This window comes from Herbaspirillum lusitanum (assembly GCF_026127345.1).
GTDB lineage: Bacteria > Pseudomonadota > Gammaproteobacteria > Burkholderiales > Burkholderiaceae_D > Herbaspirillum > Herbaspirillum lusitanum.
The window spans coordinates 164,031-220,659 of the sequence record NZ_QXFG01000018.1 but is presented as its reverse complement, the minus strand read 5'-3'; the positions used below and the strand labels follow the sequence as shown (position 1 = coordinate 220,659).

Here is a 56,629-nt window from a genome sequence, read left to right as displayed (position 1 = left end):
CCGGCGGCGAGCACATCGAGGCCGATCACGTCGTGCTGGCGATCGGCCACAGCGCGCGCGACACTTTCCAGATGCTGTACGACCGCGGCGTCTACATGGAAGCCAAGCCGTTCTCGATCGGCTTCCGCGCCGAACATCCGCAGTCGCTGATCGACAAGTGCCGCTTCGGCCCCAGCGCCGGCCATCCGATCCTCGGCGCGGCCGACTACAAGCTGGTCCATCATGCCTCCAACGGCCGCTCGGTCTACAGTTTCTGCATGTGCCCGGGCGGCACCGTGGTGGCGGCCAGCTCGGAACCGGAGCGCGTGGTCACCAACGGCATGAGCCAGTATTCGCGCAACGAGCGCAACGCCAACAGCGGCATCGTGGTCGGCATTTCGCCGGCCGACTATCCCGGCCATCCGCTGGCCGGCATCGAATTCCAGCGCAAGTGGGAGTCGCGCGCCTATGAACTGGGCGGCCGCAACTACGACGCGCCGGGCCAGCTGGTCGGCGACTTCCTGGCGAAGAAACCATCTACCCAGCTCGGCAGCGTGATCCCATCGTACAAGCCGGGCGTGCTGCTGGGCGATCTCGATCAGTCGCTGCCCGACTACGCCATCGACGCCATCCGCGAATCGCTGCCGTTCTTCGACAAGCAGATCCGCGGCTACGCGATGCACGACGCGGTGCTGACCGGCGTCGAAACGCGCACCTCGTCGCCGGTGCGCATCCGCCGCAACGACGACACGCTGCAAAGCCTCAATACCAAGGGCTTGTATCCGGCCGGCGAAGGCGCCGGTTATGCGGGCGGGATCATGTCGGCGTCCATCGACGGCATCAAGGTGGCCGAAGCGGTGGCGCTGGCGATCATGGGAAGTACGGGGATTGTGGGCGCGTAATCTCGCAAGGAGATTACAGATTACGCATGCAGCTTGGTGCGGATCAGTGCAGCGACGACGGAGGGGTTAGCGCGGCTGCCGGTACAACTGCACCAGCAGCAACTCGGCCGCATCAGAAATCATCAGGCGTTCTTCGTCCGCATCGCGGAACAGCACGGCGTCGCCGGCATGGACCTTGGTCTCGTTGGCCAGGCGGCAGTTGCCGTTGACGACGTACACCAGTGCGGTGTCGCCGGCGGCCGGCAATACCGTCGGTCTGGTGATGGTCAGTTGTTCCAGCGTGTGGGTGCAAGCGGCGCGGCGGGTCATGACATTGAAGTCGACGATGCCGCCGCCGATCAGCGTACAGTGGATCGCGGTCTCGCCGTCGAAGCGATAGACCGGATCGCGCGGCGTCAATTCACGTTGCTCGACCCCAAGCTCGCCGGCGACGTCGAGCAGGATGCCTTTGCCTTCCAGGATCGCCAGCGAGCGATCGATGCCGGGGAACAGTGAAAACTCATTGGCCTGCTGCACCGTGGCGACGCTGACGCGCCAGTCGAAGGAGTCGAGCGAGCTGTCCTGCGGAAAGCGCTGGATCTCGCACGTCATGCCGCCGCCGTTTTTCCAGCGCATCAGGCGTTGTTGCGATTGCGGGATCAGGACGGACATGGAGAAGGCCGGTTGGAAAGTAGAAGACAGTCAAGTCGCTGCGGCCGCAAGGCGCGCAGCACACTCTATTCTATGCCGGTTGCAGGATCAGGTGCGCCAGACGCGCGGCGACCTTGGCGGTCATGCCGTCGCGGTCGTAGACCGGATTGCATTCGGCGATGTCGGCGGCGATCAGTTTGCCGCTGGCGCGAATGGAGGAAACCAGCTTTTCGACTTTCTCCAGCGCCATGCCGAAGGCGGCCGGGGCCGAGACGCCGGGCGCCTTTTCCCCGGGCAAGACGTCGAGGTCGATGGTCAGGTAGACGTCGGTGACGTCTTCCAGGCGCAGGCGCAATTGCGCGTCGAGTTCGGCCAGGCTGCGGGTGGCGACATCGGTGTCGCTGACGTATTCCACGCCCAGTTGCTGCGCGCGCGTGAACAGCGCCGGCGTGTTGCCGAGCTGGCTGATGCCGAAGCACAGGTAGTGGAAACCGACGTCGGCCCATTCGCACCATTCGGCGATCTGCTTGAACGGCGTGCCCGAGGTCGAGCGTTCGGCTTCGCGCAGGTCGAAGTGCGCGTCGAAGTTGACGATCAGCAGCTTGCGCTGCGACATCGAGCGGCCGAGGTGGCGCATGATGCCGAGGAAGCTGCCGTACGCCACTTCATGGCCGCCCCCCAGCACCAGCGGGAATACGCCTTGCGCCATGACGTCGGCGATCTTGCCGGCCAGCCGTTGCTGCGCCTGTTCGAGGTCGCCGTCGTGGCAGTCGATATTGCCGGCGTCGGCCAGTTGCGTGATGCGATGCGCCGGCAGGTTCGCCAGCATGCGGCGGATCGCGTCCGGACCTTGCGCGGCGCCGACGCGGCCGTGGTTGCGGCGCACGCCTTCGTCGCTGGCGAAGCCGATCAGCGCACCGCCGCCCTTGACGTCGTTGCCGAACGGCACGACCAGTTGATGCAGGCGGCGGGTGTCGCCGGCGCTGTCATGATCGACGCGGCCGTTCCAGAGAGTGGGGTTCATGCTCAAGTAAGTCCTATGCTGCCGTTGAGTTATTACGGGTCAACACCGCCTGCAGGAAACTGCGGGTGCGCTCCTGCACCGGATTGACGAAGATCTGTTCGGGTTTGCCGGCCTCGACGATGCGGCCCTGGTCCATCACCACGACGACGTCGGCGACTTCGCGCGCGAAGCCCATTTCATGCGTGACCACGATCATGGTCATGCCTTCGTTGGCCAGCGCCTTCATGACTTGCAAGACCTCGCCGACCAGTTCCGGATCGAGCGCCGACGTCGGCTCGTCGAACAGCATGACCTTCGGTTGCATCGCCAATGCGCGAGCGATGGCTACACGCTGCTTCTGGCCGCCCGACAAGGTGGCCGGCATGGCGTCGGCCTTGGCGGCGAGGCCGACCTTGGCCAGCAGTGCGCGCGCCAGCGTGTCGGCTTCGTCCTTGGGCGTGCCGCGGATCTTGCGCGGGCCGACCGTGACGTTTTCCAGCACCGACAGATGCGGGAACAGGTTGAACGACTGGAACACCATGCCGACCTGGGTGCGCAGGTCGTTGAGGGCATGGTCGGCGATCATCTTGCCGTCCACCAGCAAGTCCTGGTTGCAGATCGAGATGCTGCCTTCTTCCGCCACTTCGAGGCCGTTGCAGCAGCGCAGCAGCGTGCTTTTGCCGGAGCCGCTGGGGCCGATGATGACGACCACTTGCGAGGCCGCGACTTCGAGGTCGATGCCGTGCAGGATGCGATGGCCGGAGAAGGATTTGCCTAGTTTGGAAACGGTGATCATGGGTGCGGACATAGGTGCGGACATAAGTGCTGACATCAGACGGCTCCCCCTGCGCGCAGGTGTTTCTCGACCCGCTGCAGGGCCATGCTGGTGAGGCTGGTCAGCACCAGGTAGACCAGCGCGACGGCGATATAGACTTCCAGCGAACGGTAGGACACGCTGATGATTTTCTGGCCTTCGTGCATCAGGTCGGCGATGGTCAGCAGCGACACCAGCGCCGAGTTCTTGATCAGCGCGATGAACTCATTGCCCAGCGGCGGAATCATGCGCACGATGGCTTGCGGCAGGATGATGGTGCGCATGGCCTTGCCCGACGACATGCCGAGCGAACGCGCCGCTTCCATCTGGCCCTTGTCGATCGACTGGATGGCGCCGCGCACGATCTCCGACACGTAGGCGCCGGAGTAGATGCCCAGGCCCAGCACGCCGCACAGGAAAGCCGGCAGCAGGATGTCGAATTGCGGCAGGCCGAAGAACAGCAGGAACAACTGCACCAGCAGCGGCGTGCCGCGGATGAAGGTGACGTAAGCAGTGCAGATGCCATAGATCAGGCGTTTGCTGCGATCCAGCCGGCCGAGGCCGACCAGCAGGCCGAGAAAGCAACCGAGCACCAGCGAGATGGCGGTGATTTCCACCGTCACGATGGCGCCATGCAACAGGTCCGGCCAGCCCTCGAATACGGGCACAAAATCCAAGCTCATCTGATCTCCTTGCTTACGTCTGCTTTTCTATGGAATTACTTGGCCGCCGACGACAGCCACTTTTGCACCAGCTTGTCATAGCTGCCGTCGAGCTTGACCTTCTTGAGCGCGGCGTTCATTTCTTCGGTCAGCTGCGGCAGGTCCTTGCGCACGGCGTAGCCGTACAACTCGATGCTGACCTGCTTGTCGAGCACCTTCATGCCGGGACGGGTCTTGGCGTATTCGATGGCGGCCGGCTTGCCGGTGACGGCGGCGTCGGCGCGGCCGATTTCAACCAGGTTGAACATTTCCTGGTTCTTCTCGACCTCGATGCGCTCGGCTTGCGGGTAATACTCTTTGAGGTAGTTGGCCGACTTGGTGCCGACCTGGACCGAGACCTTCTTGCCGGCCAGATCGGACGGTTGCTTGATCGCGTTGTTGCTGGCCTTGGTCAGCACCACCAGGCCGCCCGGATAGTAGGGGTCGGTGAAATTGACCACGCGGCGGCGTTCTTCGGTGATGTAAATCGCCGACGAGGCGACGTCGAAGCGGCGCGACACCAGGCCGGGGATCAGGCCCTTGAAATCGATGTCGGTCCATTCGACCTTCTTGCCCATGGTCTTGCCGAGCAGTTCGATCAGCTCGATGTCGAAGCCGGTGCGCTTGCCGTCCTTGAAGAACTCGAACGGCGGGAAGGTGGCGTCGGTGGCGACGCGGATGACGTCAACGGTCTGCGCACAGGCCAGCGCCGGGGCGACGGTAAAACCGGCGGCGAGACTGACGGCGGCGAGCATGCGGATGAGGCGGCGGCGGTGGTTCATGGTTTCTCCCTCGGATGGACGACTTAATGGACAACTTGTAATGGACCTGCAACTGACTTCTGGTGAACTGATTAAAACAACGCAAGGCGTTCGCTGATTGCCGCCGCCGCCTGGACCGTGGCGGCAATCAGCTCGCGCTGCCGCTCTTCGGCCCGGATCGCCGGCGCCATCAGGGTAATCGCGCCGGCCGCCTGGCCGGGCTTGTAAAACACCGGAGCGCTGACACCCCACACGCCCCAGTCGACTTCGCCTTCGCTGACCGCATAACCCTGGCTGCGGATGGCGGCGAGCTCGCCGTGCAGGCGCGCGATGTCGTCATCCTTGCCGTGCAGCTGGCGCTCGACGATGTTCTCGGCCATGGCTTGCGGCAGATGCGCCAGCACCGCCTTGGCCGAGGCGCCGCGCGACAGCGGATGCGAGCGGCCCTTGGAAAATGAGCAGCGCAGCGATTGCTCGCTGTCGACCATGTCGAGGCAGGTGACCTGGTCGTTGACCGCCACCATCAGGCCGACGCTCTCGCCGTACTTCTTGGCCAGTTGCAGCATTTCGGGCTGGGCGTTGCTGACCAGGTAAGAGGTATGGTCGAAGCCCCAGGCCAATTGCACGCTGAGCGGGCCGGGCGCGTAGAAATTGTCCTGTTCCTGCACCAGGCCCCATTTCTTGAGCGGCAGCAGGTGGCGATACAGCGTACTTTGCGGCAAGCCGGTCAGCTCCTTCAGCTTGCGCACGGCGATCGGCTTGCCGTAACGCGCAATCACCGACAACACCATCAGCGAGCGCTCGCTGGTGGCAACGGCGGGCTGTTGGGTCGGATGAGCAGGAGCGGGGGAGTTCATGGCCGGATGATTCCTCATTTTTCTCATATTCAGAAATTGAATTCTCGCAAAGCGGGAATTTGATTGTAAATGCGGGGAAGGCGATTTGATGTCGAAGGTTCGTTAAAAGTGGGAAATTTTTCATAAGCACGAGATGTCATTCGCAGATTTGACGAGGAAATCGCTATACCGCTGGTTTAACAAGACCAGCATGCGAGCGCCAGTCAATGCAGCAGGCGTCATCCGAAATGGCGGTCCGCAAGGCGCGAAAGGGAACACTTCATCTGTTGCAGCTTGGCTGTCGGCTATTTATCAGACCGTCAATATCAGCGCGTTTTATTGGAGATACGCCTTTGACGTCAGCCAAAGAATGCTAATCTCGTAACTGTAAATTACGTCAACGATGTACAAAAAATAGATGTGCCGTATTTCGATATTGCATCACGGTGGGAATCCTGGGCAGACCGGGCGCGGCGCCTGCAAAAATGCAGGAATACAAACATGTACATCACGTCACCTTCTGGGGGCACCATGAAACTCTCACAGTTAAAAATCTCCGCGCGCCTGGCAATCGGATTCACGCTGGTCTGCGTGTTGCTTATTGTCGTCACACTGCTCGGCATCATCCAGATGGCGCAACAGAAGCAGCGCATGGATGAGATCACCAAGATCAACAACGTTGAAGCCAGCGAAGCCTCGTCGATGTACCTCTCCATCACCGAACGCGCGCTGGCTTTGCGTAACATGATCCTGCTTGGCGAGAACCCACCGGAGATCGACGCCGAAATGAAGCGTGTCGATACGCAGGCAAAGAAATATGCCGCGGCGGAGAAGAAACTGGAGGCGATGCTCAAGAGCGAGAGCACGACAAACCCGGAAGAGCGGCAACTGTTTGCCGCCATCAGCGAAACCGCCAAGCTTGCCAACGGTTATATCAGACAGGTAACGGAACTGATCCTGGCCGGCAAGCGAGACGAGGCGTACGCGGTGCTGCGCAATGAATTCCGGCCGGTCCAGCGGAAATGGTGGGATCAGCTCAATAACTTCATCGTACTGGAAAATAAGCAGAACGAGGACGCCTCGAACAATGCTGATGTTGCGTACGTCAACGCACGTTTCATGATGCTGCTGTTTGGCGGACTTGCGCTGGTCGTCAGCATCATGGCGGCTTATCTGATCACGCGCAGCGTACTGAGCCAGCTCGGCGGAGAGCCTTCCTATGCGAATCAGATCGCGACCCGGATCGCGCATGGAGATCTGACCGTCAACATAGAAACCAGGCCGAGCGATCAGGACAGCCTGTTGTTCTCAATAAAGAGCATGCGCGATGCGCTGGCACAAATCGTCGGCCAGGTGCGCGCCGGGACCGATACGATTGCGACAGCGTCCAGCCAGATTGCCAAAGGTAACCTGGACTTGTCGTCGCGCACCGAGCAGCAGGCAAGTTCGCTGGAGGAAACCGCATCGTCCATGGAAGAATTGGCGTCGACTGTGAAACAGAATTCCGGCAGTGCTGTCCAGGCGCACGAACTGGCGGTGTCGGCATCGGACGTCGCGTCCAAAGCCGGCGAAGTCGTTCAGCAAGTCATCACGACGATGGGTTTGATCAACAACTCGTCGCACAAGATTGTGGAAATTATTTCGGTCATTGACGGTATTGCCTTTCAGACCAATATTCTCGCGCTGAATGCCGCCGTGGAAGCGGCGCGCGCCGGGGAGCAGGGGCGTGGTTTCGCCGTTGTCGCATCGGAAGTGCGCAACCTTGCGCAACGCAGCGCTACGGCGGCAAAAGAAATCAAGGTGCTCATCACCGACTCCGTGAAGCAAGTCGATATCGGGCGTTCTCTGGTGGAGCAGGCTGGCACGACGATGGGCGAGGTCGTCGGCAGCGTCAGGAAGGTCAATGGCATGGTGGCCGAAATTTCACAATCCAGCCGTCAGCAAAGCGAAGGCATCGAACAAATCAACGATGCCGTTGCACAAATGGACAATGTCACCCAGCAAAACGCTGCGCTGGTCGAGCAAGCTGCCGCCGCTGCACAATCCTTGCAAGAGCAGGCGGCAAAGTTGTCTGCGCTGGTCGGCATCTTCAAGCTGGGGACGTTGCCGATGTTGAAGGGTAGCATCGATATCACGCCGGGTCGTCTGGAGCTTACCTGACCGGCCGGGTGTGCAGAAACCCCGCCTTGCTGAAGCGATCAGTGGAATGAACAAGCCGGCGTCAGGCGCCGGCTTGATGATGCGTTCTGCGTATTTCGCAGTCCGCGCGGTTGTTCGTGCTTTCGTCTGCGCTATCGTCCGCGTTTCGTCAGAATGCGCTCTTGATCACCCCGCCGTCGACACGTAGTGCCGCGCCGGTGGTGGCGGAGGCCAGCGGACTGACCACGTAGGCCACCAGCGACGCCACTTCCTGCGGCGTGCCGAAGCGCTTGATCAGCGAGGTCGGCCGGACGTGGTCGAAGAACTCCGCCTCGACCTGCTCGAAGGTCTTGTCGCTCGCCCGCGCCATGTCTTCGACGAAGTCGCCCACGCCACGTGATTTGGTCGGGCCGGGCAGGATGCTGTTGACCGTGATGCCGGTGCCGGCGACGGATTCCGCCAGTCCGCGCGACACCGCGAGTTGCGCGGTCTTGGTCATGCCGTAGTGGATCATCTCGGTGGGGATCTGCACCGCGCTTTCACTGGAGATGAAGATGATGCGGCCCCAGTTGGTCCGCTTCATTTCCGGCAGCACCAGGCGCGCCAGGCGCACGCCGCTGAGGACATTGACGTCGAAGAAGCGCAGCCAGTCTTCGTCGGGAATGTCTTCAAAGGCCTTGGGCTCGAAAATGCCGAGGTTGTTCACGAGGATGTTGATGCCGGGATGACGCTGGATGACTTCATTGGCGGCATCAGGCTTGCTGAGGTCTCCGGCATAACCCTGGACCGTGCCGTTGGTTTCCGAACGGATGCGCTCCGCCGCCTCGTCGACGCTCGCCTGCGTCCTGCCGTTGACGATCACGTTCGCTCCCTCACGCGCCAGCGTGTGTGCGATCGCGTAGCCGATGCCGGCGGTACTGCCGCTCACCAGGGCCGTCTTGCCCTTCAATTGCAAGTCCATGTCGATTCTCCAGGGTTGATTGCGGAAAATAGTGCCACGCCACTATATCAAGAAGTCTTGCCCGGCATCGGCCATGAAAAAAGCCGGCAAGGGGCCGGCCTGGAGTGTGGATTCAGCGCTTCAGATCCGGCGTGCCGGCATTTGCCGCATCGGACAGGGCGCGGGAGAATTCGCTGTCGCCGGCCTGCGGCTCTTGCGACGCCTGCTGCTGTTTCCTTGCGCGCCGTTCAGCGGCTTGGGCCTCGGAGGCGAGCCGCCACTGATCCAGATGGCGAAAATAGGTGGAGCCGCTGTCGACGCGTCTGGTTGCGCCAACGGCGTCGACGGACTGAACCGGTGTTACGGGATTGCGCGCCATCTGTCTCTCCTCGGAAAACCACCGTTGCGAAACGGCATCGGCTTGATTATGCTCGTGCTTTTGCGCATGTGCGCAGCGCTTTGCCCTGTCTGCGCAAAGACACCACTTGGATGACCAGTCCGCCTATCAGCATGGCGAACAGGGCGCCCTGGAATCCCAGCAGCAGCGGCGACTTCAGGTCGGTCACGAACGGATGGCCGTCCGGCACCCGGCGCAGCGTTTCCGACACGGTTGGCACCATGAGCAGGAATGCGGTGATGCTCAGGAAGATCGTTTCCGCATAGAGCGCCGTGCTGCGCGCCGTCGGCAGTCTTCCTACGCCGTAGCCGGCAAGGAGAAAGACCAGCGTGGCGACGGCGATGCCGTAACTGACCGCCTGATGCGCGACCAGGAAAACGCTGACGGCGCCGATCAGCATCGAGACGAAATAGATGCCGCCTGCGGTCGAACGCGGCACGATGCGGCCGTGGCGCGCGAACATGTACAGCGCCGCCGGAATGGCCGGCAAACTGCCTAAAGTGTGAACCCAGCCGAGATGAGAAATTCCAAACATGGCGCTATCCTTTATCAAAAAATGGTTGAGGAGTGCATCGACCTTGTTCCGGAAGTGCAATTCCTGCAAGTAAAACTACCTACTAATCGGTAGGCAAAATGGGCAAAACTTGAAACAAGCATTGCGTCTTCAAGCTTCATTCATCAGGTTGCATGCCTCATGCCTGACGTGCGATCCGTTCCAGCACAGGATTGACGATGGCGCCGAACATTTTTGCCTCTCCATAAGCGCGCGCCGACAGCATGGCGCCGTGGACGGTCGCCATGAAGATATCCGCTTCGGCTTCGGCCGATCCGGTCAGCCCAAGGCTGCCTTGCTTTGCGCCGCGAGCGAAGACGCCGCTCAGCCAGGTCGCCAGCGCCTTGAAATGTGCGCGCACTTCCAGCGCGATTTCTTCGGGAAGAATCGGCATTTCAGTTGCCAGCAGGGCGCAGACGCAGAATGAAGACGATGCATCGGCGATGCAATTTTCCCAGAAGCCGGCATAAGCGCGCAGCTGCTCCAGCGGATCGGAGACGTGTTGTTCCAGCTTGGCGACGCCGGCTTGCATTTCCTCGCGATACCGTGCCACCAGCATGCGAACCAGCACCGCCTTGCCGGGGAAATGATGGTGAATGCTGGCGTTGCGGATGCCGATGACCTTGGCGATGTCGGCATAGCTGAAGCCGTTGTAGCCGCCGGCGATGATCAGGGTTTGTGCGCAGCGCAGGATGCTGTCGGCAGTGTTGGAGGAATCAGTCATGTGCGTAGCCTACCTTTTAGTAGGTAGATAGTCAAGCGACGATGTCGCAATCCTTCGGGAACATGAATTGCATCGTCCGGGCAAGCCGGGCTGAGCGGCCGGCGTTAAAATAGCGCGGCCCCTTTTTGAGTTTCCCCGGCAAGCTCAAGCACTCGTTATTCGTTATCCATGGCACTCGATCCCCCCAGTATCCTGATTCTCACCACCGCGCTGTCCGCTGCCGCTGCGCTTTACCTGGCAGTGGAATGGGACAGCGTGCGCGAGAAATCGCTGCTGTTCTGGAGCGCCGGTTTCGCCGTCATCACCGTGGGTTCGTTGCTGGCGTTGTTGCGCTCCAGCGGTTTTCTGCTGATCGGGATCTGGTTTGCCAACGGCTTGCTGATCGTCGCGCACTGGCTGTTCCTGGCCGGGGTTTCCCGCTTCACGAGCACGCGGTTGTCGCGCGGCTGGTGGCTGGTCGGCGCCGCCTGGCTGGCGATGCTGCTGGTGCCGGCCGAGCCATGGTGGTCCAGGATGATGCTGTGCATCCAATCGCTGCTGATCGCCGGCCTCACGCTGCGCGCGAGCTTCCTGCTGCGTCCGCATGGCGTCTCGCTGAGCGTGGGCGCGGTGCAACTGCGTTACGTACTGCTGGCGCATGGACTGTTCTATGTCGCCAAGGCCGGTTCGACCGTCGCGCTGGACGCCTTCGTCGACCTGGCGGCTTTCCGCGGCGGCGTGATTCAGATCTCGCTGGTGGAAGGTGCGATGGCGATCATGCTGATCGCCTTGTCGATGACCGGCACCGAGCGCCACCGCCGCGAAGAGCGCATCGAGCAGCTGGCGGCGCGCGATCCGCTCACCGCGCTGTACAACCGCCGCGCGCTCGACATGCGCGCCCCCGCCTTGCTTGAGCAGGCCACGCCGGCAAGTCCGGGCGCCTTGCTGCTGATCGACATCGACAATTTCAAGCAGGTCAACGATCTGCACGGTCACAGCGCCGGCGACAGGCTGCTGGTGGCGCTGAGCGAAATGATCCGCGACGCCTTGCCGCAGGGTTCGCTGGCGGCGCGGCTGGGCGGGGACGAGTTCGTGATCCTGTTGCGGGAGGCTTCCGGCGACAGCGTGGTGGCGTTGGGCAACGGCTTGCGCGAGGTGTTCGGGCGAATGGCGCGGGAGACGTTCGCGACGCCGTCGGCAGTGACGCTGAGCGTGGGCGGGACGTTGTTCGACAAGCCGCCGACGGGCCTGGCGGCCTTGCTCGAGCGCGGAGATGCGGCACTGTACGAGTCCAAGCGCGGCGGCCGGGATACCGTGAGGGTGGCGCCTGCAGTCTGAGCCTGCAGTTCCGGCAGGGATCTTCAGGCGCGACATGAAACCGGCCGGGCAATAAAAAACGGACCGCATGGCGGTCCGTGAATGCTTGCTGCTGGTGCTACTGATTACTTCTTGCGGGCGGTGGTCTTTTCAGCGACTTGAGTGAACTGCTTGGCAGCGTTGCTCAGGTGACCTTCCAGTGTTTCCACGGCTTGCTTGGTGTTCTTGGTCAGTTGCTCGTAGCTGGCGTTGGCGTTGCCGATGGCCGACTTCAACAGGGCGACTGCGTTTTCCGAACCGGCTGGTGCGTTCTTGGAGATTTCTTCGACCAGAGCGGAGACCTTGCGGCTGGTTTCAGCGACTTGCGCTTCAGTCGCCTTGGTCAGTTCAGCTTGGGTGGCCGACACGATGCTGGCCAGGTGACGGCCGTAAGCGGCAGCCTTTTCAGCTGTCGGTTGAGCTTGTGCTTGCGCTAGGGCCAGCAGTTCTTGCGGATCCTTGATGGATGCGAATTGCTGGGCTGTAGCGGCGGACTCTTCCAGCGATGCCTTGGCGGCGCTCAGGTTCAGTTCAACAATCTTTTCCAGACCTTCGAAAGTCTTGGTGGTGATGGTGTTGATCAGATCCAGTTGAGCCTGGAAGTGGGTCTTGGTTGCGGCGGAAAATTGATCTTGGTACGAAAACATGGACTTCTCCTTTGGTTTCAAAAACAGTGATGGACTAGCGGCTTACGTCTCGAATTACTATTTTTGTGCGCCGCAACAATTACTATTTTACGCACTTATTTGGTGAGGTCAAGAACTTTTTGTGCGTCGCACAAAATGTCCGAGAATTGCAATTTTAACAACATAATTTGTTATTGCACAGCATAATCATTGCCCCCTCGCAACGGTGGCGTCAGCCCGTCGCGATCTCCACGACCGGCGGCAATTCGTGCACCACCACGCCGGTGTCGGATACCTTGAACGGACAGCCCTGGCTGACTTCAATGCCGCGCAAGGCGTCCTGATAGCCTTGTTGCCAGCGCCATTCAATCGAACCGCGCGAGAAATTGACGTCCTTGGACGCCATGTTCCAGTCGCGCCCGGCGTAGGGCAGGCGCACGATATGGATGGTGGTGTCGGCGCCCAACTCGGCCAGTTGCTTGCGGTCGGACGGCTTGCGCAAATCCGCCGGCATGCGCTCATACAGTTCGCGCGCCATCTTGCGCAACTGGTGCTGCTTCAGATAAGCGTCAATGTGGCGCTGCGAACGCGACGCGAAGGTGACGTCCTTCTCGCGTGTCTGCACTTCTTCGTAAGTGCGCGGCTCGGGGCCGTCGGCATGCCACAGGTCGACCATCATGCACAGCGTGTCCTGGCGCGGCTCGTCGCTGAGGACCGCCTCCAACGGCGTATTCGAATACAGACCGCCGTCCCAATAGAGATCGCCGTCCACCCGTACCGGCGGGAAGCCCGGCGGCAGCGCACCGCTGGCCATCACGTGTTCGGCGCCCAGCGTGTGCAGCGAGGAGTCGAACTTGACCAGCGAGCCGCAGGTCACCTTGACCGCGCTGACGGTCAGGCGGATGCCCTCGGTCTTGTCATTCAGGTAATCGAAGTCGACGTACTTGTTGAGCGTGGTGCGCAGTTCTTCAGTGTTGTAGAAGCTGGCTTCCTCGGGCGGCACCGGCAGGCCGATGGCGAATGGATTGAACGGCCGCGGCGTGAAGAAGCCGGGGACGCCGCGTACGAAGGTATCCATCGTGGTGGCCCAGGTCATCAGCTGGCGGGTGGCGTCGGGCACCGCCCGCATGTCGATGGCGTCGTCGTGCGACACGCTTTCCCAGAAGGCGCGCAGGCGCGGGATACGGTCTTCGCGGCGGTTGCCGGCGATGATGGCGGCGTTGATGGCGCCGATCGAGGTGCCGACCACCCAATCGGGCGTCAGGTCGTGTTCATGCATGGCCTGGTAGACGCCGGCCTGGTAGGCGCCCAGCGCACCACCGCCTTGCAGCACCAGCGCAATGCGCGGCTTGGGCGAGGAGGAGGAACGCGGCGAGGAAGAGCGTGTGGAAGCGGGACTGCTGGCGTCGGGTTTGCGTCGCATCGGGATCCTTGCGGTGAGAGTACGGAAGACTGCGTGCCGGGAAGATCGTTCCGCAGCGCGTCATGCAAAAATCATACGCCACAAATGCGACAGGCGGGCTACGTGCGCCGTTTGGGGAGGAATCCGGAGGGGAAGCTCAGGCGCTCTGGCCCTGGCCGGCCCGGGCCTGCCGCCAGGCGTCAAGCAACTGGCGCGGCTCCTTGCCGATGACATCGGCGGCGATGCTGTGCAGATGTTCAATGATCATCACGGCATAGACGTCCGCCAATGCATTGACTTCAGGCGACAGCGCGCATTCCTCGCCGGTGGCGGGACGCCGGATGCGCCAGTAGTTGATTGCTTCTTCCAGTTCCGTCAGGGAAATAGTGGGTTCGCTCATGCCGGTCATTGTACGCCCGCCGCCATCAGGCTCAAAAACACAGCACGATGCGGTTGGCGACGTCGAAAATGAAATCCGGCCGCAGATAGGCGAGGAAGGTTGCACCCAGCACCACGCCCAGCGCCGCCAGGATGGCGATTCGCTTCAGGCGCGGATGGGAACGGGAGCGCATGGCGGACGGACCTTACGAAGCCGCCAGCGGCGCGCGCCGGATGGCTTTCTCGTTGACCGGCAGATTCATCACCGTGGCGAACAGGCCGAGTCCGATGGTGATCATCCAGACCGTGTTGTAGCTGCCTTCGCGGGTGAACAGATACCCGCCCAGCCAGACGCCCAGGAAGCTGCCGACCTGATGCGACAGGAACACGAAGCCCGACAGCATCGACAAATGCTTGAGCCCGAAAATGCCGGCGATGATGCCATTGGTCAGCGGCACCGTCGACAGCCACAGCAAGCCCATCGCCGCCGAGAAGATATACACCGACCAGGAAGACAGCGGCGCCAGCAGGAACAGGCTGATGGCGATGGTGCGCGAAAAATAGATGGTCGACAGCAGATAGCGCTTGGGCAGGAAGCCGCCCAGCTTGCCGGCGTAGTACGAACCGAAGATGTTGAACAGGCCGATCAGCGCCAGCGCCGCCACCGCGATGTTGGGATCCATCAGGCCCTTGTCCTTGAGGTAGGACGGCAGATGGGCGCCGATGAACACCACCTGGAAGCCGCACACGAAATAGCCCGCGATCAGGAACTGGAACGGCCGATAGGCGAATGCCTCGCGCGTGGCTTCCCAGATGCTTTGCTCCTGCTTGCCGCTGTGCACCAGCTTCGGCTCGCGCAGGCGGAACGCCATCGGCACCATCACCGCCACCACCAGCGCGGACAACCAGTAGAACGCCTGTTGCCAGCCGGTGACCGAAATCAGTTGCTGCTCGACCGGCATCATCACGAACTGGCCGAAGGAGCCCGCCGCCGATGAAATCCCGAACGCCAATGAGCGCTTTTCCGGCGGCGCGCTACGGCCGACGATGCCGCTGATCGCGCCAAAGGCGGTACACGACAAGGCTGCGCCGATCAGCACGCCGGAGCCGACCGCGAACAGCATCGGCTGATCCACCAGCGCCATCCACAGCAAGCCGCCCATGTACAGCAGCGCGCCGATGACGATCACGCGTGCCGTGCCGTAGCGATCCGCCGCCATGCCGGCGAACGGGCCGAACACGCCCCACATCAGGTTCTGCAAGGCGATCGCCAGCGAAAAGGTTTCACGCGTCCAGCCGTGCGCCTGGGAAATCGGCTGCAGCCAGAAGCCCAGTCCATGACGCACGCCCATGGCCAGCGTCAGCACTAGGCCGCTGGCCAGAAGGACGGTCTTGAAATCGGGCGCGCGCTCGGAATGGAACATGGTGTTGTCTCGACTATCTGTTATTGAAATAATTTCGACAGTTTAGCGCAAGGATTCTGTCGTCGCCGGACGCCCCAATTTTTAGCAAACGATAAAAATCCCGACACTCGTCGCGGTCCATGCCGATGACTTTCGAGCGGCCGCTTGGCATCCATCAAGGAAAGCGGAATATCTGCAAAGTCCCGCCTGAAAGCATTGCCTCACCCCAAGGTCGAAAACTATATTCGCAGCGCCGATCACCGCATCGCGATGTTCCCGTCCGCAGCAGCCCGCCCCTCTATCCAGACAGCCAGTCAGTTTCGCGCAGCGCGCCATCGCTCCGGCGTGGTCGGTCCTGATCGTCACTCACTACTGGGATTTCCATGTCTATCTACATCAAGAGCAAAAAACACCGCGCCGCCGGCTGTCTGGTCAATCTACGTTCGTCACTGGCGGTGTCCACGCTGGCGCTGGCTGCGCCGTTCAATGTCGCCGCGCAAGCCGTCGGCGAAAGCCTGCCGTCAGTCAACGTGCGCGAGCGCAACGAATCCTACAAGGCCGAGCGCATCAGCTCGCCGAAATTCACGCAGCCGCTGGTTGACACCACGCAGACCATCACCGTCATCAAGAAGGAGTTGATGCAGTCGCAGCAGGCGACCACGTTGACAGAAGCCCTGCAGAACAGCGCGGGTGTCGGCACCTTCAGCACCGGCGAAAATGGCACTACCAACACCGGCGATTCGATCTTCATGCGCGGCTTCAGCACCGCCAATAGCATCTTCGTCGACAACATCCGCGACCTCGGCGGCGTCTCACGCGACCTGTTCAACATCGAGCAGGTTGAGGTCGTCAAAGGACCGGCCGGCGCCGACAACGGCCGCGGCGCACCGACCGGCTACATCAACATGGTGACCAAGCAGCCGATGCTGGAGAATGCCTATTCGGGTAGCGTTACGTACGGCACCGGTGATCACAAACGAATTACCGCCGACTTGAATCGGCATATCGACGGCTTCAACGGTGCGGCGTTCCGGCTCAACCTGCTCAAGCAGGATAGTGGCGTGCCGGGGCGCGACCGTGTACAGAATAATCGCTGGGGCGTGGCGCCGTCGTTCGCCATTGGGCTCGGCACGCCAACACGGATTTACTTCAACTATTCGCATCTGGAACGGGATAACGTGCCGGATGCAGGAATACCGACGATAGGGAGGCCCGGCTTCTACCAATTCTCCAGCGCCACTGCGGCGCCGACAATCAATACCACAGCGCCGGCCGTTAACAACGGCAGTAATCCGCGAGTGTCTCGCAGCAACTTCTACGGCCTCGCATCTGATTACGACAAGAGCACTAGTGACATGGTAACGGCGCGCATCGAACATGACGTTAATGCCGATCTGACGATCCGCAACACCACCCGCTATGGCAACACAAAGCAGAATTATGTGATGGCGGGACCTTACCTGATTGACGGGAGCAATTCCAATAGACTGAACTGGACCGTTTCACGGATTCTGCAAGTGCGCGACCAGAAGGACGAAATACTGACGAATCAGACCAACGCCGTGATCAAGTTCGACACTGGCCGGATCAAGCATGCAATCACAACCGGCGTCGAGTTCATGCGCGAAACGCAGAAGACCCGTGGTTACGTCTATACCGGCTTGGGTGTTCTTCCGGACAGCAATCTTTATGGGCCAAATCCGAATGCGCCCGCCAGTGCAAATGCGACTCCTGATGTGGCCCGGACTAAGACCGCGACCAATACCATCGGCGTCTATCTGTTCGATACGCTGGAATTGGATCCCACCTTCCAGATCAATGCGGGTTTGCGGTTGGATCGATACTATTCGACCTACTTCGGTGTTGCCCGCGATACGAAAAGAGGGGCTCCCACCTTGCCTACAGATCCGCTGGTTCGGAGTTCGCTGCGCAAAGCCGACAAGCTTCTCAATTGGAAACTTGGCGCGTTGTACAAACCGGCACCACACGGTAGCATTTACGCGGCCTACGCTACATCACAGCAACCTCCCGGCGGTGCAGGATTATCATTGAGCTCCAGCGACAGCAGTGCAGACAATTCCAATTTCGCGCCGCAGAAGACCAGCACCGCCGAGATCGGTACAAAATGGGAAGTATTCGAAAAACGCCTGTTGCTGTCAGCAGCACTGTTCCGCACCGAGGTTTCCAACGAAGTAAAACAGGATGCCAGCACCAGCACACTCTATACGCAGAGCGGCAAGAAGCGGGTCGATGGCGTGGAACTTGGCGCCTCGGGTGAGATCGCGCGAGGCTGGTCGGTCAACGGCAGTGCTGCGCTGATGAATGCCAAAATTACCGATGGCACGAGCAATACGACTGCAACCAGTCAGCAGAACAATGCAACATTGAGTTTCTCACCGCGCAAGACACTCACGTTGTGGAGCACCTACCAATTGCCGGATGGCTTCACCATTGGCGGGGGCGTGCGATATATCGACACCATGGCACGCACCGCCAGCACCAACGCTGTCGGCACCATCAGCACCCTTAATACGCAAAGCTACTGGATCGCAGATGCGATGGCGGCATATCAAGTCAGCAAGAACGCCAGTATCCAATTGAATCTGTACAACTTAAGCAATGAACGTTACAGCGCATCAATGAACTCCGCCGGTCTGCGTTACATCCCCGGTGCGGAGCGCTCGGCCAAGCTCAGCCTGAACCTCGCGTACTGATCCTTCGATCCCGCCTTGCCAAAAAGCCCCACCGGCAACGGCGGGGCTTGTCTTTCAAACGCCTCTTCTTCAATGAAGATATAAGGAGCACATCGTGCTGCTGCACATCCCGCACGTCCTCAACGCCGATCAGTTGGCCCTGATCCGCAAGCAACTCGACGCCGCCGACTGGAGCGACGGGCGCGCTACGGTTGGTTCACAGGGCGCGCGCGTCAAGCGCAACCGGCAGTTGCCGGAACAATCCGCCGTCGGCGGGGAACTGGCGGGCATCGTCATGGCGGCGCTGGCGGCTCACCCGACCTTCTTCGCCGCCGCCTTGCCGGCGCGCACCATGCCGCCGCTGTTCAATCGCTATGAAGGCGGCGAGCAATACGGCGTGCATATCGACGGCGCCGTACGCAATGTGGCAGGCGCTACACCTGGTGCGGGCTATCAGTTGCGCACCGACGTCTCGTCGACGCTATTCCTGAGCGAGCCCGACGACTACGACGGCGGCGAACTGGTAGTGCACGACACCTACGGCGCGCACGAAGTAAAACTGCCGGCCGGCGACCTGATCCTGTATCCATCCACCAGCCGCCATGAAGTCACCGCCGTCACGCGCGGCTGCCGCGTGAGCGCTTTTTTCTGGACCCAGAGCATGATCCGCGACGACCATCAGCGCGGCATGCTGTACGAACTCGACCAGGCCATCCATGCCCTGCGGCTAAGGCATGGCGACAGCGACGAGACCGTGGTGCTGACAGGGCATTATCACAACTTGTTGCGGCTCTGGGCCGAAATCTAAGCGCGTCAGATCAGCATGATGACGCGCCTGTTCATGCAATTTCCGAACTAAGAAATACGAAATGCTTCGTTCTGCAAAAACACGGATTTTGATTTAATGGCCCATCGTTAATCCTGCCCGCGCTCGCCGCGCTCTGTGCAAATTCTGCGGCGCGGTCAATCTTGCGGAGCCATTCCATCATGTCAGCGGTCATCGAACAGTCGATCGCGGGCGCAGCCGTCCCTACTTCCCGTGCGCCGGCGCACCGCATACTCAGTGAAACAGAAGCCATCGACATCGCGCGCAAGCTGGCGCAGGAGTTCGCCGTCGAGGCGGCCGAACGCGACCGGCAACGGCGCCTGCCGCGTGCGGAGATCGAGCGCTTTTCTTCCAGCGGATTGTGGGCCATCACCGTGCCCAAAGCGTATGGCGGCATCGGCGCATCGTGGGTGACGCTGGCCGAAGTGGTCAGGATCATCTCCACCGCCGATCCGTCCATCGGCCAGATTCCGCAAAACCATTTCGGCATCCTCAACGTGCTGGCGCAAACCGCCACCGAGAGCCAGAAGCACTACTTCTACAGTGAAGTCCTGAACGGCGCGCGCTTCGGCAACGCCGGCCCGGAACGCACCAGCAAGAACGTGCTCGACATCCGCACCCGCGTTACCAAAGACCCCGGCAGCCCCGACTATCTGCTCAACGGTACGCGCTTCTATTCCACCGGCGCGCTGTACGCCGACTGGGTGCCGACGCGTGCGCTCGACGACGACGGCAAGAGCGTGTTCGTATTCGCCGGGCGCCATGCGCCGGGCCTGAGCGTGGTCGACGACTGGTCCGGCTTCGGCCAGCGCACCACCGCCAGCGGCACCGTGATTTTCGACAACGTGCGCGTGTCCGCGGGACACGTGGTGCCGCTGCACCAGCTGGCCGAACAAGCCAATAACATCGGTCCGGTGGCGCAACTGATCCAGGCCGCCATCGACGCCGGCATCGCGCAGGCGGCGGTGGAGGACGCGGTCGCCTTCATCCGTCAACGTTCGCGTCCGTGGGCCGACAGCGGCGTCGAGCGCGCCGGCGACGATCCGCTCACGATCAACCAGATCGGCGACCTCAAGATTCGCCTGCACGCCGCCGAGGCCTTGCTCGAACACGCCGCGCGCACGCTCGACGATCTACCGCTGCCGATCAGCTACGAACAGATGGCGCAGGCCTCGGTCGCGGTGGCGGAAGCCAAGGTGCTGACCACCGAGATAGCCCTGCACGCCAGCGAAAAACTGTTCGAACTGGCCGGTACGCAATCCACGCTGTCCGCCCACGACCTCGACCGCCACTGGCGCAATGCGCGCGTGCACACGCTGCACGATCCGGTGCGCTGGAAGTATCACGCCGTCGGCAACTACTACCTCAACGACACGCCGCCGCCGCGTCATAACTGGTCCTGATCCAGTCTTCAGAACATTTCCACGAAAGCATCGCCATGAGCCAATCCGCCACCGCCGCTGCAGCATCCGTCTCCACGGAACATCCCACCGAACCGCGCATCGTTGCACGAATCCGCGATGACGCCGAAGCATTGGCCGCCGCCCGCAAGCTCGCCGTTGAGCTGGCGCGCGAAGCCTCGCAGCGTGACCGTGAACGCCGCCTGCCGTGGGCCGAGCTTGATCGTTATGTGCGTTCCGGCCTGTGGGGCATCTCGGTGCCGAAGGAATACGGCGGCGCCGGTGTTTCCTACGTCACGCTGGCCCAGGTCACCGCCATCATCGCCGAGGCCGACGGCTCGCTGGGCCAGATTCCGCAAAACCATTTCTACGCAGTCGAAATCATCCGCGTCAACGGCAGCGACGCACAAAAGCGCTTCTATTTCGAGCGCGTGCTGCAGGGCGACCGCTTCGGCAACGCGCTGGCGGAGATCGGCACCAGGAATTCCGCCGAGCGCAAAACGCGCCTGACCAAGGACGGCGCCGACTACCGCATCAACGGCCGCAAGTTCTACGCCACCGGCGCGCTGTACGCCGACTGGGTGCCGACCTCGGCCATCGACGACGACGGCGTGCAGCAACTGGCGCTGGTGCCGCGCAATGCGCAAGGACTGAGCATCGTCGACGACTGGTCCGGCTTCGGCCAGCGCACCACCGGCAGCGGCTCGGCGATCTTCGACAACGTCCGCGTGGACGGCGGCGCGGTGCTGGGATTCCAGGCCTCGTTCGATCGTCCGACCACGGTCGGTCCGCTGGCGCAATTGCTGCACGCGGCCATCGATCTCGGTATCGCGCGCGCCGCCTATGCCGACCTGATCGGCTTCGTCTCGACGCGATCGCGTCCATGGATCGACAGCGGCGTCGAGCGCGCCGGCGACGATCCCCTGACCATCCGTGAAGTCGGCGACCTTACCGTGCAACTGCATGCGGCCGAAGCGCTGGTGGACCGCGCCGGCGCCAGGGTCGACATCGCCGCCGCCGACCCCAACGCCGACACCGTTGCCGCCGCATCGATCGCCGTGGCCGAATCGCGCGTGCTCACCAACAACGTCTCGCTGGCCGCCGGCAGCAAGCTGTTCGAACTGGCCGGCACGCAATCGACGCTGGCCGAGAACAACCTCGACCGCCACTGGCGCAACGCGCGCACCCATACGCTGCACGATCCGGTGCGCTGGAAATACCACGCCATCGGCAACTACTACCTCAACGACAAGAAGCCGCCGCGTCACGGTGCGCTCTGACCGTTTGACATTCATCTCTTCGTCCACACAACAAAAAAAACCTCCATGCGCCATCGTCTTATCGTTTCCATGATTCCGGGTTTGCTACTGACAGCCTTGCCGTTGCTGGCCGCGGGACAGACTGCCGCGCAAACGCCAAAATCCGGCGGCACCCTGGTCGCCATCGTCCAGCCCGAACCGGTCACGCTGACCGGCGCGGTCAACACTGCACAGCCGACCTCGCTGATCGCCACCAATGTCTACGACGGCCTGCTGTCCTACGACAACGACCTCAAGCCGCACGGCCAGCTGGCCGAAAGCTGGGAAGTCTCCAGGGACGGCCTCGCCATCACCTTCCACCTGCGCCGTGGCGTCAAGTGGCACGACGGCAAACCGTTCACCTCGGCCGACGTCAAGTGGTCGGTGGAAAACGTCTGGAAGACCATCCACCCGCGCAACAAGGCCATCCTGGTCAATCTGACCCAGGTCGATGCGCCCGACGCCAACACCGCCATCTTCCGCTTCACCAAGCCTTCCTTGGCGCTGCTGTCGACGCTCAATTCCTGGGGCGCGCCGGTGTTGCCGAAGCATCTGTATGAAGGCACCGACGTGCTGAACAATCCGAACAACAACAAGCCGGTCGGCACCGGCCCGTTCGTGTTCAAGGAATGGAGCCGCGGCAACTACATCACGCTCGAGCGCAATCCGAATTACTGGGAAAAGGGCAAGCCTTACCTGGACAAGATCATCTTCAAGGTCGTGCCCGACGCCGGCGCGCGCGCCGCCACGCTGGAAAACGGCGATGCGCAATACGCCGTCTTCAGCCCGGTACCGCCGAAGGAGGCGCAACGCCTGGCCGACTCCGGCAAGGTCAAGGTGGAAACCAACGGCTATCAATGGTCGTCGCCGGTGCTCTATCTCGACTACAACCTCGGCAACAAATATCTCAAGGACGTGCGCGTGCGTCGCGCCATCGCCCACGCCGCCAACCTGGAAGGCCTCAACAAAGTGGTCTGGTACGGTTACGGAAAACCGTCGGTGAGCATCGTGCCGACCACGCTGTCGCAGTTCTTCGACAACACCGTGCCGCGCTATCCCTACGACACCAGGAAGGCCGAAGCGCTGCTCGATGAAGCCGGCTTCCCGCGCGGCGCCGACGGCGTGCGCTTCACCATCAGCAACGATTATCTTCCCTACGGCGACGACTACCGGCGCACCGCCGAATACCTGAAGCAATCGCTCAAGCGCGTCGGCATCGACGTCAACATCCGCAGCCAGGACACGGCAGCCTTCACCAAGCGCGTCTACGGCGACCGCGATTTCGACACCGCGATCACCTGGAATGCCTCCTTCCCCGATCCGCAGATCGGCCTGACGCGCATGTACTGGTCCGGCTGGGTCGGCAAGAACATCCCGTGGACCAACAGCTCGGGCTACAACAATCCGGAAGTCGATCGCGTGATCGAACAAGCACAAGGCGCCGCCACGCAAGCCGAACGCATTGCGCTGTTCAAGAAATTCCAGCAGATCACGCAGACCGAATTGCCGACCCTGCCGCTGATCGAGCTGCATTTCTTCACCGTGCATTCGCCGCGTCTCAAGGGCATCACGCAGGACGGCGACCAGTCGCAAGGTTCGCTGAAAAACGCCTGGCTGGAGCCGGTCAACGCCAACCTGGCCAAAGCCGGGCAATAGAAATACCGAGGGAAAACACACCATGAACAAGAAGGTCTTCAAACTGCTTGGCGCCACGGCGCTGACACTGGCGTTTGCGGCAAACGCACTGGCGCAGACGCGCGGCGGCACCCTGACCGCGATCATCCAGCCCGAACCGGTGATCCTGACCTCGGCGCTGAACACCGCAGCGCCGACCGGCTTCTTCAGCGCCAACGTGTTCGACGGCCTGGTGGAATACGACAACGACTTCAAGCTGCGCCCAGCGCTGGCGGAAAGCTGGGACGTCTCCAAGGACAGCAAGACGCTGACCTTCCATCTGCGCCGCGGCGTCAAATGGCATGACGGCAAGCCGTTCACGTCGGCCGACGTCAAGTGGACGCTGGAGAACGTCTGGAAGAAGATCCATCCGCGCAACCAGATCATCTACGGCACCGTCACCGGCGTCGACACGCCGGACGACTATACCGTCATCATCCGCTTCAGCGAACCGTCGCTGGCCGTTCTGAGCTCGCTCAACAGCAACGGCGCGCAGGTGCTGCCCAAGCATTTGTACGAAGGCACCGACATCCTCAACAATCCGTACAACAACAAGCCGGTCGGCACCGGCCCGTTCGTGTTCAAGGAGTGGAGCCGCGGCAACTACATCACGCTGGAACGCAATCCCAACTACTGGGATAAAAGTAACGTCGGAACCAAGAGCGTGAGCAAGCCCTACCTCGACAAGATCATCTTCAAGGTCGTGCCTGACGCCGGCGCCCGCGCCGCCGCGCTGGAAAAAGGCGAAGCGCAATATGCACCGTTCTCGCCGGTGCCGCTGAAGGACGCCGAGCGTCTTGCCAAGCTGCCCGGTCTCAAGCTGGAAACCCGCGGCTACGACTGGATCTCGCCGTGGCTGTTCCTCGACGTCAACGTCGATCGTCCTTACTTCAAGGATGCGCGCGTGCGCCAGGCGCTGGCCCATGCGATCGACCTGAACGCCTTCAACAAGGTGGTCTGGTACGGCTTCGGCAAGCCTGCCGTCAGCCCGGTGGTGTCGACGCTCAAGCAGTTCCACACCGACGACGTGCCGAAGTACGGCTATGATCCGAAGAAGGCCGAAGCCCTGCTCGATGAAGCCGGCCTCAAGCGCGGCGCCGACGGCACCCGCCTGCGCATCAATCTCGACTACCTGCCTTACGGCGACGACTACAAGCGCAGCGGCGAATACATCAAGCAGGCGCTGAAACGCATCGGCATCGACGTCAACGTGCGCGCGCAAGACACGCCGACCTACACCAAGCGCGTCTACGGCGATCGCGACTACGACTTGTCGGTGGTATGGTTCGCCGGCTTTGCCGATCCGCTGGTCGGCGTGACGCGCGCTTACTGGAGCGATTCGGTCGGCAAGAATATCCCGTGGAGCAATGGTTCCGGTTACCGCAACGCCGAAGCCGACAAGCTGATCGAACAGGCCCAGTCCTCGGCCAGCCAGACCGAACGCGTCGCGCTGTTCAGGAAACTGCAGCAACGCGTGCAGACCGACCTGCCGTCGATTCCGCTGCTTGAGCTGCACTTCTTCACCGTGCAGGCCGCCAACCTGAAGGACACCGTCGCCGGCGTCGACCAGATCTACAGCTCGCTCAAGAATGCCTGGTTCGACAGCGCGCCGAAGGTCGCCAACGCGGCGCAGGCTACCGCATCGGCACCACCGCAGGCCGCCAAATGAAGATCCGGAGCATCGTCGTGCGCCGCCTGCTGCAGCTGGTCAGCGTGGCGCTCGGCGTCACCATCATCAACTTCTTCCTGCTACAACTGGCGCCGGGCGACGCCGCCCAGGTGCTGGCAGGGGAGGCCGGCGCGGCGACGCCGGAATACATGGCGGCGCTGCGGGCGCAGTTCGGCCTCGACCAACCGCTGCTGGTGCAGTTCTGGAAATACATACTCAATCTCGCGCACTTCAATCTCGGCTACTCGTTCCGCCACGGCATGCCGGTGGCGCAACTGATCGGCGAACGCGTGCCGGCGACCTTGCTGCTGATGGGCGCGAGCATCTTGTTCGCGGTCGTGGCCGGCGCCACGCTGGGGGCGATCGCCGCCTACCGCGCCGGGCGCATTGCCGATGTGGTGATCTCGACGCTGGCGCTGGTGTTCTTCGCCACGCCGTTGTTCTGGATCGGCCTGATGCTGGTGGTGGTGTTCTCGGTCTGGCTCGACTGGTTGCCGGTCGGCGGCATGTTCACGATCGAGGCCGGCTACACCGGCTGGAAATACATCCTCGACGTCGCCCGTCATCTGGTGTTGCCGGCGGTGACGCTGGGCCTGTTCTACATGGCGGTCTACACGCGCCTGATGCGCGCCACCATGGTCGAAGTGCGGCGCCAGGATTTCGTGCGTACCGCCGTCGCCAAGGGCGCACGGCCGCCGCGCGTGCTGTTCGCGCACGTGCTGAGGAATGCCTTGCTGCCGCTGGTCACGATGCTGGGCGTGCAGGTCAGCTCCATCATCGGCGGCGCGGTGCTGGTGGAAACCGTGTTCTCCTGGCCCGGCCTGGGACGGCTGGCGTTCGAGGCCTTGTTCCAGCGCGACTTCAATCTGCTGCTCGGCATCCTGCTGTGCAGTTCCATCGTCGTGATCGTGGTGAACTGGGTGGTCGACTTCGTCTATACCCGCCTCGATCCGCGCATCCGTTTTGCCTGAGTATTTTGCCTGAGCTGAAAGTGATTCTGCAATGAGCGAACTTGTTTCCACGCTGGCATTGAGTACTGCCGACGCTCCCGCCAGCCTGATCGCCGCGCCGGCCACGCGCGGCTGGTTCGCGCGCCTGCTGCGTTCGCCGTCGGCACTGATCGGCGGCGTGCTGCTGTTGCTGGTGGTGCTGATGGCGCTGTCCTCGCCCTTGCTGTTCCCGGGCGATCCGCTGGACATGGTGGCGGAGCCTTTCCTGCATCCCGGCGTCGACGCTGCGCATTTGCTCGGCAGCGACATGCTCGGCCGCGATCTGCTGAGCGGCATCTTCCACGGCGCGCGCGTGTCGCTGCTGATTGCCGTGGTGTCGACCTTGCTTGCGCTGGTGCTGGGCATCAGCGGCGGCTTGCTGGCCGGTTACTACGGCGGCCTGGCCGATGCGGTGCTGATGCGCGTGACGGAATTCTTCCAGACCATTCCGTCCTTCCTGTTCGCGTTGGCAATCGTGGCGGTGGTGCAGCCGACCCTGCTGACGATTGCGCTGGCCATCGGTGTGACCGCCTGGCCGAGCCTGGCGCGGCTGGTGCGCGCCGAGGTGCTCAAGCTGCGCCACAGTGAAATGGTGCAGGCCAGCGCGGCCCTCGGCGCCACCGACCTGCGCATCATGCTGCGCGACATCTTGCCCAACACGTTGACGCCGATCCTGGTGTCGACTTCGCTGATGGTGGCTACCGCCATCCTCACCGAATCCAGCCTGGCCTTCCTCGGCCTGGGCGACCCCAATGCGGTGAGCTGGGGCAACATGGTCGGCTCGGGTCGTGAAGTGATCCGCACCGACTGGTACATCACGACGATTCCCGGCATTGCGATTGTGATCACGGTGCTGGCATTGAATTTATTGGGTGACGGACTGGCCGACGTGCTCGATCCGCGCGACAGAAAATAGGAGAAACACCATGGCACGCGTATCCACCTTGTTATCCAACCAGCTGCCCGAGGGGGCGGCACGCACGATCTTCGAGAAGGTCGAAAACGAATACGGCGCCTTCGGCAACATGCTCGGCGTGCTGGCGCATCGCCCGGCCTCGATCGAACACATCTACGGCCTGCTGCTGCAGTTCGCCGCCGAAGGAAACATCTCCAAGCTGCACCTGGAAATCGTGCTGGTCACCGCCTCCAAGGCCAACGAATGCAGCTACTGCGTCTCGCACCACGCGCCCAAGCTGGTCGCGCAGCATGTGTCGGCGGAGACCGTCGAACGCATCCTCGACGCCGACGTGCCCGGTCTCGGCCCGGTCGAATTGCTGGTGCGCGACTATGCGCTGGCGGTCACGCGCCAACGCGTCGGCGACAGCCTGGTGACGCGCCTGCGTGAGCATTTCTCTGAGTCGCAGATCGTCGAACTGACCTTGCGCACCGCGCTGTGCGCCTTCTTCGCGCGTTTCAACGAAGCGCTCGACGTCCAGCTCGAACCCGAATACGCGACCGCGGACGCAGCATGAGCAATAGCGACAAAAAAGAAATCCGCCTCAACGCGTTCAACATGAATTGCGTGAACCACATCAACCACGGCTTGTGGACGCATCCGCGCGACCGTTCGCAGGATTACACCGACATCGCCTACTGGACCGATCTCGCCAAGCTGCTCGAGCGCGGCAAGTTCGACGGCCTGTTCCTGGCCGACATCGTCGGCGTCTACGACGTTTACCAGAACTCGGTCGACATCACGCTGCGCGAGTCGATCCAGTTGCCGGTCAACGATCCGCTGCTGCTGATCTCGGCGATGGGCTTCGTCACCGAACACCTCGGCTTCGGCATCACCGCCAACCTGACCTACGAGGCGCCGTTCCTGTTCGCCCGGCGCATGTCCACGCTGGATCACCTGACCAAGGGTCGGGTCGGCTGGAACATCGTCACCGGCTATCTCGACAGCGCCGCGCGCGCGATGGGCCTGTCGGAACAGCTGGAACACGACCAGCGCTACGACCGCGCCGACGAGTTCATGGAAGTGGTCTACAAGTTGTGGGAAGGCAGCTGGGAAGACGACGCCGTCATTCGCGATCGCCGGAACCGCATCTACGCGCAGCCGGACAAGGTGCACAAGATCAAGCATAGCGGCGACTACTACAAGGTCGAGGGCTACCATCTCAGCGAACCGTCGCGCCAACGCACGCCGGTGCTGTACCAGGCGGGCTCGTCCGGCCGCGGCCAAGCCTTCGGCGCACGCCATGCGGAGTGTGTGTTCGTCTCCGGCCAGAGCAAGGAGGCGGTGCGCAAGCTGGTCGCCGGCATCCGCGAAGGCGCGGTGCGGGAAGGGCGCCAGGCGGACGACGTCAAGATCTTCATGGGCCTGACCGTGGTGGTCGCGCCGACTGAAAAGGAAGCGCGCGAAAAGTACGCCGAGTACGCACGCTACGCCAGTCCCGAAGCCGGGCTCGCGCATTTTTCCAGCGGCACCGGCATCGATTTCTCGCAGTACGAACTGGACGAGCCGATCCGCCAGGTCAAGACTAACTCCATCGAATCGCTGGTCAAGACCGTGACCAATCCCGAACTCAACTGGACCAAGCGCAAGCTGCTGGAGCAACTGGAACTGGGCGGACGCTACGCCACCATCGTCGGCTCGCCGCAGCAGGTGGCGGATGAACTGGAAGCGTGGATACGCGAGACCGACATCGACGGTTTCAACCTCACGCGCACGGTCACGCCGGAGAGCTTCGAAGCCTTCGTCGACCTGGTGATTCCGGAGCTGCAGACGCGCGGTTCCTACAAGCACGACTATGCACCGGGCACCTTGCGCGAAAAGTTGTTTACCGGCAGCGGCGCACGCTTGCCGCAGCAGCACACCGGCGCGCGCTATCGTACGAATAAACGCACCGACGTACCAGCATAAGCATCACCACAGGAAGAATCCCATGAGCCAGCTCCTCGACATCCGCAACCTCAACGTGTCCTTTCCCGGCCACGACGCCGTGAAGGATCTCAGCTTCGGCATCGCCGCCGGCGAGACGCTGGCGCTGGTGGGCGAATCCGGTTGCGGCAAGTCGACCACGGCGCTGTCGCTGCTGCGCCTGCTACCGCCGAGCGCACAGGTATCGGGCAATATCGTGTTCGAAGGACGCGACTTGTCGGCGCTGCCGGAGGACGAGATCTGCGCTTTGCGCGGCAATGCGATTTCGATGATCTTCCAGGAACCGATGACCTCGCTCAATCCGGTGCTGACCATCGGCCGGCAGGTGGTCGAGGCGATCCGCCTGCATCAGCCGCTGTCGCCGCAGGCCGCCAAGGCGCGCGCGATCGAGTTGCTGGAACTGGTGCGCATTCCCGAGCCGCAGCGCCGTTTCAACGACTATCCGCATAACCTGTCGGGCGGTCAGCGCCAGCGCGTGATGATCGCCATGGCGGTGTCTTGCCATCCGCGCCTGCTGGTCGCGGACGAGCCGACCACCGCGCTGGACGTCACCATCCAGGCGCAGATCCTTGAGTTGCTGGGCCAGCTGCGCCGCGACCTGTCGATGGCGGTGCTGCTGATCACGCACGATCTGGCCGTGGTCGAGCAATGGGCCGACCGCGTCGCCGTCATGTACGGCGGCCGCAAAGTGGAGGAGGCGAGCAGCGCCGTCCTGTTCGAGCGGCCGCAACATCCTTACACCCGCGGCCTGCTGGGCGCGTCGTTGCAGATGGAGCAGGATTATCACTACCGCGACGGCCGTCTGCCCGAAATCCGCACCGGGATCGAAGACGGCGAACGCATCTTCACGCTGACCGAACGTGCGCATGCGCAGCCGTTATCGTCACTCTTGCCCTTGGAGCCGGATGCGAAAGCCTTGCTGTCGCTGCAGGATGTGCACACTCACTACCGTTCGCACAACGGCGTGGTGCATGCGGTCAAGGGCGTGTCCTTCGATATCGCCGCAGGCGAATCGGTCGGCCTGGTCGGCGAATCCGGCTGCGGAAAATCCACGCTGTCGAAGACCATCGTGCGGCTGGTCGATGCCAGCGCCGGCAAGATCCTGCTCGACGGCGACAACATTGCGCAGCTCGACAGTGCGCGCCTGAGGCCGTATCGTCGCCGCGTGCAGATGATTTTCCAGGACCCGTACGCCTCGCTCAATCCGCGCCACACGGTGACGGAAATCCTCGACGCCGCGCTGGTGATTCACGACGTCAAGGACAAGACCGAACGTCGCCGCCGCATCGAGCAGATCGTCGACCTGGTCGGCCTGCCGCAGCGCGCCTTGCGCAGTTATCCGCACCAGTTTTCCGGCGGCCAGCGCCAGCGCATCGGCATCGCCCGTGCGCTGGTGCTGAAGCCGGCGCTGGTGATCTGCGACGAGCCGGTATCGGCGCTCGACGTCTCGGTGCAGGCCCAGATACTGAACCTGCTGGTCGACCTCAAGCGCGAATTCGGCCTGTCGTATCTGTTCATCTCGCATGACCTCTCGGTGGTGCGCTACATCGCCGACAAGGTGCTGGTGATGAACGGCGGGCGCATCGTCGAGTCGGGTGACCACAACAGCATCTGGCAGGCGCCGCAGCATGACTATACCCGTTCGCTGATTGCCGCCGTGCCTTCTGCAGCGGCGCGCCGGCAGGTTGAGGAAGAACCGCGAGAGTTGTTGATCGCCTGATTGATCGCCGCTTTTCTGTGCGATTGGAAAGCGTATATTCAAGCGCCAAAAGATTCGTTTTGTTCGCGGCGGACGGCAGATAAATTAGCGCTATTTGAGGAAGATTCATGGCGCGATTTTTTACCCGTTTGCTGACGGCTGGTTTTACCGGTTTATTGTTGGCGAGCGTTGCAACAACTTTTTCCATGACTGCCGCGGCGCAGGAAAAGACCTTGAAGGTGGGCGTCACCAGCGGCCCGCACGCGCAGATTTTTGAAGTGGTCAAGCGCGTCTTCGAGCGCAGCAATCCGGGCTACAAAATCCAGATCGTCGAGTTCAACGACTATATCCAACCGGACGCCGCGCTCGATGCGGGCGAGCTCGACGCCAACAGTTTCCAGCATCGGCCCTTCTTCAACGCGCAGATCAAGGCGCGCGGCTACAAGCTGTTCGGCACCGGGCGCACCTTCATCGGACCGATGGCGATCTACTCCAAAAAATACCGCAGCCTGAGCGACATTCCGGCCGGCGCCAAGATCGGGATTCCGAATGATCCGGCCAACGAGAGTCGCGTCTTGTTGCTGTTGCAGAAGCATGGCGCGATCAAATTGCGCACAGGTATCGATCCCCTGACCGGCATCAATGCGACGCCGATCGACATTGTCGATAATCCGAAGAAGTGGAAGTTCATCGAGATCGATGCGGCGCAATTGCCGCGTACTTTGGATGACCTGGATGCGTCGGCGGTGAATGCGGATTATGCGGCGAAGGCCGGGTTGCATCCGGTGCGCGACAGTCTGGTCGTGGAAAACGGCGACAGTCCTTATGCTTGCCTGATTGCGGTGCGGGAGAAGGACAAGGATCAGGTTTGGTTGCCCAAGCTGGTGAAGGCTTATCAGTCGGATGAGGTGAAGAAGTTTATTGATACGGAGTTCAAGGGTGGGATTTTGGCGGCTTGGTGATGTATGCGTCGGTTGTTCCGACTTTTGTTTGTCGGTAGCTAAGACGGATATTTCTTCGATCAACCTTTGCCGGGTGCGGCCCGGCAGCCGCTCACTTTCTTTGCTTCGCCAAAGAAAGTGAGTAGCAGCCGGGCTACCCCCGGCAGGGTTGATCGAAGAAAGAACAGAAGAAGCTACCGATAAACGCGAAGTCGGGACAAAACACAAAAGACACAGCCTACCGCTGCATCCCCCACCGCTTGACAGTCAACCTCTCAATAGTATTGAACCCGAAATTCTCCACCACCAAGCCAATCAAGATCACCATCGCCAACCCAGCAAACACCTTATCGGTATACAGCTCATTGCGATTCTGAAAGATGTACCAACCCAGCCCGCCCTTGCCGCTGGAAGCCCCGAACACCAGCTCCGCAGCAATCAGCGTACGCCATGCAAACGCCCAGCCGATGCGCAATCCGGCAAGGATCGAAGGCAAGGCCGCCGGCACCAGCATGAACAGCACGAACCGCAAACCGCGCAAACCATAATTGCGCCCGGCCATCCGCAGGGTGTCCGACACGCCCAGGAATCCCGCATAGGTATTCAACGCCAAAGCCCACAACACCGAATGCACCAGCACGAAAATCAAGCTGTTCTCGCCGAGTCCGAACCACAACAAGGCCAGGGGCAACATCGCAATCGCCGGCAGCGGATTGAACATTGACGTCAGCGTGCTCAGCAGGTCGCGGCCGAGTTGGGTCGACACCGCCAGCGTGGTCAGCGCGAACGCCAGCGCGATGCCGATCAGGTAGCCCTTGACCAGCACCTTGAGCGAGATCCACACCTTGCCGATCAGCTCGCCGGTGACGACGCCGTCAACGAAGGCGTGTGCAGTCTGCACGAAGCTCGGCAAGAGCAGATCGTTGTCCTGGATGCGCGCGATGGCTTCCCAGATCAGCGCCAGCACCAGCAGGATCACCGCCTTGCGCACCCAGCTTTGCTGCCAGATGCGCTGCGGCAATGACAGCGTGCGTTCCAGCGGAACGTCGTCGAGCGGCGTCAGGGCAATTTCATATTCGTCGCGGATAGGGGGAGAAATGCTCATGGCAGGCCGGGTAATGAGATGGACGGGATCGCACTGCTCAATATGAGAAGCGCACATCCTTGAAATTGACATGCGCCGGTTCCGGATGCCCAGAGCCTTCGTCGAACAACAGGCGATGGATGCGCCGCGCGGTTTCCTGGAAGCCGACGCCGCCCAGGCTTTGCAGGTCGTATTGATGGCTGTTGATCTCGGCGCGCACGCGGCCCGGATGCGGCGACAGCAGCAGGATGCGGTTGCCGACCACCAGCGCCTCTTCAATCGAGTGGGTGACGAACAGCAGCGTGAAGCGCACCTCTTCCCACAGGATCAGCAGTTCTTCCTGCATCTTGCGGCGGGTCAGCGCGTCGAGCGCGGCAAAGGGTTCATCCATGAGCAGGATCTTGGGCTGCATGGCCAGCGCGCGCGCAATCGCGACACGCGCTTTCATGCCGCCCGACAGCGTGTGCGGATAAGCGTCGGCGAATTTTCCGAGGCCGACCTTGTCGAGGTAGTGCAGCGCGCGTTCGGCCGCTTCGCGCTTGCCCAAGGTGCGTGAAGCCAGCAGCGGGAACATGACATTCTGCTTGACGGTTTTCCACGGCGGCAGCTGGTCGAATTCCTGGAACACCACGATGCGGTCCGGACCAGGTTGATGGATCGCGGCGCCGTCCAGGCGGATCTCGCCGGCGGCCGGTTTGAGGAACCCGGCGACGGCTTTCAGCAGGCTCGACTTGCCGCAGCCGGACGGCCCCAGCAGCACGAAACGGTCGGCCGGGTAGACGTCGAAACTGACATCGTGCGTGGCTTGCACCACGGCGGTGGCGCTGCGGTATTGCAGGCCGACACGGTCGACCTGCAGCAGCGGCGTGTGTTCGCCGACGGCGCGCAGGATCGGCGCATCGGGATTGTGCGGATTGTGCAGATCAGCTGCCGGGCTGGGCATGGGCGGCGCTCACTGTGAGCGTGATGACTGCGACTGCTGCCGCGATGAGGGACGTGGCGCGCATCTCAGCTGCCTCCGTTGATGTGGGCGTCGTCGAAGAAGTAATCCTTCACCGAGGCCGGCTTGTTCTTGATGGCGCCGACGCGGTGCATGAACTCGGCCAGCGGATAGGTATTCTGCGGCGCGATCTTGAACTGCACTTCGGGGTTCTTGATGATCTTCAGCAGCAGGTTGCGGTCGATCTTGGCGTTGCTGACGCGGATGTAGGTATCGGCGGCCTTGTCGGGATTGGCGGCGATGAATTTGGCGGCTTCATCGAGCGCGTCCAGGAAGGCCTTGTAGGTCTTGGGATTATCCTTGCGGAATTTCTCGGTGGCATACAGCACCGTGGCCGATGACGGACCGCCTAGCACCTGGTAGGAGTTCAGCACGATGTGCGCCTTGGGATTGCCGGCCAGTTCCTGATCCTGAAACGGCGGGTTGCCGAAGTGGGCGCTGATCTCGGTGCCGCCGTTGATGATCGCCGCGGCGGCGTCAGGATGCGGCACGGCCACGCTGATCTTGTCGAGCTTGTTGTACTGGGCGTCGCCCCATTGCTTGGCCGAGGCCAGTTGCAGCACGCGCGATTGCACCGAGACGCCGACGGCGGGCAGCGCGATGCGGTCCTTGTCGGTGAAGTCGGCGATGGTCTTGACGTTGGGGTTGTTGCTCACGAGGTAGTAGGGCAGGTTGCCCAGCGAGGCCACGCCGCGCACATTCTGACGCCCGTGGGTGCGATCCCAGATGGTCAGCAGCGGGCCGACGCCGGCGCCGGCGATGTCGATCGCGCCCGACAGCAGTGCATCATTGACGGCCGAGCCGCCCGACAGCTTGACCCAGTCGACCTTGATGTCGACGCCCTGGGCCTTGCCGTGCTTTTCGATCAGCTTCTGGTCCTGGGCGACGTTCAGCAATAAATAGACGATGCCGAATTGCTCGGCAATACGTAGCTGCAGCTGGCCTTGGGCGCGTGCGGGGGCGGTGGCGGCGAGGCCGGCGGTCAGCAGGCCGAGGCTCAGCGCGGCGCAGAGAAGTCGTTTGGCAAACATGGATGCTCCGGTAAAAGCGGGGACCTCGTTCTGGTGGAAGAGGGCTTAAGAACAAACATGGGTGAAATCGCCGTTCTTTATGAGCTAGGAGTATATAAAGACGCTCGCCGAATGAAAAACGCGTTTATCGCATATCTTTATGCGTTTTTCGCTGCATTTTGGGAGCTATAGCCGCGACTTGCGTTTTTCCACAAAACTCGCCGCGCCTCTCCGGACCGCGATGCTCGCCGGCGCGCCGATGTCAAGACTGAGCCATCCGGTAGATGCCTTTGCACAACGCAGCATCCCGGAGGGGGGATAGTGCGATAAAGTACGCGCTATCCGGTTTCACCGGCGCAACGCGCATTAAAAGCTGCGGGTCGACACTAGACTACAACGACGACTAAGTGCCGACTAAGTGACGACTAAAACGCTGCAGACATGAGCATCAAATCAAATACGGGAAAACAATGAGTTCAACTCAGGTCAGACCAAATTATTCCTTCCGGTCGCAAAAACTCCACATCATCACCCTGGCAGCCCTCGGCGTCGTGTTCGGCGATATCGGCACCAGCCCGCTGTATGCGCTGAAAGAGTGCTTCAGTCCGGAACACGGCATCGCGTTTTCGCCCGACGCGGTGCTGGGCATCATTTCCATGCTGTTCTGGTCGATCACGATCGTGGTCTCGCTCAAGTATGTGCTGTTCGTCATGCGCGCCGACAACAACGGCGAAGGCGGCGTGCTGGCGCTGATGGCGCTGTCGCTGCGCACCGCCGTCAATGGCTCGCCGCGCGCCAAGCTGCTGATGATGCTGGGCGTGTTCGGCGCCTGCATGTTCTATGGCGACGTGGTGATCACGCCGGCCATTTCGGTGCTGTCGGCGGTGGAGGGCATGGACATCGCCGCGCCGGGGACCTCGCATTACGTGATCCCGCTGACGCTGGCGATCCTGACCGGTCTGTTCCTGATCCAGCGCCACGGCACCAATCTGGTGGGCAAGCTGTTCGGCCCGATCATGTTCCTGTGGTTCATTTCGCTGGGCGCGCTGGGCCTGTATCACATCCTCAAGGCGCCGGACATCCTGGTGGCGATCAATCCGTATTACGCCGTGCATTTCATGATCGAGCATTCGCTGCAGGCCTTCATCGTGCTCGGTTCGGTGGTGCTGGTGCTGACCGGCGCCGAAGCCTTGTATGCCGACATGGGCCACTTCGGCATCCGGCCGATCCGCTTCGCGTGGTTGTACACCGTGATGCCTTGCCTGGTGATCAATTACTTCGGCCAGGGCGCCAACCTGTTGTCGAACCCTGAGGCGATCAAGAATCCGTTCTACCTGATGGTGCCGGACATGCTGCTGGTGCCGATGGTGGTGCTGGCGACGTTCGCCACGGTGATTGCCTCGCAGGCGGTGATCTCGGGCGCGTTCTCGCTGACCAGCCAGGCGATTCTGCTGGGCTTCGTGCCGCGCATGCGCATCCTGCACACGTCGGAAGACGAGCGCGGCCAGATCTATATCCCGCTGATCAACTGGATGCTGCTGGTGCTGGTGGTGGCGGTGGTGCTGGCGTTCAAGAAATCGGACAACCTGGCGGCGGCGTACGGCGTCGCCGTGACGACCACGATGGTGATCACCACGATGCTGGCGGGGGTGGTCATGCGCGCCGAGTGGAAATGGCATCCGGTGCTGGTGACGCTGGTGATCGGCGCTTTCATCACGGTCGACCTGGCGTTCTTCACGGCCAACCTGCTGAAGATCGCCGACGGCGGCTGGTTCCCGCTGCTGCTCGGCGGCGTGGCGTTCTTCCTGCTGATGACCTGGTATTCGGGGCGCATGTTGCTGCGCATGCGCATCAAGGATGACGGCATTCCGCTGGAGCCCTTCGTCGAAGGCCTGCTGGCGCATCCGCCGCACCGGGTCGGCGGCACCGCGGTCTTCATGACCGGCAATATCAACACCGTGCCGGTGGCGCTGCTGCATAACCTCAAGCACAACCGCATCCTGCACGAGCGCGTGTTCTTCCTCAAGATCAGCATCTGGGACGTGCCTTATGTCTCCAACGAAGAACGCCTGACGCTTAAGGACCTGGGCGGCAACGTCTACCTGCTGCGCGCGGCCTTCGGCTTCAAGGAAGCGCCGGAAGTGAACAAGGTGCTCGACCTGACGTCATCGCAGTTCGGCATCGAGTTCGAGCTGATGGACACATCCTTCTTCCTGGCGCGCGATACGGTGGTGCCGAGCAAGTTGCTGGGCATGTCGCTGTGGCGCGAGCAGTTGTTTGCGTGGATGTACCAGAACGGCGCCAAGCCATCGGACTTCTTCCACATCCCGGCCAACCGCGTGGTGGAGCTGGGCACCAAGGTGGAAATTTAGTCGTTGTTGAAAAGACGCTCGGGCTATCTGTGCCAACCCAGCACGATAGCGCCGAGCGTGATGAGGATGCAGGCCAGGATGCGCCGCATCGTGAGTTTCTCTCCCAGGAACAGCGTGCCGATCAGCGCCGCAAACAGCACCGAGGTTTCGCGCAAGGCGGATACCGTCCCCATGGGCGCCAGCGTCACGGCCCAGATCACAATTCCGTAAGCCAGTAAAGACATCACGCCGCCCGCCAAGCTGAGCCAGTTCTGTTTGCGCTCGGCCGCCATCGGCAGGCGCCGGTGCATCCACATGAAGATCAGCGCCAGCGGGAAGCTGTCGAGCACGAACAGCCAGCCGGAATACGCCAGCGCGTTGCCGGCCGCGCGTGCGCCGATGCCGTCGGTGACGGTGTAGGCGGCGATGAAGGCGCCGGTGGTGAAGGCCGCGATCGGGCCGGACAGATTGTGGCGGTCTTTGATATTGGCCAGGCTGATGATGCCGATCGAGACCAGCGCCACGCCTAGCCAGGTGTAGATGCTCATCTGTTCGCCGACGAAGATGGCCGCGCCGATCGACACCAGCATCGGCGACGAGCCGCGCGCAATCGGATAGGACTGGCTGAAATCGCCGATGCGATAAGCGCGGATCAGGAACAGGTTGTAGCCGGTATGCAGGATCGCCGACAGGATGATGCAGGGCCACGCAGCCGCATGCGGCAGAGGCGTGAACAGCACCAGCGGAATTGCGCCGACACCGGCGCCGATGGTCATGATGGTCAGCGAGGCAAGGCGGTCGCCGCTGCTTTTCAGCAAGGCATTCCAGGAAGCGTGCAGCAGGGCGGCGCAGAGCACCAAAGCGACGACGGTGAGGCTCACGCGGACAATCCGGTGGGGTGGGTCATGATGAAGAGCGCTGGAATCGGGGCGGCAAAAAAGGCCCTATGATACTGCGCCAGGCGCAAACCCGCCTTCAGCCGGCGTCGCTTTGCTGCGGCGGCAGCGCGGTGCGGCAACGCCACAATGCGTGTGCCGAGGCGAGGTATTTGCGCTCGAACGGCGTGATCGGCGTGTCGGTGGCGTAGGCTTCGCAGGCCGTCGCTTGTCCGCTCAGCTGCGTCAGCGCGGCGGCGAATTCTTCCACGTAAATCCGCCAGTTGCTGCGGCACTCGATGACGCCGCCCAGCGCGACGATGCTCGGGAATACTGCATGGCCATGCCAGCGTCGCGCCAGGTGGCCGATCTTGGGCCAGGGATTGGGGTACAGCAGGTATTGGCGCGCCGGGAAAATTCTCGCGTCCAGAAGCAAGCGCCAGTAGTCGACCAGGTCGGCGCGGATGAAGCACAGGTTGTCCGGTTGCGGTCCGTCCCATTGCGTGTTGCGCCCGAGACGATCTTCCGACTGATCGATGCCGATGACGAAATGATCCGGGAATTGCGCCGCCAGGTTCAGCGTTGACAGCCCGACGCCGCAGCCGGTGTCGAGGATCAGCGGCGCGGCGCCGGCGGCGCGCCAGGCGGCGATGCTGTGCTCGAAGGCGCGCCGGTTGTAGTCGGCCACTGGCTTGCGGAACGGCGTGGCTGCATCGGCATGCCTGGCAACCAGCGCCGACAAGTGCTCGTGGACGCCGGTCTGGCTGCTGGTGATGGGCAAGGAATTCATTGAGGCGCTCAGGCGGGGAATACCGCGGCATACGCCGCAAGCCTGAAATTATAAAGCGGGAGGACGAAGAAAGCGGGACAAGAAAGCAGGACAAGAAAGCAGGACAAGAAAGCAGGACAAGAAAGCAGGACAAGAAGCAAGGCCCCGGCGATGGGCACGGGACCTGGAGACATGCGGCGCTGCCGTTGCCGGCAGGCCGCTGGTCAGATCAGTGCAGGGTCATCGGGTGACGCATCATCAGATCGTACTTGCTGAGGAAGGTATCGATGTCTTCCATCGACGGTTCCGTCGCGATCAGGTCCTGTACGTCCTTGCGGAACAGCTCGGCGGCAGGACCGTCGATATAGATTTCGCGCTGGCCGGATTTGTCCATGATTTCATAGCCGCCGAAACGCAGGGCTTCGTGGTCGCGGTCGGCGCCGAATTCAACGACGCTGTATTGCTCACTGTTGTAGATCAGGTTCATAGTGGCTCCTTGTGCAAATGCTTAAGCTTTGAAAAGGAAGTGGCGTCATATCGGGGTATTTCAAGGGCGGCGCGGCGGCCGCCCTGGACGGCGTCGCTGTTGCGTCTTCCTGAATATGGTTACGGCGCAATCAGCGATAACTTTTGCCCGAATGACAAAATGACATGAAGAACGGGCGAGCTTGCAGGGCCAAAGCGGCCGGCCCTACAGGGATGGATGGGGCAGGCGCAATAAGGTTCCTGAGCGGCAAGGACCGGGTTGCCGGCAAGCAGGCTGGGCGCGGGGCGGCAGTAAAACTACGGTAAGGCCAAGCAGGTGGGAAAACAGCGGCGAGAAGCGTGCATCAAGCTGATATCGAAGCGGGTCCGGTCGCGCGTAGGCGGGCGTCCGACGGCGTTGCGCCGTCAGTCGTCGGCTATTTAGACGTTTTTCTTGGACAGCTTGCCCGGTTCGACGCCGAGTTGCTTGAGCTTGCGGTACAAGTGCGTGCGTTCCAGGCCGGTACGTTCGGCCACGCGCGTCATGCTGCCGTTTTCGCGGACCAGGTGATATTCGAAATAGGCGCGTTCGAAGGCGTCGCGCGCTTCGCGCAGCGGCAGGTCAAAAGAGATATTGGAGGCGTTGTCGGCGATCGGCGCATAGGCCGGTACGGCGGCCAGGCCATGGTGCAGCGTGTCGACCGCATTTGGCGCTGCATAAGACGACAGCGGACTCGCGTGGTGATCGGCACTGTCGGCGCTGGCGGCGACGGTCGGGCGGATGTACGACACCGGACGCGCCGGCTCGCGGCTGTGCGACAGTCCTTGCTGGACCGCCTTGAGCAGTTTTTGCAGGGCGATCGGTTTTTCGAGGAAATTGAGTGCGCCGATGCGCGTGGCTTCGACCGCGGTGTCGATGGTGGCATGACCGGACATCATGATCACGGGCATGGTCAGCAAGCCGTCGCGCTGCCATTCCTTCAGCAAGGTGACACCGTCGGTGTCGGGCATCCAGATATCCAGCAGCACCAGATCCGGAACGCTGCCCAAGCGCAACTCGCGCGCTTGTTGCGCGTTCTCCGCGGTTGCTACGACATGTCCCTCATCGCCCAAAATTTCCGAGAGCAACTCGCGGATACCCATTTCGTCATCGACGACCAGGATGTTAGCCATGTGCCTGCTTTCCTCACTAGATATTTTTGAGATTTTCCATGCAACCGAAGAACTCTTTACAGCATCGCTGCAAAAATCAATCTGGCTGGGCGTATGACTGGACGGTACATGAAGTACGGCACGCAGACACACAATAACGCCGGGCTAATTCCGCAACCTTACTTGGTAAAGACCCATGTATCAACGGCAGCAATGAGAAAAATCTTAATCCTTATGCATCGGACGCTAACTTTAACAGCAAAATCAGTATTTTTGCGCCTCTTGTATCGCTACGATTTTGGATATCGATGCGACCACCATGTTCGTCGACGATTTTCTTGACCATTGCCAAGCCCAAACCCGTCCCTTTCGGTTTGGATGTTACATAAGGTTCGAAGGCGCTGGCTAAAATTTTCTGACTGAAGCCCGGCCCGTTATCGGTGATGGACAGCCGCACGGCGCTGCGGGCGACGCCATTGGAACCCTGATACTTGACCAGTTCGGTGACGACCTCGATATGCGGCGTGATGTCGCCATTCTCGGCGACCGCGTCCTGCGCATTCTGCAGCAGGTTGTGGATGACCTGGCGCAGTTGGGTGGCGTCGCCCATGACCTTCGGCAGATCCGGCGCCAGCCGCGCATGGATGGTGTCGCGGCCGTCGCCGGCCAGGTAGAGGTGCAGGATTTCCTCGGTCAGCGCATTGAGGTCGAGCGCCGACGGCTTGGCCGGCGGCGTCTTGGCGTATTCGCGGAAATCGTCGACCATGCGTTTCATGGCGCTGACCTGGTTGACGATGGTGGTGGTGCTCTTGTCGAGGATGGCGGCGTCCTGCGGCAGCAGCTTGTCGGCCAGGCGCATCTGCAGGCGTTCGGCCGACAACTGGATGGGTGTGAGCGGGTTCTTGATTTCATGCGCCAGGCGTCGTGCCACTTCGCCCCAGGCGATCGACCGCTGCGCCGAGATGACCTTGCTGATGTCATCGAACACGACCACGTAGCCCACTCCGCTTTGCACCGGCAGGTGCGAACCGCGCGCCAGCAGGATGGTCTTGCTGCCGTCCTTGCTGCTTTCGGCGCCGTCGCCGTTGCTGCTGCCGCTGTTACTGTTGCTGCGGTGGGGGAGTTCAATCTGCTGTTGCCAGTGCAGGCCGTCTTCGGCGCTGTCGGCGAGGTGGGCGCGCTGTTCCGAGAAGGCCTTGATGATGGCTTCGGCAAACAGCGCCTGGCCGTCGATGGTGTGCAGCGGCGTGCCGGTGCTGCCGTTGAAGTCGTAGCCGAGGATGCGGCGCACCGAGTCGTTGACGCTGACGATGCAGAATGCGCTGTCGAGCACCATCACGCCGGCCGACATGTTGGCCAGCACGGATTCCAGGTAGGCCTTGGCGTTTTCCAGCTCGGCGCGATTCTTCTCGACCGAGGTGCGCGCTTCCAGCAATTGCCGGGTCATGGTGTTGAACGATTGCGTCAGCGTGCCGAGTTCGTCCGACGTACTGACGATGGGGCGCGGCGAGAGGTTGCCTTCGGCCACCGCTTTGGTGCCTTCGGCCAGCAGCAGCAGCGGTTTGGCGAGGTCGCTGGCGATCAGGAAGGCGCTGGCGATGGCGCCGAAGATGGCCAGCAGCAGCGTCAGCGTGAGCGTGACGATGTAGATCTTGCGCAGCCCCGAGCGCGCCACCGAGCGTTGCTGGTATTCGCTGTAGGCCAGGCGCAAGGTTTCGGCGTTGGTGGCGAGGTAGTCCGGCACCGGCTGCAGGATCTGCAGGAAGCGGCTGTCGTTTTGCAGGCCCATGGCTTTGGACGAGGCCGGCACCGCGATCACCACGTGCAGGCGCAGGTTGCCGTCGGCGTCGGACTCGCCGTTGAGCGGGCGCGAGTCATCGCTTTCCACCACCGAGAAGCCGCGCGAGAGACGGGCCTGGCGCATCATCGCCGTGGTCGGCAGAGTGGGCGTGAGCACGCCGATGCGGCCGCCCACCGTCGCCAGCACCTGACCGCCGGCGTTGACCACGGTGATTTCCATGCTCTGGTCGCGTTGGCGCGACAGGTAGGTAACCTGTTCGGATTCCGACATGTCGGCCAGTTCCTGCGCCATCGCCCGCCCGCGCGATGCCAGATCGGTCAGGGACGAGTCGAGCGCGTTGCGGCCGAGATTGAGGCCGGACTCCAGCGCCGCTTCCATGCGCACGTCGAACCAGGATTCGATCGAGCGCGACACGAACTGCACCGACACCAGATAGATCACCGCGCCGGGCAAAATCCCGATCAGCGCGAATAGCATCACCAGCCGCGCCAGCAATTTGGAACCGAATTTGCCGCGCCGGTAGCGTTTGTAGAGCCGTGTCAGCAGCAGGATCACCAGCAGCAGCAGGGCGATCGCAGCCAGCGCGTTGAGGCCCAGCAGCCAGGGATAGTGCTGGTCGAACAGGGCGGAGTTTTCAGAGGCGGAGGCCAGCAGGAACAGCAGGATGCTGATGACGCCGCCGCCCACCACCAGCAAATAGCGCAGGGTGCGGGTCATTCGACTTTGAAGGTGAATTCTTTCCAGTCGGAGGAAAGCCGCCAGTCGCTGTTGTTGAGTGCGTTGATCTGGAATGGTTTTGGCAACTGCGCCACGTCCAGCCGCATGCGCAGGCCGACGTTGTAGATGTCGCCGGACTTGAGCGTGTTCTTGTCGGCGATGTTCCAGCGCGGCGGCCGGCGGATCAGCGACATAGCGTCTTCCAGCGAGGAAAAGCTCTGCTGCAGCTGGCCGCTGGTGGACGCATGGTATTGCCGCGTCAGCACGTTATAGGAAAGGCGCACCGTGCGCGACACCGAGATGGAGACCTCGTCGAACCAGTACCAGCGTCGCCGCGTGAGCTGGACGTCGGTGGTGAAATACAGCGGTACGCCGCGCACCAGGGCGTCTTCCAGGCTGCGGTTGAGCTCGAAAGCATACGAGGTGGATAAACGGTAGCCGTCGTCGGTTGCTTCCAGCGAAGCATGGGTGACATCGATTTCCGCCGCCTGGATGCAGGTCTGGCAGAACAGCAATGCCAGCGCCAGCAACACGCGTTGCAACCACCGGGACGGATGTCGTAATGCAGTCGGCGCCGCCGGGGAAAGTTGGCGGAATGACGGCAGATCCGAGGAAATAAGAGCCGATTGCGTCAATTCATGGTCCAGTTTTTTGAAACAGTGCATAAAACAGGCCGTCGTGGTCGGTTTCTGCGCTGGCGGTCGGCAGCATTTGGCCCGGCGCCGGCAGTCGGACGGCGCGATGGTCCGAATTGCCTTCACTGCCTTGATGGCGGTGCGCAAAAGCCGCTGCCTGTTCTTCCGATTCCTGCGGCCACAACGAGCATGTCACCAGCAGCAATTTACCACCCGGCTTTAGCATCTGCCAAAGATTGTCGAGTATTTGGGCGGAAAGTGTTGTGAGCTGCGCCGTGTCGCTTTTGCGACGCAGCCAGCGGATATCGGGATGGCGACGCACGATTCCCGAGGCTGTACACGGCACATCGGCGAGGATGCGATCGAATTGCTTGCCGTCCCACCAATCCTGACTATCGCGGGCGTCGCCGGCCAGCAGTTGCGCCTTGAGTTGCAGGCGTTGCAGGTTTTCCTCGATGCGGCGCAGGCGCTTGGGATCGTGGTCCAGCGCCACCAGATCGAGCTCGGCGCATTCCAGCAGATGACCGGTCTTGCCGCCCGGCGCCGCACAGGCGTCGAGTACGCGCATGCCATCTTGCACGTCCAACAGCGGCGCCGCCATTTGCGCCGCGGCATCCTGCACCGACGCCAGGCCGTCGGCGAAGCCGGGGATCTGGCTCACCGGCAGTGGTTTGTCCAGGCGCACCGCGTCGGCTCCGACCTGGCGCGCGCCGATGCCGTTGAGGGCCAGCAGGTGCAGGTAATCAGGCACGTTCGACTTGCGGCGGTTTACTCGCAGGGTCAGCGGCGGCGCAGCGTTGCCGGAGCGCAGGATGTCCTGCCATTGGGCCGGATAGGCGCCCTTGAGGCGGTCAATCCACCAGGTCGGATAATTCCAGGCGCCGGGCGGGGTCTTTTCCACTTGCGGCAGCAGCGTCGCGCGCTCGCGCAGGAAGCGCCGCAGGATGGCGTTGACCACGCCCTTGGCATGGCTCATCTCGGCGTCGGCGGCAGCCGCTTCGACGGCCTGGTTGACGACGGTGAAGGCGTCGTAGGCCGGATTCTCTTCATCCAGCAACAGGCTCAGCGCACAGGCCAGCAGTCCGTGCAGGATTTCCGGTTGCGGTGGTTTGTCGGCGAGCAGGGCCAGTACGCCGTCGGCCATGCCGAGCCGACGCATCGACAGATAAGACAGGTCCTGGATCGCGCCGCGCGCCTGCGGCGTCATGTCGGACCGGGCGAACTGGCGCGCCAGGGCTTGCGGCAGCGCGGTACCGGCGCGCACGTCGACGATGGCGCGCGCAGCGCCGTGCAGGCCATGAGCCAGGGAATCAGATTTCAGGGATAGATGGGTCACATTATTGCTTGCTAAGGGCCAGTTTGACGCCGAGGCCGATGAAGGCGCCGCCGATCACGCGTTCCAGCCATGTTTTGAGACGCGAACTTGACGATGCCCGGGCGCCCATGCGGAGCGCCAGTGTACCAGCCACGAAGGCGGTGGCGCTATTCCAGAACGTCGACATGACGATGAAAGTCAGTCCCAGCAGCTGCGCACCCGCCCGCAGTAATTCTCTTCGTTAATCCGTTTCAGCCCGCTGAAACGACTGCAGGAGCCCGGCGGCTCCTGCAGTGTGGTCCTGCGGTGTCCTGCAGCAATGGGCCTGCCGGACTCAGACGCCCCACAGCACGTCGTAATTTCCCTTCTTTGCTTCACGCAGCATGTCCAGCAGCGGATAGGCACGCGCCGAAAACGTCACCGGCTCGATCTTTTCATGGCCGTTGTCGTCGCCGTTGGCGTTGTGATGCGCGTGCACGTCGCGCTCCAGGGCTTCGGCAGCTTCATGCGACTTGCTGTTGTCGATCTGCTTCTCGATCAGCGCGACCGCGTCGGCGCTTTCGGCTGCGGTGATCACGCCGCGCTTGATGTCCTTGTGCAGCAGGTCGAGGATGGGCTTGGCATGGGATTCATACATGACAACATCTGCAGCCGCTTTTGATTTGAACGTTACCAGCATATTTCCTCAGGGTATTGGTGTTGATGAGAGCGTATCCGCCTGTTTCCTTCCGGATAACGCCTTGGTGCTTAATTTCTGCTTAATTATTGCCTAATGGGTTTACGGCAGGTTGACAGAATACCCCGGACGCGCCGCGCTTGTCATCTGCGCCGGCTCTTCAGGCCTGTCAGCTTGGCGCAAACGAGGTAAAAAAGGTTTCGGCGTGTTCGGCGTCGATGGACTTCTCCGGACCGACGATCAGCACCTGGTAGATGCGCTTGTCGCGCGCCAGCAGCCGCGCCATGAGCCGCATCGGCTGACCGTGCGCCATGCCGGCGACCACCACGTCGAGAGTGCGGTCGCCCGCGGTTTTACCGGGAATCGTCGCCGGCGTCGGCGTGCCGCCGATGTTGTTGATCAGCGCGGTACGCATCGCTTCCAGCGCCTTCCCGGTTTGCGCGGCATCGGCCAACTCGGCGGCGCCGACTGCGAAGGTGACGCCGTCGATCTCGGCCGCGGTCATGGTCATGGACACCGGCAGGCCGTCGAGGTCGATCTGGCGCGTGAAGGAGGCCGGTTTGGCGGGCAGCAGCACGGTGAACTGGATCTTTTCGCCGTGGGCTTCGCGCCAGTTGTATTTGGGCGAGCAGGCTGTCAGCAGCGTGGCAAAGAGCGCCAGCAGAGCGAAGGAAAAGGCGGGGGATGTGTGGCGCATGGTCATGAAAAAATCAGGTGAAATCAAGGTAAATGCGAAACCGCAGGCCGCCGCGAGAACGTCCGCACGCCGTAGACCACGCCGATGCACAGCAGCACTGCACCGGCCAATACGCGCAGGTCGGGCGCGACGCCGCGCAGCAGGAAAGCATACAGCAAGGCGGCCAGCGTTTCGAACACGATCAGCTGCGCCACCAGCGCAGTCGGCAGCAACTGGCTGGCCTTGTTCCACAGCAGCGTGCCCAGCCACGACGCCGACAATCCGATCACCAGCATCATGACGACGAAGGTTCCGGGACGTGGTCCCAGCGGGAACGCGTAATCGCTGCCGCTGGCGACGCCGTATATCCCGAACAGCGCGAAGCCGATCAGCGCCATCGGCAGCGTGGCCAAGCCCTGCGCGGTGGCCCAGGTGACCGAGTTGATGTGCGTGTGAGTGCGCAGGTAGCGCGAATTGACGATCGGATACCAGGTCCAGGCGGCGATGGCGCAGACCGCGATGAGGCAGCCCAGCGCATAGTCGGTGGTGGAGCGGGCGTTGCCGATGGTGTCGCGCAGACGCTCCAGCTCGCTGCTATTGACCAGCGTCAGGCCCAGGCCCAGGATCACCAGCGACGGCGCCAGCCGGCTCCATGCGACCGATTCCGAGACGTGACCGGGACGCCAGTTGGCGCACACCGAAATCACGATCGGCAAGGTGCCGATCAGCATCGTCGGCAAGGGTGCATCGGCCAGCTGGATGGCAGTGGCCAGCATGGCATAGTAGATCAGGTTGCCGACCAGGGCGAGCTTGAAGGCGACGGTCCAGTCCTGCCGGCTCAGCAGTCCGATGCGACGGCGATCGAACCAGGCCGGCGCCAGCGCGATCAGGCCGAAGGCGACATAGCGTCCCAGCGAGAGCACCACGCCGGGGTAATCGCCGAGTAGCAGCGGCGTGACAAAGACCAGGCCCCACATCAGGCCGGCGCACAGCGCGCAGAGTATTCCAATGAACATATAAGAGTCAGGACAGAGTCAGGGGGAGGCCACGCGCGGCCCGCAAAGGCAGCCGTAAAGTGTCGCCATTTATTCGCATTCGCGCTGGAATTGTTGTTCCGCTTTGGCGCGTCGGCTGTATTCGATGTCGCCGGAAGGACGACCTTGCAAGCTGTTGGACGATTGCACCTGCAGACCCGGCATCGGTGACGGCGGGGGCATCGGCGCTGCGCGCCTGCCGTCGCGGCGCGGCCCTTCCGGATAGACGTCGCGCGGTGGCTCAGGCGGCGCCTGGCGGGCGCGGTCAATATCGGCGCGCAGCTGCCGGCAGCGCGGGCTCAGCGTCTCTGGCCGATCCTTGCCGGCGGGGTTCCTGGCGGCGTCGCCGAGGTCAAGGTTGAGGCCTGTTTGCGCGCCGGGCGGCAAGGGACTCATGGCCTTGCCGATTGCGTTACTGTCCGCAGTAGTTGAATTCGCGGCACCGAATGCGCCGCCGCTGGTCAAAGCCAGCAACAGGGAGGCGACGGCAAGGCGGACGGGCTGATTCATGGCGGCGGGATTTTTTCTGCGAGAACGCCATGATAGCAAACGATGCCGCACCGGCAGATGGGCAGAAATGACGGCAGATCATTCCAACCGACCAACGGCAATTCAAGAAGGAGCCATCCCCCATGTCAGCTTCCCATCCTGCTTCCGCGCAATACAACATGGCTGAACTGACGCTGCGCGGCGTCATCCTCGGCGCACTCATCACCATCGTGTTTACGGCGTCCAACGTCTATCTCGGGTTGAAGGTCGGCCTGACGTTTTCCTCGGCCATCCCTGCGGCGGTGATTTCAATGGCGGTGCTGCGCCTGTTCGGCTCCGCCAGCATCCTCGAAAACAACATGGTGCAGACCCAGGCCTCGGCGGCCGGCACGTTGTCGGCGGTGATTTTCATCCTGCCCGGGCTGGTGATGATCGGCCACTGGCAGGGTTTCCCGTATTGGCAGACGTTCGGCATCTGCGCTGCGGGCGGCATGCTCGGCGTGCTGTTCACGATTCCGTTGCGGCGAGTGATGGTGGTGCAGAGCGAACTGCCTTATCCGGAAGGACTCGCGGCCGCGGAAATCCTACGGGTCGGCAATGCCGACACCGCCGACGGCGGTGACGACGTGCGCAAGGGGCTCAACGACATCTGGGCCGGCAGCATCGTGTCGGCGGCGGTGGCGCTGGTCACCGGCGGTTTTCGTTTGCTGTCGGAGGGACTGAATGTCTGGGCCGGTATCGGCGCCGCGATTTTCCGGCTGCCGCTGGGTTTTTCACTGGCCCTCCTTGGCGCCGGCTACCTGATCGGCATCGTCGCCGGCGTGGCGGTATTGATCGGCGTGATCATCAGCTGGGTGTTCGCCGTGCCGATCCTGAGCATGCTGACGCCCGCGTCGCCGGGCACGACGCTCGCCGCTTACGCCACCGGCTTGTGGGGCAGCCAGGTGCGCTTCATGGGCGCCGGCACCATCGGCGTGGCGGCGGTGTGGACGCTGATCACGTTGTTCCGGCCGATGGTGGCGGGCGTGCGCGAGTCGCTGCGCAGTCGCAGCACGTTCGACGACGGCAGCGAGCGCCCGCTGACCGACCGCGATTTGCCTGTGCGCGCGATTGCCCTGATCGGCGTGGCGGTGATGGCCTTGCTGACGCTGATCTTTTCCGTGTTCCTCATCGATGCCCGACTGTCGTTGCCCCTGCTGTGCGGACTGGTTGCCATGAGCCTGGCGTTCTCGTGCGTGTTCGGCTTCCTGGTGGCGGCCGCCTGCGGCTACATGGCCGGGCTGGTGGGATCATCGAGCAGTCCGATTTCCGGCATCGGCATCATCGCGATGATCCTGGTGTCGCTGTTGCTGCTGGCCTCGGGCAGCGTCGATCATCTGCTTGATGCGCCCGGCTCGAGCAAGCTGCCGATCGCCCTGGCGATCTTCGTGACCGCGGCCATCATCGCCATCGCGGCCATCGCCAACGACAACCTGCAAGACCTCAAGACCGGCTGGTTGGTAGGCGCCACGCCTTACCGCCAGCAGATCGCGCTGCTGATCGGCTGCGTCGTCGGCGCCGCGGTGATCTCGCCGATTCTTGAGCTGCTCTACAACGCCTACGGTTTCGTCGGTGCGCTGCCGCGACCCGGCATGGATGCTTCGCACGCGCTGGCGGCGCCGCAGGCGACACTGATGACGGCGATCGCCAACGGCATCTTCATGCATCAGCTGAACTGGACCATGATCCTGATCGGCGTGGCCATCGGCGCGCTGCTGATCGTCATCGACATCGTCCTGGAAAAACGCGGTAGCAAGGCGCGCGTGCCGGCGCTGGCGGTCGGCCTGGGGATCTACCTGCCGCCGTCGGTCGGCATGGCGCTGGTGGCGGGCGCGCTGATCGCATGGGGTTTGCAGCTGCACCTGGCCAAACGCAAGGCGTCCGGCGACAAGGCCGGGGCTGGGCGCATAGAACGGCGCGGCGTACTCGTGACGTCCGGTCTGATCGTCGGCGAAAGCCTCATGGGCGTGATCCTGGCAGCGGTGATCGGCGCCACCGGACGTGACGATCCGCTGGCGCTGGTCGGCGCCGGTTTTGCGCCGGCTGCGCAATGGCTGGGATTGGCGGTGTTCGCGCTGGTGATCGCGTGGTTCGTGCGGCGATTGCTCAAGGCCGCCTGAGGAGAGCGAACTGCGTTATTGCTCGCGTAGCGCGCGCCGATACTGGATTGCTTCGGCGATGTGGGCCTTGCCGATGATCGGGACTTGCGACAAGTCGGCAATGGTGCGCGCCACCTTGAGCACGCGGTGATAGGCGCGCGCCGACCAGTTCAGGCGCGTCATCGCGGTACGCAGCAAGTCTTCGCCGGCGGCATCGGGTTTGCAATGCAGATCGATTTCGGTGGTCGACAGCAGGTAGTTGCTTTTGCGCTGGCGCTGTTGCTGCACCTCGAAGCTGCTTGCCACGCGCGCGGCAATGTCCGCCGATGCTTCGCCTGCGGCTTGTTGCAGCAAATCGTCATGCGCGATGGCGCCGACCTGGATTTGCATGTCGATGCGATCCAGCAGCGGACCTGAAATTTTTCCCTGATAACGCGTCACCTGATCCGGCGTGCAGCGGCATTCGCGATGACGCGCGCCAAGGAAGCCGCACGGACAGGGATTCATCGCAGCGATGAGCTGGAAGCGCGCCGGGAAATCAGCCTGACGCGCGGCCCTGGAGATCGTGATCTGGCCTGATTCGAGCGGCTCGCGCAATACTTCCAGCACCTTTCGATCGAATTCCGGGAGCTCGTCGAGGAACAATACACCGCGATGCGCCAACGAGATTTCGCCGGGGCGTGGCGTGCTGCCGCCACCGACCAGTGCGACGCCGGATGCGGTGTGGTGCGGCGAACGGTAAGGGCGCACCTTCCAGCGCGCGGCGGAAAATCCGCTGGTCAGCGATTGCACGGCTGCCGATTCCAGCGCCTCCTCATCGGTCATGGGCGGCAAGATACCGGGGAAACGCGCCGCCAGCATCGACTTGCCGGTGCCGGGAGGCCCCACCAGCAGCACGCTGTGGCCGCCGGCTGCAGCGACTTCGAGCGCGCGCTTGGCCTGCAACTGGCCTTTGACGTCGGAAAAATCGAGATAGGCTGGTGCGGCAGGCTTGATGGCCGGCCGGTGCTGTGTCAGCCGTACGTCGGTGTCGGCGCCGCGAGCGGCGAAATGGGCGCACACCTGCAGCAGCGAATCAGCGGGGAAAATGGTGGCGTCGGCGACCAGCGCGGCTTCGTCGGCGCTGTCGCGCGGCAGGATGAAAATACGCCGGCGGCCGTCGCTGTGATGCGAGGTGCGCATGGCGTAGGTCATCGCCAAGGCGCCACGGATCGGTCGCAAGTCGCCCGACAGCGATAATTCGCCGGCGAATTCGTATTCGTCGAGATCGTCGCCGGGCATTTGTCCGGAGGCAGCCAGGATGCCCAGCGCGATCGGCAAATCAAAACGGCCCGACTCCTTGGGCAGGTCGGCGGGCGCAAGATTGACGGTGATTCTTTTGGCGGGAAATTCGAAGCGCGCGTTCTGCAGGGCGGCGCGCACGCGGTCCTTGGATTCCTTCACCTCGGTTTCCGGCAGGCCGACGATGGTGAAGGACGGCAGACCGTTGGCCAGGTGTACCTCCACCGTGACCTGGGGCGCTTGCATGCCCGCCAGCGCACGGCTTTTCAATACAGCAAGGCTCATGGGGATGGAATCACGAGGCTTTCTGGCGTGCTTCGAGTTCGGCTACGCGGGCTTCCAGTTCTTCCAGTTTGGCGCGGGTCTTGGCCAGCACCTGCGCCTGGATGTCGAATTCTTCGCGGGTCACCAGGTCCAGCTTGGAGAAACCCTGGCTGAGCATGGCCTTGACGTTTTTCTCGATGTCTTTGGCGGGAGAGTTTTCGATTGCCTTGTTGATTTTGGACTGAATATCTTCGAAGAATTGTGGTTTGTCCATGATGCTTCCTTTATTTTGAGTAATGACTATCCGACAAGTGTAGCGCTTTCGTTGTCGTGCGGGAAAACAAAGCAACGCAAAACACGCCGGTGCAATCGGTGTGATGGTGCTGCATGTCAGAATGGAATAGCGCCGAAACGTTCAGCGCCGGTTGCGGCGGGTGTCACGGTTTATCCAATCGTCGGGGACGGTTGCCGCAATCCGGCATGAAGCGGCTTTAGATTGATGTCATTTTTGCAACACTTTTATGCGTCCTCAACCGGGTGGCAAAACTGCGCCCGGCGATGCACCATAAAAAACAAAAATTTCCCAAGGGAAAATGTTGCGTTGAAATTGTTGCGCACTATTGTTGTGCGGCGACGTTTGTGTTTCACTCTAATGCACTGTTTTTGGGAAAAAAAGAAAAAATGCCTAATTGGAATGTTGATTTGCGCTAAAAAAAGTAACGCAAACTGCCAAAAAAGGGTTGGCATGGCTCCTGCTATACAAGTTGTGCAGAAATGAACAATTTGTTGTTTAACAGAAACCTAGAGGGACGCCATGAAAAAATTGATTCTTGCAGCCGCAGTCGCAGCATCGTTTGCATCCAGCTTCGCGCATGCCGAGGACGCACCTAAGCCAGATAATGAATTCACCTTCAATGCGGCAGTCGTCAGCGACTATCGCTACCGCGGTCTGACACAAACGCGCTTCGATCCGGCTTTGCAAGTGGGTGCCGACTACACTAACAATCCAACCGGTCTGTATCTGGGTACATGGGCGACCAACATCAAATGGATCAAGGACGCGGGTGCCAATACGACGCCCCCTACCAACACCAAGGGCAATATCGAGTGGGATATCTACGGTGGCAAGCGCGGCGATATCGGCGGCGGTTTCACTTATGACGTCGGCGGCCTGTACTACTACTATCCAGGCAACACATTGGCAAACAGCGGCGTCAAGAATGCCAACACATTCGAACTCTATGGCCAGGTCGGCTATGGCCCTGGCTACTTCAAATATTCGCAATCGCTGACCAATCTGTTCGGTGCTGTCAACAGCAAGTACAGCCAGTACTACGATCTGGGCGCCAACATCGACAGCTACTTTGGCACCGTGGTAGGTCTGCATCTCGGTCACCAAAGCGTCCACGGCTCGACCGCCCAGTTCAGCTACAACGACTGGAAAATCGGTGTGAGCAAAACATTTGAAGATCTGGCCGGCATCACTCTGGGTGTGGCATATGTCGGTACTGACCTGAAAGACGGCGTTAGCACAACGCCAGCGTCAAATGGTCTGAAAAATGTTGGTCGGAATGGCGTTGTTTTCTCCCTTAGCAAAACTTTCTAATTGAGGTCGGTATGAAACTGATTACAGCGATCATCAAACCATTCAAGCTCGACGAGGTCCGTGAAGCCTTATCGGCGATCGGCGTGCAAGGGATCACCGTGACGGAAGTCAAAGGTTTCGGCCGCCAAAAGGGCCACACTGAGCTGTATCGCGGTGCGGAATATGTCGTGGACTTCCTGCCGAAGACCAAGATCGAAGCCGCCGTTGACGATTCCATCGTTGAGCGCGCGCTGGAAGCCATCGAGGCTGCAGCACGTACAGGCAAAATCGGCGACGGCAAGATCTTCGTACAAGATCTGCTGGACGTTATCCGCATCCGTACCGGCGAAACCGGCAAAGACGCTCTTTAAGGGGGACAGTAATGAGTATCAAGAAAATGTTTTCAAGTGCGCTTGCAATCGGCACGTTGTTGTTGGCGGTGAGTTTCGCCGCACCGGTCCAGGCGCAAGACGCGCCGAAGCCGGAAGCCGCCGCTGCTGCTGCTCCTGCGGCGGAAGCGCCGAAGGCTGACGCACCGAAAGCCGAAGCGCCTGCAGCGGCTCCTGCTGCTGCCGCTGCTGCAGCCCCGGTTGCCGCCGCAGCTGCACCTGTGCTGGTTCCGAACAAGGGCGACACGGCCTGGATGCTGGTGTGTACTGCATTCGTGATCCTGATGACATTGCCGGGCCTGGGCCTGTTCTACGGCGGTCTGGTCCGCAGCAAGAACATGCTGTCGGTGCTGATGCAATGTTTCGTGATCTTCTCGCTGATCTACATCCTGTGGTTCGTCTACGGCTACAGCATCGCATTCACTGAAGGCAACGCGTTCTTCGGCGGCTTCGATCGTCTGTTCCTGCACGGCCTCAACGGCGACTCGACCACTGCAACCTTCAGCAAGGGCGTCGTGATTCCTGAACTGTCGTTCGTGGCCTTCCAGGGCGCGTTCGCAGCGATCACCGTGGCGCTGATCATCGGTTCCTTCGCTGAGCGCGTGAAGTTCTCCGCCGTGATCGCATTCTCGATCCTGTGGTTCACTTTCTCGTACCTGCCGATGGCCCATATGGTCTGGTTCTGGCCTGGTCCGGATGCATTCACCGACGCTGCTGCTGCAGAAAAGGCGACTGCGATCTCCGGCTGGTTGTTCCAGAAGGGCGCGCTGGATTATGCCGGCGGCACCGTGGTGCACATCAACGCTGCGATCGCCGGCCTGGTCGGTTCGTATGTGATCGGCAAGCGCGTCGGTTACGGCAAGGAAGCCTTCAAGCCGCATAGCCTGACGTTGACCATGGTCGGCGCCTCGCTGCTGTGGTTCGGCTGGTTCGGCTTCAACGCCGGTTCCGGTCTGGAAGCCAACGGCGGTGCAGCGTTGTCCTTCGTCAACACCATCCTGGCAACTGCTGCTGCAGTGCTGTCGTGGAGCTTCGGTGAATGGATCGGCAAGGGCAAGCCTTCGATGCTGGGTGCAGCGTCGGGTGCAGTCGCCGGCCTGGTGGCGATTACTCCTGCAGCCGGTTTCGTCGGTGTCTGCGGTGCGGTCGTGATGGGCCTGCTGGCCGGTCTGCTGTGCCTGTGGGGCGTCACCGGTCTGAAGAAACTGCTGGGTTCGGACGATGCGCTGGACGTGTTCGGCGTGCACGGCGTGGGCGGTATTCTGGGTGCGATCCTGACTGGCGTGTTTGCTGCGCCTAGCCTGGGCGGCACAGGTATCTACGATTACGTCGCCAACGCAGTCGCTCCCGACTACTCGATCGGCGGTCAGGTCTGGATTCAGTTCCAGGGCGTGCTGACTACCGTGATCCTGTCGGGCGTGGTCTCCTTCATCGCCTACAAGCTGGTCGACATCGTGATCGGTCTGCGTGTGACGGAAGAAGAAGAGCGCGAAGGCCTGGACATCTCCAGCCACGGCGAATCGGCTTACCACTCTTAATCAGTTTTCCGGGGCCCCGGCCCCGTTCAGAAGCGCCCGCGACTCCGGTCCGGGCGCTTTTTTTATGTCTCTTTAAAAAAACGACAACGCCGCCATGTAAAAGACCTCTCCACCAGATATTGCCGGGTGGCGAAGGACGCAATAGCCAGAATCCCGCTAAAATGGCCGGTTCCTGTCGGTTTTGTTATCGGTTCTTGCCATCGATCGCCGCCGCAGTTTGTCTGATTTCGTCCAATCGCTACCGAGCACGCGCAGAAGGTCTTTTATGGTTCCGCATCTTGTCACCGCCCTCAACGGTCCGCTTCTCGACCTGGAAAAGAAAATCCTGGGCGCAACTCCCGCGATCGAGCGCTGGTTCCGCATGGAATGGCAAGAGCACACGCCGCCGTTCTATTGTTCGGTCGATCTGCGCAACGCCGGCTTCAAGCTGGCGCCGGTGGACACCAACCTGTTCCCGGGCGGTTTCAACAATTTGTCGCCGGAAATGCTGCCGCTGGCCGTACAAGCCGCGATGGCTGCCATCGAAAAATATTGCCCCGATGCAAAGAACCTGCTGCTGATTCCGGAGAATCACATACGCAACAGCTTCTACCTGCAAAACGTCGCGCGGCTGATGCAGATCTTCCGCCAGACCGGCCTCAATGTGCGCCTCGGTACGCTGGAAGACATCAAGAAGCCCAAGCTGATCGACCTGCCCGACGGCAGCACCATCACGCTGGAGCCGCTCGAGCGCTCCAAGAACGGCCGTCGCCTGGGTTTGAAGAACTTCGATCCGTGCACCGTGCTGCTCAACAACGACCTGTCGATCGGCATCCCGTCGGTGCTGGAAAACCTCGACGAACAAAACGTCCTGCCGCCGCTGCATGCAGGCTGGGCAGTGCGGCGCAAGAGCAACCACTTCTCGGCCTACGACGACGTCGTGAAAAAATTCGCCAAGCTGGTCGATGTCGATCCGTGGATGCTCAATCCGCTGTATGCCAAATGCGGCGAGCTCAATCTGCAGGAAGACGCCGGCTCGGACTGTCTGGCCGACAACGTCAGCAGCCTGCTGTCGAAGATCCGCAAGAAGTACAAGGAATACGGCATCAAGGAACAGCCGTTCGTGATCGTCAAGGCCAACGCCGGCACCTACGGCATGGGCATCATGACCGTCAAGGACGCCAGCGAAGTCAAGGACCTGAACCGCCAGCAGCGCAGCAAGCTGGCGGTCGGCAAGGAAGGACTGGAAGTCAACGAACTGGTGATCCAGGAAGGCGTGCATTCGTTCGAGCGCATCAACGAAGCGGTGGCCGAACCGGTGGTCTACATGATCGATCGTTATGTCGTGGGCGGCTTCTATCGGGTCCACGCCGATCGCGACATCAACGAAAACCTGAACGCCCCCGGCGCCCATTTCGTGCCGCTGGCATTCCAACAGCAGCATGCCTTGCCGGACCTGCAAGCCAAGCCCGGCACTGCGGCGCCGAACCGTTTCTACATGTACGGCGTAGTGGCGCGCCTGGCGCTGCTGGCCGCGTCGCTGGAAATGGAAAAGACCGATCCGAATCCGGAAGTCTATTAACCTTATCTGGCTGACATTTTTGACGGACATTTCATGAAAATCGCTTTCCTCGCCGACCCGCTCGACACCTTCAAGACCTACAAGGACTCGACCTTCGCCATGATGCGCGAAGCCGCCCGGCGCGGCCACGCCATCTACGCGTTCGAGCAGACCGACGTCGTGCTGGAAAGCGGCCTGGTCACCGCCAATGTCGCGAAGATCACGCTCACCGGCGAGGCCGACGACTGGTAC

55 protein-coding genes (2 of these 55 only partly in view) are annotated in these 56,629 nt (G+C 61.8%); 23 read left to right on the top strand and 32 right to left on the bottom strand.

Translation table 11 applies throughout. The features are described 5' to 3' along the window. Positions 1–881 carry the 3' portion of an NAD(P)/FAD-dependent oxidoreductase gene (locus DXT88_RS22900; RefSeq protein WP_265216164.1) on the top strand. Its footprint begins 742 nt before the window's first position, so the window shows 881 of its 1,623 coding nt (coding positions 743–1,623); its start codon lies beyond the left edge, outside the window; its stop codon occupies positions 879–881. Positions 882–947: 66 nt separating this feature from the next. On the opposite strand, the gene DXT88_RS22895 is transcribed toward DXT88_RS22900, so the two are convergent. From DXT88_RS22895 to DXT88_RS22870, 6 genes are all read right to left on the bottom strand, one after another. Further along, positions 948–1,532 carry a HutD/Ves family protein gene (locus tag DXT88_RS22895; RefSeq protein ID WP_016836107.1) on the bottom strand — a complete coding sequence of 195 codons (585 nt, stop codon included), beginning with the start codon at positions 1,530–1,532 and terminating at the stop codon, positions 948–950. Positions 1,533–1,602: 70 nt separating this feature from the next. Continuing rightward, positions 1,603–2,535 (bottom strand): formimidoylglutamase, encoded by a 933-nt coding sequence (hutG, locus tag DXT88_RS22890; RefSeq protein ID WP_265216163.1) that lies wholly within the window; start codon positions 2,533–2,535, stop codon positions 1,603–1,605. A 13-nt stretch (positions 2,536–2,548) separates the two neighbouring features. Continuing rightward, on the bottom strand, positions 2,549–3,322 hold the full coding sequence (locus DXT88_RS22885) for an amino acid ABC transporter ATP-binding protein (protein ID WP_321161132.1): 774 nt from the start codon (positions 3,320–3,322) through the stop codon (positions 2,549–2,551). 23 nt (positions 3,323–3,345) lie between these two features. Then, complete coding sequence (locus DXT88_RS22880) at positions 3,346–4,011, bottom strand: amino acid ABC transporter permease (protein WP_016836104.1); 666 nt, start codon at positions 4,009–4,011, stop codon at positions 3,346–3,348. 35 nt (positions 4,012–4,046) lie between these two features. Next, entirely contained in the window at positions 4,047–4,811 is a 765-nt protein-coding gene (locus DXT88_RS22875; protein WP_016836103.1) for a transporter substrate-binding domain-containing protein, read from the bottom strand. 71 nt (positions 4,812–4,882) lie between these two features. After that, positions 4,883–5,647, bottom strand: a complete 765-nt coding sequence (locus tag DXT88_RS22870; protein WP_265216162.1) for an IclR family transcriptional regulator — start codon at positions 5,645–5,647, stop codon at positions 4,883–4,885. A gap of 399 nt (positions 5,648–6,046) precedes the next feature. Between DXT88_RS22870 and DXT88_RS22865 the strand changes: the two genes are divergently transcribed. Beyond that, the gene (locus tag DXT88_RS22865; protein ID WP_321161131.1) at positions 6,047–7,786 is read left to right on the top strand and encodes a methyl-accepting chemotaxis protein; all 1,740 of its coding nucleotides are present in this window, start codon (positions 6,047–6,049) and stop codon (positions 7,784–7,786) included. Positions 7,787–7,934: 148 nt separating this feature from the next. Here the strand turns inward: DXT88_RS22865 and DXT88_RS22860 are convergent, their stop codons facing one another. The 4 genes from DXT88_RS22860 to DXT88_RS22845 all read right to left on the bottom strand — a co-directional run bounded on the left by DXT88_RS22860 (position 7,935) and on the right by DXT88_RS22845 (position 10,379). After that, on the bottom strand, positions 7,935–8,726 hold the full coding sequence (locus DXT88_RS22860) for an SDR family NAD(P)-dependent oxidoreductase (protein ID WP_016836101.1): 792 nt from the start codon (positions 8,724–8,726) through the stop codon (positions 7,935–7,937). Between the two features lie 112 nt (positions 8,727–8,838). Beyond that, on the bottom strand, positions 8,839–9,084 hold the full coding sequence (locus tag DXT88_RS22855; RefSeq protein WP_016836100.1) for a hypothetical protein: 246 nt from the start codon (positions 9,082–9,084) through the stop codon (positions 8,839–8,841). Positions 9,085–9,130: 46 nt separating this feature from the next. Beyond that, positions 9,131–9,637 (bottom strand): hypothetical protein, encoded by a 507-nt coding sequence (locus tag DXT88_RS22850; RefSeq protein ID WP_265216161.1) that lies wholly within the window; start codon positions 9,635–9,637, stop codon positions 9,131–9,133. A 157-nt stretch (positions 9,638–9,794) separates the two neighbouring features. After that, positions 9,795–10,379 (bottom strand): TetR/AcrR family transcriptional regulator, encoded by a 585-nt coding sequence (locus DXT88_RS22845; protein WP_265216159.1) that lies wholly within the window; start codon positions 10,377–10,379, stop codon positions 9,795–9,797. A gap of 168 nt (positions 10,380–10,547) precedes the next feature. On the opposite strand from DXT88_RS22845, the gene DXT88_RS22840 reads away from it, so the two are divergent. Beyond that, on the top strand, positions 10,548–11,696 hold the full coding sequence (locus DXT88_RS22840) for a GGDEF domain-containing protein (RefSeq protein ID WP_265216158.1): 1,149 nt from the start codon (positions 10,548–10,550) through the stop codon (positions 11,694–11,696). Positions 11,697–11,800: 104 nt separating this feature from the next. Here the strand turns inward: DXT88_RS22840 and phaP are convergent, their stop codons facing one another. From phaP to DXT88_RS22815, 5 genes are all read right to left on the bottom strand, one after another. Then, positions 11,801–12,361 (bottom strand): TIGR01841 family phasin, encoded by a 561-nt coding sequence (gene phaP, locus DXT88_RS22835; RefSeq protein WP_016836096.1) that lies wholly within the window; start codon positions 12,359–12,361, stop codon positions 11,801–11,803. Positions 12,362–12,572: 211 nt separating this feature from the next. Next, entirely contained in the window at positions 12,573–13,763 is a 1,191-nt protein-coding gene (locus tag DXT88_RS22830) for a patatin-like phospholipase family protein (RefSeq protein ID WP_265216157.1), read from the bottom strand. A gap of 136 nt (positions 13,764–13,899) precedes the next feature. Further along, the gene (locus tag DXT88_RS22825; RefSeq protein ID WP_016836094.1) at positions 13,900–14,151 is read right to left on the bottom strand and encodes a DUF3717 domain-containing protein; all 252 of its coding nucleotides are present in this window, start codon (positions 14,149–14,151) and stop codon (positions 13,900–13,902) included. Positions 14,152–14,173: 22 nt separating this feature from the next. Beyond that, positions 14,174–14,314: a hypothetical protein gene (locus DXT88_RS22820; protein WP_265216156.1), complete on the bottom strand. Its 141-nt coding sequence runs from the start codon at positions 14,312–14,314 to the stop codon at positions 14,174–14,176. Between the two features lie 12 nt (positions 14,315–14,326). Further along, the gene (locus tag DXT88_RS22815) at positions 14,327–15,544 is read right to left on the bottom strand and encodes an MFS transporter (RefSeq protein WP_265216155.1); all 1,218 of its coding nucleotides are present in this window, start codon (positions 15,542–15,544) and stop codon (positions 14,327–14,329) included. 362 nt (positions 15,545–15,906) lie between these two features. Here DXT88_RS22815 and DXT88_RS22810 point away from each other — a divergent pair, with 362 nt between their 5' ends. The 12 genes from DXT88_RS22810 to DXT88_RS22755 all read left to right on the top strand — a co-directional run bounded on the left by DXT88_RS22810 (position 15,907) and on the right by DXT88_RS22755 (position 31,614). Continuing rightward, positions 15,907–18,237: a catecholate siderophore receptor Fiu gene (locus DXT88_RS22810; protein WP_265216154.1), complete on the top strand. Its 2,331-nt coding sequence runs from the start codon at positions 15,907–15,909 to the stop codon at positions 18,235–18,237. Positions 18,238–18,331: 94 nt separating this feature from the next. Further along, positions 18,332–19,024: a Fe2+-dependent dioxygenase gene (locus DXT88_RS22805; protein ID WP_265216153.1), complete on the top strand. Its 693-nt coding sequence runs from the start codon at positions 18,332–18,334 to the stop codon at positions 19,022–19,024. Positions 19,025–19,203: 179 nt separating this feature from the next. Then, positions 19,204–20,445: an SfnB family sulfur acquisition oxidoreductase gene (locus DXT88_RS22800; RefSeq protein ID WP_265216152.1), complete on the top strand. Its 1,242-nt coding sequence runs from the start codon at positions 19,204–19,206 to the stop codon at positions 20,443–20,445. 35 nt (positions 20,446–20,480) lie between these two features. Then, positions 20,481–21,722, top strand: coding sequence for an SfnB family sulfur acquisition oxidoreductase (locus DXT88_RS22795; RefSeq protein ID WP_265216151.1), 1,242 nt, complete (start codon positions 20,481–20,483; stop codon positions 21,720–21,722). A 45-nt stretch (positions 21,723–21,767) separates the two neighbouring features. After that, positions 21,768–23,396 carry an ABC transporter substrate-binding protein gene (locus DXT88_RS22790; RefSeq protein ID WP_265216150.1) on the top strand — a complete coding sequence of 543 codons (1,629 nt, stop codon included), beginning with the start codon at positions 21,768–21,770 and terminating at the stop codon, positions 23,394–23,396. 22 nt (positions 23,397–23,418) lie between these two features. Further along, entirely contained in the window at positions 23,419–25,083 is a 1,665-nt protein-coding gene (locus DXT88_RS22785) for an ABC transporter substrate-binding protein (protein WP_265216149.1), read from the top strand. Then, complete coding sequence (locus DXT88_RS22780) at positions 25,080–26,054, top strand: ABC transporter permease (protein ID WP_265216148.1); 975 nt, start codon at positions 25,080–25,082, stop codon at positions 26,052–26,054. Before DXT88_RS22785 ends, DXT88_RS22780 begins: the two co-directional genes overlap by 4 nt. 31 nt (positions 26,055–26,085) lie before the next feature. Next, positions 26,086–26,988 carry an ABC transporter permease gene (locus DXT88_RS22775; RefSeq protein WP_265216147.1) on the top strand — a complete coding sequence of 301 codons (903 nt, stop codon included), beginning with the start codon at positions 26,086–26,088 and terminating at the stop codon, positions 26,986–26,988. A 10-nt stretch (positions 26,989–26,998) separates the two neighbouring features. After that, positions 26,999–27,544: a carboxymuconolactone decarboxylase family protein gene (locus DXT88_RS22770; protein ID WP_265216146.1), complete on the top strand. Its 546-nt coding sequence runs from the start codon at positions 26,999–27,001 to the stop codon at positions 27,542–27,544. Beyond that, a complete protein-coding gene (locus DXT88_RS22765; RefSeq protein WP_265216145.1) occupies positions 27,541–28,935 on the top strand; it encodes an LLM class flavin-dependent oxidoreductase in 1,395 nt (464 codons plus the stop codon). The genes DXT88_RS22770 and DXT88_RS22765 overlap by 4 nt, the downstream gene beginning before the upstream one ends. A 22-nt stretch (positions 28,936–28,957) precedes the next feature. Then, a complete protein-coding gene (locus DXT88_RS22760) occupies positions 28,958–30,673 on the top strand; it encodes an ABC transporter ATP-binding protein (RefSeq protein WP_265216144.1) in 1,716 nt (571 codons plus the stop codon). A 107-nt stretch (positions 30,674–30,780) separates the two neighbouring features. Further along, a complete protein-coding gene (locus DXT88_RS22755; protein WP_265216143.1) occupies positions 30,781–31,614 on the top strand; it encodes a MetQ/NlpA family ABC transporter substrate-binding protein in 834 nt (277 codons plus the stop codon). Positions 31,615–31,831: 217 nt separating this feature from the next. Here the strand turns inward: DXT88_RS22755 and DXT88_RS22750 are convergent, their stop codons facing one another. From DXT88_RS22750 to DXT88_RS22740, 3 genes are all read right to left on the bottom strand, one after another. Next, positions 31,832–32,698 (bottom strand): ABC transporter permease, encoded by an 867-nt coding sequence (locus DXT88_RS22750; protein ID WP_265216142.1) that lies wholly within the window; start codon positions 32,696–32,698, stop codon positions 31,832–31,834. 37 nt (positions 32,699–32,735) lie between these two features. Then, positions 32,736–33,620 (bottom strand): ABC transporter ATP-binding protein, encoded by an 885-nt coding sequence (locus DXT88_RS22745; RefSeq protein ID WP_265216141.1) that lies wholly within the window; start codon positions 33,618–33,620, stop codon positions 32,736–32,738. 65 nt (positions 33,621–33,685) lie between these two features. Then, positions 33,686–34,708, bottom strand: a complete 1,023-nt coding sequence (locus DXT88_RS22740) for an ABC transporter substrate-binding protein (RefSeq protein WP_265216140.1) — start codon at positions 34,706–34,708, stop codon at positions 33,686–33,688. 449 nt (positions 34,709–35,157) lie between these two features. On the opposite strand from DXT88_RS22740, the gene DXT88_RS22735 reads away from it, so the two are divergent. Beyond that, complete coding sequence (locus DXT88_RS22735) at positions 35,158–37,059, top strand: potassium transporter Kup (protein ID WP_016836077.1); 1,902 nt, start codon at positions 35,158–35,160, stop codon at positions 37,057–37,059. A gap of 23 nt (positions 37,060–37,082) precedes the next feature. Here DXT88_RS22735 and DXT88_RS22730 read toward each other — a convergent pair whose 3' ends face one another. The 9 genes from DXT88_RS22730 to DXT88_RS22690 form a co-directional block, all read right to left on the bottom strand. Further along, a complete protein-coding gene (locus tag DXT88_RS22730) occupies positions 37,083–37,919 on the bottom strand; it encodes a DMT family transporter (protein ID WP_265216139.1) in 837 nt (278 codons plus the stop codon). Positions 37,920–38,013: 94 nt separating this feature from the next. Further along, on the bottom strand, positions 38,014–38,703 hold the full coding sequence (gene trmB / locus DXT88_RS22725; RefSeq protein WP_265216138.1) for a tRNA (guanine(46)-N(7))-methyltransferase TrmB: 690 nt from the start codon (positions 38,701–38,703) through the stop codon (positions 38,014–38,016). A 208-nt stretch (positions 38,704–38,911) separates the two neighbouring features. After that, positions 38,912–39,169: a BTH_I0359 family protein gene (locus tag DXT88_RS22720; RefSeq protein ID WP_016836074.1), complete on the bottom strand. Its 258-nt coding sequence runs from the start codon at positions 39,167–39,169 to the stop codon at positions 38,912–38,914. A 419-nt stretch (positions 39,170–39,588) separates the two neighbouring features. Then, entirely contained in the window at positions 39,589–40,320 is a 732-nt protein-coding gene (locus tag DXT88_RS22715) for a response regulator (RefSeq protein WP_265216137.1), read from the bottom strand. A gap of 211 nt (positions 40,321–40,531) precedes the next feature. Continuing rightward, positions 40,532–42,817, bottom strand: a complete 2,286-nt coding sequence (locus tag DXT88_RS22710; protein WP_265216136.1) for a sensor histidine kinase — start codon at positions 42,815–42,817, stop codon at positions 40,532–40,534. Beyond that, positions 42,814–43,359 (bottom strand): DUF4390 domain-containing protein, encoded by a 546-nt coding sequence (locus DXT88_RS22705; protein ID WP_016836071.1) that lies wholly within the window; start codon positions 43,357–43,359, stop codon positions 42,814–42,816. Before DXT88_RS22705 ends, DXT88_RS22710 begins: the two co-directional genes overlap by 4 nt. A 94-nt stretch (positions 43,360–43,453) precedes the next feature. Beyond that, complete coding sequence (rsmB, locus tag DXT88_RS22700) at positions 43,454–44,788, bottom strand: 16S rRNA (cytosine(967)-C(5))-methyltransferase RsmB (protein WP_016836070.1); 1,335 nt, start codon at positions 44,786–44,788, stop codon at positions 43,454–43,456. Position 44,789: 1 nt separating this feature from the next. After that, positions 44,790–44,954: a hypothetical protein gene (locus tag DXT88_RS22695; protein ID WP_265216135.1), complete on the bottom strand. Its 165-nt coding sequence runs from the start codon at positions 44,952–44,954 to the stop codon at positions 44,790–44,792. A gap of 147 nt (positions 44,955–45,101) precedes the next feature. Continuing rightward, positions 45,102–45,446, bottom strand: coding sequence for a DUF1840 domain-containing protein (locus DXT88_RS22690; protein WP_029363895.1), 345 nt, complete (start codon positions 45,444–45,446; stop codon positions 45,102–45,104). Between DXT88_RS22690 and DXT88_RS22685 the strand changes: the two genes are divergently transcribed. Beyond that, complete coding sequence (locus DXT88_RS22685; RefSeq protein WP_162098089.1) at positions 45,403–45,540, top strand: hypothetical protein; 138 nt, start codon at positions 45,403–45,405, stop codon at positions 45,538–45,540. The genes DXT88_RS22690 and DXT88_RS22685 overlap by 44 nt on opposite strands. Positions 45,541–45,612: 72 nt before the next feature. Here the strand turns inward: DXT88_RS22685 and DXT88_RS22680 are convergent, their stop codons facing one another. The 3 genes from DXT88_RS22680 to DXT88_RS22670 all read right to left on the bottom strand — a co-directional run bounded on the left by DXT88_RS22680 (position 45,613) and on the right by DXT88_RS22670 (position 47,663). Then, a complete protein-coding gene (locus DXT88_RS22680; protein ID WP_265216134.1) occupies positions 45,613–46,146 on the bottom strand; it encodes a hypothetical protein in 534 nt (177 codons plus the stop codon). 17 nt (positions 46,147–46,163) lie between these two features. Then, a complete protein-coding gene (locus DXT88_RS22675) occupies positions 46,164–47,135 on the bottom strand; it encodes a DMT family transporter (protein ID WP_265216133.1) in 972 nt (323 codons plus the stop codon). Positions 47,136–47,204: 69 nt separating this feature from the next. Then, positions 47,205–47,663, bottom strand: coding sequence for a hypothetical protein (locus DXT88_RS22670; RefSeq protein WP_265216132.1), 459 nt, complete (start codon positions 47,661–47,663; stop codon positions 47,205–47,207). A 122-nt stretch (positions 47,664–47,785) separates the two neighbouring features. On the opposite strand from DXT88_RS22670, the gene DXT88_RS22665 reads away from it, so the two are divergent. Further along, positions 47,786–49,801 carry an OPT family oligopeptide transporter gene (locus DXT88_RS22665; RefSeq protein ID WP_265216131.1) on the top strand — a complete coding sequence of 672 codons (2,016 nt, stop codon included), beginning with the start codon at positions 47,786–47,788 and terminating at the stop codon, positions 49,799–49,801. A 15-nt stretch (positions 49,802–49,816) separates the two neighbouring features. Here DXT88_RS22665 and DXT88_RS22660 read toward each other — a convergent pair whose 3' ends face one another. Together DXT88_RS22660 and DXT88_RS22655 are read right to left on the bottom strand one after the other, a co-directional pair. Beyond that, positions 49,817–51,346, bottom strand: coding sequence for a YifB family Mg chelatase-like AAA ATPase (locus tag DXT88_RS22660; RefSeq protein WP_265216130.1), 1,530 nt, complete (start codon positions 51,344–51,346; stop codon positions 49,817–49,819). A gap of 10 nt (positions 51,347–51,356) precedes the next feature. Next, a complete protein-coding gene (locus DXT88_RS22655; RefSeq protein WP_016836063.1) occupies positions 51,357–51,599 on the bottom strand; it encodes an accessory factor UbiK family protein in 243 nt (80 codons plus the stop codon). Between the two features lie 540 nt (positions 51,600–52,139). On the opposite strand from DXT88_RS22655, the gene DXT88_RS22650 reads away from it, so the two are divergent. The 5 genes from DXT88_RS22650 to gshB all read left to right on the top strand — a co-directional run. Further along, complete coding sequence (locus DXT88_RS22650) at positions 52,140–52,931, top strand: TorF family putative porin (protein WP_029363891.1); 792 nt, start codon at positions 52,140–52,142, stop codon at positions 52,929–52,931. Between the two features lie 11 nt (positions 52,932–52,942). Further along, a complete protein-coding gene (locus DXT88_RS22645) occupies positions 52,943–53,281 on the top strand; it encodes a P-II family nitrogen regulator (protein ID WP_007884397.1) in 339 nt (112 codons plus the stop codon). A gap of 11 nt (positions 53,282–53,292) precedes the next feature. Beyond that, positions 53,293–54,837, top strand: a complete 1,545-nt coding sequence (locus DXT88_RS22640; protein ID WP_265216129.1) for an ammonium transporter — start codon at positions 53,293–53,295, stop codon at positions 54,835–54,837. Between the two features lie 265 nt (positions 54,838–55,102). Then, entirely contained in the window at positions 55,103–56,398 is a 1,296-nt protein-coding gene (gshA, locus tag DXT88_RS22635) for a glutamate--cysteine ligase (protein WP_016836060.1), read from the top strand. 33 nt (positions 56,399–56,431) lie between these two features. Further along, positions 56,432–56,629, top strand: the 5' end (the start) of a protein-coding gene (gshB, locus tag DXT88_RS22630; protein WP_265216128.1) for a glutathione synthase. 750 nt of this gene lie beyond the right edge of the window; 198 of the gene's 948 nt are visible here — the first part of the coding sequence; the start codon lies at positions 56,432–56,434; its stop codon lies beyond the right edge, outside the window.

Excerpts from the sequence above, each read along its gene's own strand:
- DXT88_RS22895 (WP_016836107.1), bottom strand. The coding sequence starts at position 1,532 with ATGTCCGTCCTGATCCCGCAATCGCAACAACGCCTGATGCGCTGGAAA.
- hutG (WP_265216163.1), bottom strand. The coding sequence starts at position 2,535 with ATGAACCCCACTCTCTGGAACGGCCGCGTCGATCATGACAGCGCCGGC.
- DXT88_RS22885 (WP_321161132.1), bottom strand. The coding sequence starts at position 3,322 with ATGTCCGCACCCATGATCACCGTTTCCAAACTAGGCAAATCCTTCTCC.
- DXT88_RS22880 (WP_016836104.1), bottom strand. The coding sequence starts at position 4,011 with ATGAGCTTGGATTTTGTGCCCGTATTCGAGGGCTGGCCGGACCTGTTG.
- DXT88_RS22875 (WP_016836103.1), bottom strand. The coding sequence starts at position 4,811 with ATGAACCACCGCCGCCGCCTCATCCGCATGCTCGCCGCCGTCAGTCTC.
- DXT88_RS22870 (WP_265216162.1), bottom strand. The coding sequence starts at position 5,647 with ATGAACTCCCCCGCTCCTGCTCATCCGACCCAACAGCCCGCCGTTGCC.
- DXT88_RS22860 (WP_016836101.1), bottom strand. The coding sequence starts at position 8,726 with ATGGACTTGCAATTGAAGGGCAAGACGGCCCTGGTGAGCGGCAGTACC.
- DXT88_RS22855 (WP_016836100.1), bottom strand. The coding sequence starts at position 9,084 with ATGGCGCGCAATCCCGTAACACCGGTTCAGTCCGTCGACGCCGTTGGC.
- DXT88_RS22850 (WP_265216161.1), bottom strand. The coding sequence starts at position 9,637 with ATGTTTGGAATTTCTCATCTCGGCTGGGTTCACACTTTAGGCAGTTTG.
- DXT88_RS22845 (WP_265216159.1), bottom strand. The coding sequence starts at position 10,379 with ATGACTGATTCCTCCAACACTGCCGACAGCATCCTGCGCTGCGCACAA.
- DXT88_RS22840 (WP_265216158.1), top strand. The coding sequence starts at position 10,548 with ATGGCACTCGATCCCCCCAGTATCCTGATTCTCACCACCGCGCTGTCC.
- phaP (WP_016836096.1), bottom strand. The coding sequence starts at position 12,361 with ATGTTTTCGTACCAAGATCAATTTTCCGCCGCAACCAAGACCCACTTC.
- DXT88_RS22830 (WP_265216157.1), bottom strand. The coding sequence starts at position 13,763 with ATGCGACGCAAACCCGACGCCAGCAGTCCCGCTTCCACACGCTCTTCC.
- DXT88_RS22825 (WP_016836094.1), bottom strand. The coding sequence starts at position 14,151 with ATGACCGGCATGAGCGAACCCACTATTTCCCTGACGGAACTGGAAGAA.
- DXT88_RS22820 (WP_265216156.1), bottom strand. The coding sequence starts at position 14,314 with ATGCGCTCCCGTTCCCATCCGCGCCTGAAGCGAATCGCCATCCTGGCG.
- DXT88_RS22815 (WP_265216155.1), bottom strand. The coding sequence starts at position 15,544 with ATGTTCCATTCCGAGCGCGCGCCCGATTTCAAGACCGTCCTTCTGGCC.
- DXT88_RS22810 (WP_265216154.1), top strand. The coding sequence starts at position 15,907 with ATGTCTATCTACATCAAGAGCAAAAAACACCGCGCCGCCGGCTGTCTG.
- DXT88_RS22800 (WP_265216152.1), top strand. The coding sequence starts at position 19,204 with ATGTCAGCGGTCATCGAACAGTCGATCGCGGGCGCAGCCGTCCCTACT.
- DXT88_RS22795 (WP_265216151.1), top strand. The coding sequence starts at position 20,481 with ATGAGCCAATCCGCCACCGCCGCTGCAGCATCCGTCTCCACGGAACAT.
- DXT88_RS22790 (WP_265216150.1), top strand. The coding sequence starts at position 21,768 with ATGCGCCATCGTCTTATCGTTTCCATGATTCCGGGTTTGCTACTGACA.
- DXT88_RS22785 (WP_265216149.1), top strand. The coding sequence starts at position 23,419 with ATGAACAAGAAGGTCTTCAAACTGCTTGGCGCCACGGCGCTGACACTG.
- DXT88_RS22780 (WP_265216148.1), top strand. The coding sequence starts at position 25,080 with ATGAAGATCCGGAGCATCGTCGTGCGCCGCCTGCTGCAGCTGGTCAGC.
- DXT88_RS22775 (WP_265216147.1), top strand. The coding sequence starts at position 26,086 with ATGAGCGAACTTGTTTCCACGCTGGCATTGAGTACTGCCGACGCTCCC.
- DXT88_RS22770 (WP_265216146.1), top strand. The coding sequence starts at position 26,999 with ATGGCACGCGTATCCACCTTGTTATCCAACCAGCTGCCCGAGGGGGCG.
- DXT88_RS22765 (WP_265216145.1), top strand. The coding sequence starts at position 27,541 with ATGAGCAATAGCGACAAAAAAGAAATCCGCCTCAACGCGTTCAACATG.
- DXT88_RS22760 (WP_265216144.1), top strand. The coding sequence starts at position 28,958 with ATGAGCCAGCTCCTCGACATCCGCAACCTCAACGTGTCCTTTCCCGGC.
- DXT88_RS22755 (WP_265216143.1), top strand. The coding sequence starts at position 30,781 with ATGGCGCGATTTTTTACCCGTTTGCTGACGGCTGGTTTTACCGGTTTA.
- DXT88_RS22750 (WP_265216142.1), bottom strand. The coding sequence starts at position 32,698 with ATGAGCATTTCTCCCCCTATCCGCGACGAATATGAAATTGCCCTGACG.
- DXT88_RS22745 (WP_265216141.1), bottom strand. The coding sequence starts at position 33,620 with ATGCCCAGCCCGGCAGCTGATCTGCACAATCCGCACAATCCCGATGCG.
- DXT88_RS22740 (WP_265216140.1), bottom strand. The coding sequence starts at position 34,708 with ATGTTTGCCAAACGACTTCTCTGCGCCGCGCTGAGCCTCGGCCTGCTG.
- DXT88_RS22735 (WP_016836077.1), top strand. The coding sequence starts at position 35,158 with ATGAGTTCAACTCAGGTCAGACCAAATTATTCCTTCCGGTCGCAAAAA.
- trmB (WP_265216138.1), bottom strand. The coding sequence starts at position 38,703 with ATGAATTCCTTGCCCATCACCAGCAGCCAGACCGGCGTCCACGAGCAC.
- DXT88_RS22720 (WP_016836074.1), bottom strand. The coding sequence starts at position 39,169 with ATGAACCTGATCTACAACAGTGAGCAATACAGCGTCGTTGAATTCGGC.
- DXT88_RS22715 (WP_265216137.1), bottom strand. The coding sequence starts at position 40,320 with ATGGCTAACATCCTGGTCGTCGATGACGAAATGGGTATCCGCGAGTTG.
- DXT88_RS22710 (WP_265216136.1), bottom strand. The coding sequence starts at position 42,817 with ATGACCCGCACCCTGCGCTATTTGCTGGTGGTGGGCGGCGGCGTCATC.
- DXT88_RS22695 (WP_265216135.1), bottom strand. The coding sequence starts at position 44,954 with ATGTCGACGTTCTGGAATAGCGCCACCGCCTTCGTGGCTGGTACACTG.
- DXT88_RS22685 (WP_162098089.1), top strand. The coding sequence starts at position 45,403 with ATGACAACATCTGCAGCCGCTTTTGATTTGAACGTTACCAGCATATTT.
- DXT88_RS22690 (WP_029363895.1), bottom strand. The coding sequence starts at position 45,446 with ATGCTGGTAACGTTCAAATCAAAAGCGGCTGCAGATGTTGTCATGTAT.
- DXT88_RS22680 (WP_265216134.1), bottom strand. The coding sequence starts at position 46,146 with ATGACCATGCGCCACACATCCCCCGCCTTTTCCTTCGCTCTGCTGGCG.
- DXT88_RS22675 (WP_265216133.1), bottom strand. The coding sequence starts at position 47,135 with ATGTTCATTGGAATACTCTGCGCGCTGTGCGCCGGCCTGATGTGGGGC.
- DXT88_RS22670 (WP_265216132.1), bottom strand. The coding sequence starts at position 47,663 with ATGAATCAGCCCGTCCGCCTTGCCGTCGCCTCCCTGTTGCTGGCTTTG.
- DXT88_RS22665 (WP_265216131.1), top strand. The coding sequence starts at position 47,786 with ATGTCAGCTTCCCATCCTGCTTCCGCGCAATACAACATGGCTGAACTG.
- DXT88_RS22660 (WP_265216130.1), bottom strand. The coding sequence starts at position 51,346 with ATGAGCCTTGCTGTATTGAAAAGCCGTGCGCTGGCGGGCATGCAAGCG.
- DXT88_RS22655 (WP_016836063.1), bottom strand. The coding sequence starts at position 51,599 with ATGGACAAACCACAATTCTTCGAAGATATTCAGTCCAAAATCAACAAG.
- DXT88_RS22650 (WP_029363891.1), top strand. The coding sequence starts at position 52,140 with ATGAAAAAATTGATTCTTGCAGCCGCAGTCGCAGCATCGTTTGCATCC.
- DXT88_RS22645 (WP_007884397.1), top strand. The coding sequence starts at position 52,943 with ATGAAACTGATTACAGCGATCATCAAACCATTCAAGCTCGACGAGGTC.
- DXT88_RS22640 (WP_265216129.1), top strand. The coding sequence starts at position 53,293 with ATGAGTATCAAGAAAATGTTTTCAAGTGCGCTTGCAATCGGCACGTTG.
- gshA (WP_016836060.1), top strand. The coding sequence starts at position 55,103 with ATGGTTCCGCATCTTGTCACCGCCCTCAACGGTCCGCTTCTCGACCTG.